Origin of the sequence: Pseudovibrio sp. Ad13 (assembly GCF_001623225.1) — a bacterium.
GTDB lineage: Bacteria > Pseudomonadota > Alphaproteobacteria > Rhizobiales > Stappiaceae > Pseudovibrio.
In genome coordinates this window covers 1-51,232 of sequence record NZ_LMCC01000023.1, presented here as the reverse complement: position 1 = coordinate 51,232, position 51,232 = coordinate 1, and the positions used below count along the sequence as shown (strand labels likewise).

Genomic DNA, 51,232 nt, shown 5'->3' with positions numbered 1-51,232 from the left:
GGCCAAAATGAACGGTTTTATTGATGTACCAGTTGATCATCATCACCGCCTGTAGATCTGGTTGTAAAGATCAGGTCCACCCAAATGCCAGATGGTCTCGCGTTCCAGATCATAGAAAAACCGATTGCTGCGGCGTTCAAGCTCTTCCACCTTCTGTCGCATGGACACCTGTGCTTCTCGAATGACTTGACCGGTTTTCTGAAGGCCGCGCGCAACAGCTTCTCCAGTCCAGCGCAAGGCAGCAGATAGCTTTTCTCGCAGGCCAAACATCTTGTCCAGTTGTCCAAGCGCCATGCCAACAGCCATGCCAACAACAATGGCACCAGCCGTAATGGCAAGGGCAGGAATAGCAACTGTGGTGATAGCACCGGCCAGAAGCGCGCCAGCAGCTGCTGCGGCCATACCAGCCCCAATGGCAACAGCCCCGATCGCCACATCGACAATGATGTTGGCAAACAGTTCGCTGTAAAGCTGCGTATCGCTCATGATGAACTGCATGACATCCAGGGCCACATAACAGGTGATCATGATGATCGCATTCGCCCGGCCACCTGCCCGAATGGCTTCAGGTCCAATGCCAAAAGCAACAACCTTTGGAGAGGACGACAGATACCGTGTCCCCTTAAGAACCTCGCGCACTGCAGGATAGCCCTTGAAGATCACGTAGGTCTTCCCATTGGCTATCTTTGTGTAATAACGCCCCTTAATACCGATCTCTTTTAGAAGCTGATGTCCAGACCGGCTGTCCAGCAATGTCCCGGGCAAGGTGGCTAAATCTAAAGCTCCACCAGTCATAAGCGCCATGCTCTGATGTGCATCCACGATCCCCTGAGCAAATGCCTCAAGAGAGACAACGGTTGCCTCATCCTGAACCGGATTTACATCATGAGCTGCGCTGTGCTGCTGCGCCAGTCTCTGTTCCGCCAGCGGGTAGACCATCAGAATATCTCCTTGTGCGGCTGATCCCCGGGCTTGACCATCAAGCGGTGGCCGGGAAACTGATCCAGAAAACCCCGGATCTCCAGCTCTTCTGACAGATCTTCGTGCAGTGCATCTGATGAGCGCTCAGGCCGGTCACGACCTTGCAGAACCACATGCGCTGTGCCTGCCGGGTCGGTTTCCTTGGGTGCAGCTTCAGCAATTGCCTCCACCTTACGCCGGCGCCACAGCAAGCTGCGAAAGAAGCTGCGCAAGTAGCCGCGCTTTGCTGAGGCTTTGCCAGAGACAAACTGCATATTCCAACTCCGCAGATCAGGCCCAAATCAAAGACTGCCTATCGTTTAACTCGCCCATAGGCAGTGTCCGGGCCAAAGCTGGCCCGGATCTGACTTCCATCCTCAATGAGGATAGAAACTTAAGCTGCAGGCGCGCGCCAGTCGTCCGCACCAGACGTGCCGGAGACTGTGTGCTCCCACATGATCTTGCGGTAAGACAGTTCAATGGTGATCAGCTGAGTGAAGTCAGCATTCTTCGGATCCTGACAATGTGGCAGGCCACACTCGATGTTGGTGATCAGCGCATCTTCAAAGGAGGTGGTGAAGAAATGCTCCTGCTTGCCGGAAGAATTAGTACGGTACCATTTGACTTCACACTTCGGCAGCATCTCACCGGAGACCAGCGCATTATAGAGCAGCGGGATGGACTTGTTCATGGAGCAGGTGAACTTGAACGGAGTGTGCACGCGCTGACCAGCTGGCTGGCCGGACTGGATATCACGAGGAATGATGACAGTGTGATCAATGGCCTGCACCATGATCTCGTCTTCATGGCCTTCCTGCCACACGTTACCGACGGAATCTTCAGTAAACGCGCCTTGAGTGATTGGACCCTGAGTTGACCCTTCAATGGTGATATAAGCGGGTGTTGGCATAGTATGCTCCTGGTGAGCGCCCTCCGTGTGCGGACAGACGCAGCAAAACAAATAAATGAACCCCATTTGATGAGAATGGGCCACAGCCCCAGACCCCAGTCTGCGACAGCGTACCAACACAATAGCAACTTGCATGCCAGAATGGGAAAGTAGTCACAAAAAACTCACCAGGTCGGCTTACCTATTGAAATAACAAGAGAATAAAACCTGATAGGAATTCAGATCTGACCTAAATCCAGATCGTAGAGGGGAGTAATAATGGGCCAGAGTTGGCCCGGAGACCTACACCAGGCCCACGAATTTGGCGCAACACCTTGAAAACACTATGAAAAGAAGCAGGCCAAAAATGGCCTGGCCTAAGCCAAAAATGGCTTCCCCTTGTAATATAAGGGAAAATTCAAACAGAACCTCAGAGCCGAAATGCTTTCAAAGTCCCGAACTTCCCCCAGAACAACCTATTTTCATGAAGTACGGTAAACATTACAAACAGCAACCTGCTCACCGAAAGGGTTGAGAATGCCCAATAAAAACCAAGTAGAAGGTATATATCGCTACTAAGGGCGCTATTGGAAGCTCAACAAGCAGACAGCATAATCAAGTGAGTCTAGCGCTATATGTTGACCTTCTAACTCGGTTACCCAATGACAACGAATTCAGCGAGAGCATTTGTCTTTTCACAACTGCGACAACCAGAGGCTCAACGGGACTTTGGTGTGTTGAACTCATATGTTCAAGCCTTAAGCCCTTTCGACCGTGGCGCTATCCTTGCTACAATGTGGGAAAAGGGAGACTTTCAACAAACTGCTGGTGCTTCAATATCTGGGATACTCCGTGATATTGAAGAAGGAGAGCTGCACGAAACTGTCTATCTATTCTTCACACCCGAAGAAGCAGCTATCGCATTAAGTGGTTTAGCTCGAACAGAAATTATACTAGGTGGCTCTCACGAGAAAGACGTATGTTATCGTTATGTCGCCAAAATTCTTTTAGGAACGATTGGAACTCTCCCAGAAGAGGCCCTGAAAACGCTCCGGAAATTACATCCACGCATTAGCAAGGGCTCTGCTGATGTTGCCTTAATTGCGGCACATGCAATTGGAGATGACTTACTCCTGGACGCTGCACTCGTAAACATTGCCGCGAGAAACGATGGCCCGATCTCATTTGAAGAGTTCGAGGCTGTTGCAGGAGTGTCTGATCTGCGCACCTTGGCAAATGCAATATGCGAAATCAGCCCGGAGTTGTCGCATAGTATCCCAGCACACGATTCTGTTCTTGCTGATATTTCGGAATGGCGATTGTTTGCTGAACATGCTGTTGAAGAAGTGTTGAGAAGATCCCGCAGGATAGTTGCAGGTACTGTCAAATATCAATCAGATAAGCTGACCAGTGTTGCAGAAGCTTCAGCCGTTGCGAGAGCAGTGAAACTTGCTTTGACAGAACGTCTGGATTGGGGACTGAAAACACTCGATGAACTTTGGGTTGGAGCTGCCCTTGCTCCTGATCACAAAGCCAAATCGATGCCTTCTCAATCGTTAAGTATTCAGCTTGGAAAGGTTGTCCGAGATGAACCTCAGCCCGAAGCTGTGTTGATTGCACAAAAAGTCACTCGAGAAATACGCCATGCTGGCGTTAAGAAGAAGCTACAACGAACCACCAAAGAAGCTATACGAAACCTTTCTCTTCACCCAGAGCGCGTTCTTGATCTGCTTACAACAAGTCACATTCCAGATGAGTTTACTAAGCTTATAAAACCTGCATTGGAAGGTATGTTGCTGCGCTTGTGGTGGTTGGATGTTTCCGTGTGGGCCAGACAAATGACAGACAAGTCCTTATGGCCGATGACCAGCAAGCTAATCTGGGAAGTTGAAGACGAAGGGGATAGGTTTGCTGCAGTCCTCAAAGGAGGATCGAATGAAGGATTATGGCTCCTTGTGGATGGTTCTACCCGCTTGAGAGCGGAATGGCAGCGGGTTCGGCTCTGGCATCCCGTAGAGAGTTCAGAAGAAGAGCGTCAAGAATGGCAATTTTTCGTTACCAAAGAGGGTATCAAACAACCCTTCCCGCAGGCTTTTCGGGAAATCTATCCAGTGATGGAAAATGAACTCGGCACAAACACATCCAGAATGTTTGCCGGTCACACAGTCAGTCAGGTCCCTCTATTCGGATTGTCACAACAAATGGGATGGAGACCAAGCGATTATGAGACTCTAGCAATCACTCTTGCTGGTAGAAGGTTTAATTTTGAAACCGGCATACGTACCTTTCCAGGGTGCACGGGAGAAGGAACAACAGGCAACTTCTCTTTAAAAGGGCCAGAAAAGAAGTTTGGTGATGTACCTCAGCGTGTCTTGTCAGAGGCCTTTCGGCAAACTGATCTGCTTGTAGCAACAGGTGCTGCAGGCGTAGAAGATATCTTGCCAGAAGATGCATGGGATAAGACCAAAAGCTATCCAGGCCAGCAAAGCGTAAAGATGCGCAAGATTATGCTCCAGCTCACTCACCCCACTGCCCACGTAGAGGGGCGATGGCTCATGCTTGCTGACGGATATCGAGTAAACTTAAGTACTGGACGTATTGTCTATAACGGCGCACCAATTGAGTTACTCAAAACAGATAAGCGGCAGCGAGGAACTGATCGAGTGATGGATAAACTCTGGTCCGCTATCTCAGTCTTCGGGCTTGCAGGTTGAACTTATCAAGCTACTTGCACGAATCTGTACTCATAACCCATTGTTTTGAGATTGAATTATGTACTTCAACGACCACAAGCGGACTTTCGAGCGGTTCTACCAAGGTTGGTAGGTGTTCTAAATGGATGCAAGCTCTCTCCCAAACTCAGCAGCAGTTGGAAGTTAGCTTTTGAAGTATGTTTACCGACCTGCAGCTGATTAAGAAAGAGCACAAGAGTTAAGCGTGGAGGTATTGACCAGAATTGGCATGCAGAACTTCAAAATCAAACCAGAGGGCGACGCTGCAATACCACCTTCAGTCAGATCAACTTTGAGTTCTAAACTTTATGATTAATCACTCCTTGCATGTTGTTGATGAATGATCTCCGCTACGTTTAGCCCCATCTTTCTGCAAGTGCGTCTTCTTTCTGATTAAACTCTGCGTGGTGGAGAGCATATAAAAGTTTGAGGCATTCCCCCAAAAAGGGAACTGTATATGCGATTGCTCCAAACGTTTAAATGCTTTCGGTTTGGAATAACCCGCAGACACGGGTTATTCCATGTTGGTGATCACGCGAACATGAAGTCATCTGCCGTGATGTTGCTTACGGCAACGTCTGAAAGGGTGATGGAGCTACCCTCATAAGAAATGATGGTATCACCATCCTTCCCGGAGATGTTCAGGTCGTTGAAGCTATCGATATTGTTTTTGAATTCAATTAGATCAAAGCCATCTTCGAAGTCGATGATTTCATCAGCACCCCAATTGGTATCGAATACAAACCTGTCATTCCCGGAACCTCCGGAAAGCATGTCGTTGCCAAAACCGCCTTCAATACGATCATGACCAGCATTGCCATAAAGAGCATTGTCGGCAAAGTTACCGATCAGCGTGTCGTTGCCTGACCCTGCATAGGCAGTTTCAATCACTGTATCGCGCATGATGGCTAGATTGCCTTTGTAACCATTCACATCAGAATAGGTTTCTGCCAACAGCGAGATTTTCTGATCAGCACGCACAGAACTAAAGTTAAGAGTGTCCTGCCCTCCACTGTCAGAGATCGTGTAGGTTACCCGGTTTAGATCCGCCAGATCATCATAGTAACCGCCAGCGGTTGAGTTTTCGCCATAAACAGTATCACCACTGCGAATGTTATCAGCGGTACCATAGAGATCCTGCATTGCAAGAATGTCAGCAATCATTGGCGTAACGACATAGGCATAGCTAGCGTCCACAGCAGAGTTCTCGTTTTGAGAGAAGTAGGACATAACTGTGCCCTGCCAAGAATCGTTCGCATAGTGGTTGTCTACACCATAGCGTGCGCTGCCGTTGTAGTTGCCAGCATGCCCCAGGCCGAGAGCATGGCCGATTTCATGGATGTAAGTCTGGAATGAATAGGAATCCAGGCTGGTTCCACTGTTCTTCAACCATGAAGTGCTTACGTTTACAATTGATGACTGAATGGTGCCGCCATATGCGCGGGAGCTTGAGTAGGCACCGCTTCTATCATCACTGAAGGTGATTTGTGCGCCAGAATTCGCCTGCTCAAAGTTGATGCCCGTAGTCATCGACCAAGCATCAAGAGCTTTGATCGCGAGAGCCTGACCATCACTGTTCAAGCTTGTTAGGTTTACCGTGATCGTGCCACCTGGTTCCACATCAAATGCACGACGGCCACTGCGCCAAGCTACATCAGTGAGCTGGTTAGCGATTTGATCATTGGTAAAGTGCCCTTCAGGCACAACGATCTCAGGGTCGGAGGTTGGCTGGGGAACTACCGGATCTGGATCTACAGGATCCGGGTCTACAGGATCTGGGTCCACAGGGTCCGGATCTACAGGATCTGGGTCCACAGGGTCTGGATCTACAGGGTCTGGGTCCACAGGGTCCGGATCTACAGGATCTGGGTCCACAGGGTCTGGATCTACAGGGTCTGGGTCCACAGGGTCCGGATCTACCGGATCTGGGTCCACAGGGTCTGGATCTACTGGACTGGCATTTTCGATTACGTCAATCTTATAGCTGCCAGTATAACGGTTACCAAAGGAAGAAGCCCCAATATAAAACTTGCCGCTGGAAGTGGCCGTAAACGTGATCTCAGAATTACGTCCTTCTCCACTATCGTCATCAAAGGCAATACGGTTACCATCACTATCATAAAGCGTAAGGACAGTGTTGCGAACACCGTAATACCCGGTTCCTTTTAGGGAGACTGTGTACTCTTTACCTTCTTCAAGCTCGATTGCCACAGCATCACGATCACCGCGGTAGCTCAATCTTCCAACAAAGCTCTCGCCCGCATCAATTGTATATGGTGTGGAGCGACTAAATGGGGCATCACGCCATTCATCGCCAGGTGAAGTCCATTTGTAGGGATAATAGCCATAAGGATTGTACTTATAACGGCTAGAAGAGCCCGAATAACTGTAATGCATCTTACCCTCAATTTTTACTTCAACTACAGAAGTAAAATTGAGCATCGATCAGTAACAAACAACTCTAATTAGTGTTTTTTCCCATGATAATTTTGTCCACAAAACATAAAATAAACTTAAATCAAATAGAAGCAAGTATAATTAAGTATTTATTTCAAATGCACTTGACTTCTAATTACTAATCTAATCAACATTATCTAATTGATATTATTGATATATAATCTAAAAATTACCATTTATGTCGATTTCGAGGAGTTGCACTGAATAAATCTTATGCTCCATTATAAAAATTATTTACACATAATATAGCCATATTTTCATATTTTTACTTAAATCTGCTCGGTATCGAAAATTCCATCAGAGATAGGCCCAGTGGACGCACGGCAGTATATTTTGCCATCGTTAAGAACAATAAGAGAACTTTGCCGAGTAACCACAAACACCCTGATTTGTTAGGCTAATTACGCTGTTCTTAAACAGTTAATGGACGGATTAAGATCGGTAATACTGCAATCATTCGGCAATTCTAAACTTTACTGCAGGTGCGAAAGCCTAACTATGCGAGTAATGTTTTGAGAGAAGACGGGCCAACAACGGACATTCGAGGGTTTCCATTAAGAGTTGAGGCAAGATCCGAACGCTGATGCCGTGGAGCGTTTCAAAGACCGCTTGTCACACATCAGTTTGGATCCCTTCTAGCATGAGAGCCCAACGCGGGCGTTTAACAGAACGCAGAGCTCTCAGACGCAATCTGGGCTATGCACGAAACAACTACCGAAACCTATCTACACGCAAAGTTAGCAAACCTATTCAGATCGGCTCTACACAGAACGCACGCTATTCACCCAAAGTGACATTGAACCCTGAATGTTGAGGTTGCCTCTAAATGGCTTAGAGCCTACCAATGGTAAATACCGGCTTTTGGGGCGGTTGGCCTACCTCCACTAATTACTTTTTTTGCCATGATTTCAATAGAAGTCTTTGCTGTTGAGGGTGATATGCGGCGCAGTCTTTATAGCTGGTTCAAAGGAAAGCAAAAGAAACCTCCTTCATCTACGTCCACACATCAACTTGACTTTGAGTCCCATGTCCCAATCGGTGCTCAAGTTAAGGAAATTACATTGAAAATGCAGGAGGAGAGTGGTCCAGAGAAGCGATACACTTATGATGAATTACACGACATCATTGTTGAAACTAAAACTCTTGCGATTGGCATGGCACGTGTCTATCCACCCGACCCAACAAAATTTGCATCCTCCTACTTAGGAGGATTGCCCCGATTACCTGCGGATGTTGCTTGGCCTCGGGATCCTATCTCAAACAAACCACGGATGTTTCTAGGCCAAATTGATTGTGCAACCTTACCTCGCTCAACGGAGCGTTATTGGTTGCCTAAAAGCGGTACGCTTTGGTTCTTTGCTGGCCCAGATTTAAACGCATACTTTGATGCGACTGAAACTGATACCGACGAAAACCATGTTATCTATCGTGATATAGATGCGAGTTTTCTTTCAGAGCACAATCCGCCTGATGCCCCCCCATGGTGGGAAGGTCCATGGGGTGAAGGTAAATCGGGTCCGGTATTTGGCCCCCAGAAACTCCATGAAATCAAAGAAGGGCCATTCCCGACGGTACTCGCAAAATGGCCGCTAGAGTTTGCCTTATTCAATAGTTATCGCGATGACTGGAACCAAAGCAGCGTACTCGAAAATGAAGATAAATCGGAAAAGGCTAACTCATTAGACCTACCACGCGTTAAGCGAATTATTTTTAATTGCAGTGAGCAATCAGCTTTGCGCGAAATACATACCAAATTACTCTGGGAAAGCTGGATTGCAACTTTTGGAGTAAGTGAGACAAGAACTGATCCGCATTTTCGACAAGCACCTTGGGAGGGAACGTTAGATACCCCAATGACTTGGCTCGCAGTTCGCAGATTTTGCGTTACTATGAACCATGACCTAAAGCATAAGCTAAAGAAAGAGGAGTTAAGTTCCGAAAATGAAGGACTTATTCTGCGTGCCATTCACCACCTATCGTTTTGGCTGAATGAGGCCGACAAGCACCCCATTATGGGAGTGATGCCAGATAATCGACGTCTGGAGTTTCTGAACTCGTTAAAATCTATTGCAGACACCAGCAATCGGGAGTTTGACCTCAGAAAGTCAGTGCTAGATCTTAGGCAAACTATCTTAGGCAGTGAATTGAACCGATCTATTCACGATGTTTTAAAAGACCAAATTTGGCACCCTGAATGTGGCCCAAGTGGCTTTCCACCAGAAATAGTTTGGTATGAGAGCCATTATCACAAACCATTGAGCCGTGTTGAGGTTTTTCCTACACGCAATCCGGATGGGCCATATGAACGCGTGCAATACCATTCATTGTTCCATCGGTTTTTAGGCGCCCAAACAATCATTTACCGTAATGAGAACCCACCTGATGGGTACATACTCTTAGCTGAATTTAGCTACGATGATGGAATGCGTTTGATAATCGGGGACGTGAATAGTTTAACTATTTGGATCCACCCTGATCATCTGTTGAACCGGGATTTCTCAAAGGTATCGGTTGTTGCCAGTTATGGAAAAGACACCGTTATGCATGATCAACTTTTGGAAGAAATGCGCGAAAAAACTTGGTAAGCTTGTTCCCCATCGGTCCACATGGCTTCGACGGGGAAATGGGCAAAGACAATATCCAGTTCAATGTGCAGTTTCTTAATGACTTAGTTAATCGGTTCTCAACCACGGTTGGAAACATGCGAAGGTCTGCAATGCTCACGCGCTACGTGTCAGGAATGTCTAGAAGTTCGGGCCATTACCGACCATTCGGCTGCTTCCACCAAGGGTTGAGATTACTGGCAGCAAGTCCTCTCAGTCGGCTTGATAAATAACCCTTCATAACCCTTGAGTACACTAGTGTGGAGTGCGTTGTGCGAAGCGAACCAAAGACTGCACATGTGACCAATAGTAGGGAGTACTCATATGAAATCTCGTCAATACACTCATCAAACTAAGCAGTTTGCAGAGCACACGTCTTTTGTAAATAACACAGCAGGTATTCAATGAAGCGCTGCGCCAGTGGATTTTCTTCCTGTGCGGACAAATAACTTAAGACGCTAGTTACTGGTAGCCCTGGTAGGGCGCTCTCAATCACAGGAATGTCCTCCAGCAATGCAGAGGCCGGTAGAATGGAAACTCCAAGCCCTGCTTTTATGGCGGACTGTACAGCCTGAATGGAGTTCGCAGTGATTGAGATCTTCCAGTCAGAGGGCATGGCTTCCATGGCAGAGATTGCTATAGCGCGATAGCTGCATGGTTCCTGCATCAAGATCAGTTCCAGTGGTTTATCAGCCGCAGGCAGCTGCCCGCACCAGACCAGCGGCTCCTGCCATAACTGCTTGCCGCCAGAGGCCTCTGGTCCGGCGAATACCACATCCAGCTCCCCAGCATCTAAAAGACACAACAAGTCAGCCCCGCCGCCGAGGATCAAGTTGAGATCACAAGTGGGGTGTGCTCGTTTGAAGCGGGCCAGATGAATATGTAGGTGCTGCGGTACCAGATACTCTGCAAACCCGACGCGCAGCATGCTTTGCTCCTTGGGCGCAGAAACGCTCAACACAGCCTCATCGGCCAACTCCAAAATCTTTCGGGCATAGCCGATAAAAATCTCACCTTCGCTGGTTTGGGAAAGAGACCGGCTCGTACGCTCAAATAGTTTCACATCCAACCGCTCTTCCAGCTTGGCAATTTGCAGACTGATCGCCGATTGCGTCCGCCCCACTTTTTCTGCTGCAGCGGAAAAACTACCCTCCTCAATGACAGCGATCAAAGAGCGAAGCACAGTCAGGTCCGTATCAAGTCGGAAGGGAGGTCTATTGGCGTTGCTCATAGGACCTATTTATTTTTCTAGTTTTACTAATCGATCGTGTTTAGCCATATGTCTCATAGAACGTCAATAATCAATAAGGAAATTTTATTCATGCTAAAATCTGTGCTGGCAGCCTCTGCTCTGTCTTTCCTCTCGTTATCTGCTGTAGCTGGCGAGCCGCTCCAGCTGGAAGAAGTGGCAAAATTCTCTGAAACCCGCCCGGGTAACATCACCGTAACGCCAAACGGACGCATGATTGTCAGCATGCAGCCGTTGGATGGGCCGGCGTTGAAGGTGATTGAAGTTCTGAAAGATGGCAGCAAGGCCCCGTTCCCAACTCAAGATTGGGCAGATGGTCCGGAAGTAGGCGAACTCGGCTTGTCTGCTGTGATTGGTGTCGACACAGACTCCAATGGCGTGGTCTGGATGCTGGACATGGGAAGCGATACTTCTGCACCTCGTCTGCTGGGCTGGAACTCTGAGACCAACACGCTTCACGCAGATTTGCAGATTGACAAATCTGCTCTGACAGCAAACTCCTTCCTTCAGGACTTTGTGATCGATGAAAAACGTGGTCAGATCTATATCGCGGATATGACCCTCGGCAATCTGGCGGGGCCATCCAAGCCAGCCATCGTTATCGTGGACCTGAAGACCGGCGAAGCCCGCCGCCTGCTGGAAGCGGCAGAGCAGTTTATCTCCCCAGACCGCGATGTGGTGATTGACGGTGGCCTGATGGCAGTCAAAGGAGAAGATGGCTCCCTCAACAATCTACGCTTCGGCCTCAACCCAATTGCCATCTCTGATGACAGCAAATGGGTCTACTTCGGCACTGTGAATGGCGAGCAGATCTTCCGCATCCCGGCTGCAAAACTTGCAGATCCCTCTGTAAATTCCGCCGATCTGAATACTTTCATTGAAGAATACGGTCCCAAAAAGCCAAGCGATGGTATGACTTTCAATCCTAATGGTGGTCTCTTCGTTTCTGACATCGAGAACTCAGCCATTGGCCTGACCACCGCTGGAGAGTACGAAGTGCTCATTCAGGACGAACGGCTTTCCTGGCCGGATGGCTTTGATGTTGCTCAAGACGGATATGTCTATGTTACGCAAAACCAGTTGCATAAGCACCCGGCTTTCAATCAAGGCGTCAATGGTGCAAAGGCTCCATACTACGTGATGCGTTTTCCGGTTCCGGGCAAATAAGTTTCAAAGAAACGGATGTGACTGACGGGTTCAAACAGCTCGTCAATTGCACATTTAAGATCAAATACAAGAAATTGAGAGGTTCCCATGCTTTTGAACACACCAATCTGCGACTTTGGTTGGAAAGCACCAGAATTTACGCTCAAAGATGCTGATGGCACCAGCTTCACCATGTCTGATCAGATTGGTGAAAGCGGTTTGCTCATCGCCTTTATTTGCAATCATTGCCCTTATGTGCAGGCTATTGCAGATCGCTTGGCAGAAGACATGAAACAGCTCAAAGCCGAAGGCTTCGGCGTTCTTGCTGTCATGTCCAATGATTATCGCTCAGTGCCTGCTGATGGACCGAGCTTCATGAAAAAGTTTACCAAGGAATTTGGCTTCAAGTTTCCGTATTTGCTGGATGAGACACAAGAAGTTGGCAGAGCATATAACGCAGTTTGTACGCCAGATTTCTTCGGCTTCAACAACAAGGGTGAGCTGCAATACCGTGGCCGCTTGGATGATGCTGGCTTCGACGACCCAACCAACCGCACACCAGAACTTCTCAATGCCATGCATCAGGTTGCCAGAACCGGTCATGGACCAGAGGATCAAATCCCGAGCATAGGCTGCTCAATTAAGTGGAAGTAGGTCTGCCAGCGCAAAAATCTGCCAAAATGGAGGCAATTAAGAAGCCGGACGCAGTAGCCACTAGCAGAGGACCAACTGTGGGAACTCGAGCAGATCCTCCAAGGGTTGATGCTGTTTGCATAAAAGATATTCTGAGAACCTTTTTGGATCGCTCGAGCACAGATTGATGCATCCGCCCGAGTAGGTTGCAAAGAGCCCAAAGCAATAGATGCTGCAACGAGTATGAATGACGGCTGTTGCGCGCTTGACGCTGAAACTAATCGCGTCATAGCTTGGAGGCGGCTGATCATAGTTTCTCGGCATGTTCTAAGTTAGGAATAGCAAGGCTCGATACTCAAGGTTGATACACCCAGCTAGGAACAAGGGCTGGTTTCAAGTGCAACCACAAGCGACAAAGTATAACTCCCAAAACCGTGAGCGTGTTCTGCGCTATTTCTCCCAATCTCATTTGCGGTAATTTAATGCATGCAAGAATTCTGGACTGATTTACTTAATGGGGAACATTACGCGGTTCTGTCTGCGTGTATTGCCTATGCTTTGCTCATGGGGATCGTTAGCATCACCGCATGTTTTCGCATACGCCGCTGGCCTCATACGATTGGAAAACTCACGGAAGATGGGGTTTCAAGCATTGGAAGCTCTGATGAGAGAATGCACACGGCACGCGTGAGGTATGAATATTCTGTCAACGACATATCCTATACCGGCAAGCGGTTAAGTCCGTTCATCATTAGGGCCACTGGAACCAGAATGGCTGAGTGGCAGAAGGGTGGTATTCAAAAGCATGAAGGCGACTGTGTTACTGTATTCTACAACCCTGCTCTGCCCCACAAATCCTACCTGATAGTACCCACATGGACCGGAATTGCAGGGGTATTTCTGCTCGTCGCGATTCCGGTGTTTCTAATTTGGTTCTCTATTTAACGTCGACGCACATTAAGTCGGGCGACGACGTTTTGAGTCGCACAATTTAATTGCAGTAAGAAGAGCTATCAGAGGCTCTGTGCAATAGGAAAGAGGCACATTGTGGAGTTATATTTCTATAACCAATCCTATATCCTTTATTTGACGCACAAGCCGCTCTCACAGAGGTTCCCAAAAAATGACTTCAACAGAACCCCGATCATACGGCTCAACGTTTTGGCGGAGGTCCTTGGCACTCTTCGCTGGGATTTTTGGGGGGCTGACTCTGATTTCCGGTGGGAGCGTCTTATTTGGGCCAGTGGAGGTTCAAGTGGCTGCGGGCGACTACATGCCAGTCGTGCTCTGGTTCAATTTTCTAGCAGGCTTTCTCTACATCGGTGCTGCAATTGGGATCTGGCTACAGCGTAACTGGGCACTTCGTCTGTCTGCGTTTATCGTAGTGGCAACGAGCCTGATTGCTTTGGGGTTCGGATTTCTGGTTTTTCAAGGAGTGGCATATGAGATGCGAACTGTAGGGGCCTTGGCCGTACGGATAGGTGTTTGGACAGTGATCACCCTGACGTTAATGCGCAGTCGACATCAAATGTGAGACTCTGATAACGAGCTCAGGACTTTGACGTGCGTGCGAACCAGACCAAGCAATGAGGAAAGCAAGTCAGATTTTTTGTAGCTGATAACCAAGTCAAACAGGGGCCATTAGCTGACCTTCGGGTTGTTCTGGCAAGGGTTGAGATACGCTAATCCGAAGGCTTGTCCAGTAGCTCTTTTACGTGATCTGGAAATACACACGCTGATCACGAAAGTCCTTGATCCCGCGGTTCGAGGTAGCACGTTCCACAACTAGCTCAGCGGGAAGTTCCGGCACAGACCGACCCTTCACTCCGACCAGCCGCACCACCTCGCGCTTAAACCCTCCCGTATTATACGTTCGCCACATGAAGTCCTCCTGTTGTCAATATAACCGAAGTCCTTCCACTTTTCTCGAACCAGTCCAAGCTCACCGAAGTTGAAGGGGCAACCTCAAATTAGGCAGCCGGCATACGGCACAACTTTTCATCCCCAAACCCTTTAACCATACGATCACGTTTGGACGAGGTGTTCTATACGATACACTTCCCTGCATCCAGCCCTCTTAAATAACAGTCAACAGTAAATGGTGGGGCATGCTCAGCAATGCGGCGCAGTTCGCTCCACCTGGGTGATCTAGAGGAGAGATGAGATGCCAATAGATGGAGCTTCAGGTTTTAGCCCTTCGCACTTTATCGGAGGCGGTTTTGACGGAGATGCCTTCGAACCAACTTACGATAGCCTGCCAAGTTCAGTAAACGGGGACGGCGTAACTGCTGAAGGCCCTGAAAAGGTTGCACAAGTGTTTCGTCAAGAGCGCGCACCAGTATTCCGCCTCGCAAACTCAACGCCAAACTACAACGACATCAAATCGCAAAACTTCGGTGATCACGAAAGCTTCAGCTACTACAATCTACCGGGCGTCAACTCGTTCATTAACTTTGGTCGCGAAGAAGGGCAGTTTAAAGGCGAGAACCACGGCGATAAGGTTCATATTTCTGTAAAGAAAGAGCACCTCGAACAAGCATTTGATGCAATCTCCGGCCTGCTTTTGTCTCCAGACTCTCCAATCGACAAGTGGAAAGTGACCAATCTAGACTCTACTAAGGGTAGCGTAGATACTAGTAATCTGGCGCGACGTGTTTCTGATGGTGCCCAATTCACTCTCTACATCCGTGCTGAAGAAGAAGGCGAGCCTTACACCACTGAGCAGCTGGTAAAAACACGCCAGTTCTTTGAAGAGATAGAAGGAGCTTTGTTGACCAACTGGGTAGACGAAGGCGTAAAGCCAGATTCAGACGTCTCCGCTCACCACTGGGGCTACATTAGCTACCGCAACGAGCTAAACAGCGACCGTGCTGGCGGCGAGCAACAAGCAGCATTCCTAAAACAGGAACCCGTCTTCCGAGCTCTCACCGAATAAGACGCGAAGATCTTTTTTAAACTTAACCACAAGGCTGCCCTTGCGGCAGCTGAAAAGGCGATCAAGAATATCCGACAACTTTGGCCCGCTCTAAGAGTGGGCTAGAAGACGATATTCATGAGTTTCTGGTAGAGGTTGAGGTAACATCAAGGTGACGATGTCGTAGATCTTTGTGGAGTGAACTCTTCTCAACTCAATAAATGTACAGTTACCGAACGAAGAGCACATATAAACCTTCATTACTCTTTCACATCTATTGAACAAAGGACTTGTAGAATGGCGGCATAGCAACTTTAATCAAATTGTCGGGTAACTGTGACGAACTCCACGCTCTCAAACTTCAACAGCAAGGGCAGTTCCAAAGTCCTACCCTTGCTGTTGGCGATGCGTTATGATCAAGCGGTTGCAGCCCGCCTATCCAGACTGAATGTCAGAATGCTCACGCCGACATACAAGACCGACGAAACTACGCATCCAACCAAAGGCCCTACCACCCATCCAGTAGCACCCCAGATCAACAGGTAGCCCGAAATGCAGAAGCCTCCAACCATAGCAGCCAGTGCGCCGTATGCGTTTCCGCGCCAGAACGCTGAAATGAAGACCGGACCAACCAAAGCAGCAAGCAGAGTGCCTGTACCAAGAATACCTAACCAGGACAGGAAGAACGGTGGCGCGTAGATCATCATCAACAAGCCGACCAATCCAAACACCACAACTGCCGCTCGGTTGATGAACAAAACTGTCTTGGGGTTTTCATGACCCGGGAACAGCGCTCGACGTAGATCGTGAGATGCAGCAGAGGCGACCGTGTGCAGCAACGAGTTTGCCGTGGACTGCATGGCAAACAGGATGCAGAGCGTAATGAAGCCGCCTAGAACTGGGTGCAGGAACGTCTCCAAATAGACCGGCATGGCCTGATCGGCCTCGGCGAGATCCGGCATCTTAAGCCGCATGTAGAGACCGACGATGGGGATAAGCGACAGGATGCACGCAAAAGGCGCCACATAGAGCGCAACAGTCGAGAACTTCACGTCGGCTCGAAACGCCAGAAAGCGCACTGCCATGTAGGGCAGGACAGCGGAGAACATGAACGCATAGGGCAAAACCAGATAGACTGCACCTTTGGCCTGGCCGTAAGGGTCAGAAGACACAGGGTTCACGAGATTAGGGTCGATCTTATTCAGCTGAGTGACCATCTGCATCAGGGGAATGTCGCTGAACATCTGAACACACACGATAACCGCGGCAATCAACATGCCTATCAGCATCAGCGTGTCAGTCCAAGCGACCGCCGTCAGACCACCTAGAACAGTATACAGGATGATGATTGAGATCATCACCGTAGCGCCCCAGACCTGCGGTAGATCAAGCCACCCTGACGCGAGTATGCCAACCGCTTTGATTTGACTAGTCAGGAATACGAGTAACAAGACAATTGTGACGATTGCCGCAACGCCTTGAACCAGACGAGCTAGCCCACCGGTGCTATGCAGGTTGGCCGCATATTCCGGGATCGTATTACTGCCCATGGATGCTGCGCGCTGCGACAGGAACTTAGCAAAGAAAAGTACAGCGATCACCATTGCAGGTGCAAACATAAAGTTGCCTAGAATTTCGATGGCACCGAACTCGTAAGCGACACCGGGTGAGCCCATAAAGCCCCAACCGGAGTAGCCCGTCGCCACGATCGTCGCGGCACCCACAAAAGGGCCAAACGACCGGCCAGCGACTAGAAAACCGCTTTCGTCATCGTTATTGAAATGCACAACTTTGCTCGATTTCCAACCCAGCCAGATTAATGCGATAAAAGACGTCGCCATGATCAGCCAGTTGATCCACGGAATACTTTCCATGATCTCCTCCTCCAGATTTGGTAAGTGATGCACCGCCTTCTGTTGCGGAACGGGTCTTTGGGGTCAGTCGTTTTTGCGAACGCGATCTAACAGCCAGGCCACAAGCGCGGCGGCGATGGTGGCCATACTCAGGATGACAAACCAATCAAGTGCCCATGAATTCAGAAACATATGCTCCTCCCAGATTAAAATGTCTCTAGATGCGGAAACGCCCCGACCATGCACAGGTCGGGGCGTTTCATATAGATCAAGCCGCTTTGGGAACTGATTTGACGATCAAATGCTCGGGTCCGTAAGGGAAGTTGGTGATGTTGCGATTGCCTTCGTCCTCGATCACGATGATGTCATGTTCGCGGTAGCCACCCGCGCCGGGCATGTTCTCGGGAATGGTGATCATCGGTTCCATAGACACTACCATGCCTTTTTCTAGAATCTTCTCGCAATCTTCGCGCAGCTCCAGACCTGCCTCGCGACCATAGTAGTGACTAAGCACCCCGAAGGAATGGCCGTAACCGAAGCTACGGTATTGTAGTAGATCGGCCTCGGCGTAGATCTCGTTCAGTTCTTTGGCAATGTCGGAGCACTTCGCACCCGGCACCAGCAGCTCCTTGCCGCGATCATGGACCTTGCAGTTCAGTTCCCACATCTTGATGTGCTCATCGCTCGCATGCTCGGCAAACAGCGTACGCTCAAGCGCTACGTAGTAGCCTGCGACCATCGGGAAGCAGTTGAGGGACAGGATATCACCACGCTGGATCTTGCGGCTGGTGACTGGGTTGTGCGCCCCATCGGTGTTCACGCCGGACTGGAACCAGGTCCAGGTATCTAAAAGTTCGCCATGAGGCCAGACCTTGGCAATCTCGCGAACCATAGTTGCCGTTGAGTGCAGCGCTACCTCATGCTCAGGCACACCAACTGCAATTGCTTCCACACAGGCCACACCGCCGATGTCTGCAATGCGTGTCATCTTTTCAGTATGCGCAATTTCTTCGACAGACTTGATCATGCGCAGGCGCATGGACGCTGCTGAGATATCGACAAGTTCGACGTTCTGAAACTCGGCCTTAAGCAGGTTTAGCGTGTCGATGGTGATGTGATCGAACTCAATTCCCAGACGCTTAACGCCACCTATCAAGGGGCGAATGGCATGAAAATAATTGTCTTTCTGCCAGTCGGTATAAGTGATGTTTTTGCCGCCAAAGGTGCGGCGCCAGGGCTGACCGCCATCGATACCTGCACTGATGGACGTTGCGATGTTGTGGTCAACGAGAAACCCGTAACGGCGCCCAAACTGGCAATAGATGAAATCGGAGTAGTAATTCACACAATGATAACTGGTGAAGAGAGCCGCATCGATGTTTTCCTTCGCCATTTGTGCACGGATGGCGTCTAGGCGACGCTGCATTTCGACGTCTGAGAAAGTGCCGGGAGCCTTGTCGCCGTTACCGACGTAGTTCTGTAGACGTTCGCGTTCCATGAGGGGACTCCTGAATTTAATGTCGCCAAAAGCGGCTAAAAACTAACCACATGAACCGGAAGTTGCACGATTTCGTCAAACGATGTTATTTCAGGATAGGTTTAGTTTTTCTAATGAAGAAGGAATATCATGACCTTGCCTCCGTTGAACGCCCTTCGTGCCTTTGAAGCAGTTGCACGACTAGGCTCTTTCAAAGCCGCAGCCGACGCCCTTTTTGTCACGCAATCTGCGATTAGCCATCAAGTGAAGAACTTTGAAACCTGGTTGGAGGCACCGCTGTTTCATCGTGAGGGTAACCGTGCAATCTTGTTGCAGCGTGGCGTTGAACTGGCAAATTCTCTGTCTCTGTCACTGACTGAGATCGATGCCGCATGTCACCGCGCCCGTTCGGACAATGGCTGCAACGAACTGGTCATTGCCGCAATCCCATCCGTTGCCATGTGCTGGCTCATACCCCGGCTTGCCAAATTCAAAGAAGCCCATCCGAGCATTGAGACGCGTATTATCTATGCGATCCATGGTTACGAGATCGACTATTCAGACGTACATATCGCTTTCTCCTTTTTGTCGAACGAACCGCAGGGTGCGGATGTTGACGCGTCATTCTTCCTGAGTGGTGACAGCCTTCCGGTGTGCTGCCCAGCCCTATTGGAACAACACGGAGAGTCTTTGGATCACATCTCGGATTTGTGCAGTCTTGGTTTATTGCATGACGGTGATACATGGGGGTGGCAACGCTGGTTTGATCTCAACGGGAACGAAGACCTCGGCCCTTTACAGGGGACAACTTACGAAGATTTCAACCTACTCAGGGTTGCCGTATTATCGGCACAAGGCGTCGCTCTTTGCCCACTTGCGATGGTACAGCCGGATCTGGAGATAGGAGCTCTAGTTCAGCTCTCAGACCGTCGAATGACCTATGGGTCAGATTACTACCTCATCAGATCCAAACGTGTCCCGTCATCAATGCAAGCACATATCGACATTTTCTCTGACTGGGCATTATCCGAACGGAAAGTTGGTTTGAGACATTAGCGCAGGTTGAATAAGTGGCGCTGTTGCAAAAATCAGCGGGCTCTACAAAAAGATAGCTTTCAACATTGCTTTTGTGACTTCAAGCATCCAAGTAAAAACTCTCTTGCGAAACGCAGGCGGTCCATACATGTGGCCCATCTAAACGAGATTTCATCATTCCTAACTGAGAGTAATTCGTTTTGATGTGATCCTGAGATGTGATGTTAAAATTAGGGCACATCAAAGGAGGTGACGAATGCCCAATTTTTACCCAGATATGCCCACAGGTCTGAACGACAGCATAACAGGGGCTATTTCCAGTGATGGTAGCCCAGAGCTCAACAAGCATTATACATTACCTGCCAGAACAGGGGTTGCTGTAAGGCTTGAGGCTGGACAATCTCTCATCGTGGTGAATCCAACAGGCACGCAAGTTTGTGATTTTTGGGCGTTTAATCCGAGCAACTTGTATGAGTACCTTTCCATGAGCCATTGTCGGACCGCTTTGGCAAGTGTGGTGCCAACCGTCGGCGATATCCTCGTATCCAATGCAAGGCGATCCATGCTTACGTTGGTACGTGACACGTCCCCAGGTGTGCATGACACAGTCATTGCCGCGTGTGATCATGCTCGTTACCAGCAGCTTGGTTGCAAAGAATATCACGATAACTGTACAGATAATCTGCGCCAGGCATTGAAGTCCATCGGCCTAGAAGCAAAGGTAATTCCAGACCCGTTTAACCTTTGGATGAACGTTCCTATCACCTCAGCCCACAGAACAGAATGGGCAGCACCGGTTTCAAGACCGGACGATGAAATCGAGTTTCGTACTGAGGTCGACGTACTGGTTGTAATGTCTGCTTGTCCGCAAGATGTCACTCCAGTAAACGGTGAGAACTGTGCTCCATCCGACCTTGCTTACCGCGTTACCCTCGGGAGGAACGCATGATTCAAAACCCAATTGTCTGGCCAAATGGAGCCAGATGTGCGTGCGCAATAACATTCGACGTTGACGCAGATAGCTTGATCCACATTTCTCGCCCAAAAGACGGGTTTGATCGTCTGTATCCAATTTCTATGGGACGATATGGTCCTACTGTTGCTTTACCTCGTATTTTGGACACTTATCGCAGATTGGGTCTGAAACAGTCGTTTTTTGTGCCAGGTTGGGTGGTTGAGCAATATCCAGAGGCTATGGATCTAATCCAGGAAGATGGGCACGAAATAAGCCACCATGGTTATCTCCATGAAGATCCGACTAACCTTTCGGATGCGGAACACCGTTATTGGTTTGAGCGAGCTCTTGAAGCCCATAAAAAAACTATTGGCAACACACCCAAAGGGTATCGCGCTCCAGTCTACAACGCATCACAAGGAGTGATTGATCTCCTGGTCGATAATGACTTTCTGTACGATAGTTCACTGATGGCAGATGATATTCCTTATAGAATTCATACAGCTAAAGGATCCCTTGTTGAACTGCCGGTGCATTGGGGGACAGATGATTGGCCACCCTTCGCACACTACTCAGAGATTGATTACATGATGCCCGTCGCGGGGCCTTCGAGGGGGTTGGAAGGGTTTTGGGAAGAGTTTGAGGCTCAATATGAGCATGGTGGTTTTTGGATGGCAATTTGGCATCCATTTCTGACAGGGCGCCTTGCTCGCTGGACGCTGGTTGAAAGATGGCTTGAAACGATTCTGGAGCGAGGTGATATCTGGTTTGCACCACTTCATGAGATTGCAGAGCATGTGAATAATCAGTTTGTGCGTGATAATCAGTCTGTTCGCGTGGAAGAATTGCCTTATTACAACCAACCTGTTCATCTGGGTGCAAAGTAAAATGGGAGCATTCATGGGTTGTGAGGAGTTTGAAGCACAGCTTGCAACAACCTCCTTTACTTCAATTTTTATTTCTGACAACAAGGCACAGCGCCATGAACTCAGTCGGGCGGCAATACCAAAAAAGATAACCAGCAGCGGTCATGGACAGCTCGACGGAGCCGTTGTCGCGATCAAGGCAAACATTGCGCTGAAAGGCCTTGCAACCTCTGCTGGGTCGAAACTGCTTTCTGAGAGACCGGCAGGTGAGAATGCAACAGTGATAGAAGCTATCATTAATGCCGGGGCCATGCCTGTTGGCCATGCCAACATGACTGAGCTTGCTTTCTCTGGTCTTGGGCTAAATCCGCATTTCGGAACAGCTGAGAACGCCTTAGATACTTCACTTGTACCTGGTGGCTCATCTTCAGGCTGCGCAAGCGCCATAGCATCAGGCTTATGCGATCTTGCGATCGGGTCAGATACATCGGGCTCCACCCGTGTCCCTGCCGCATTTCAAGGTATTTGCGGGTATCGTCCTACTATGGGCCGTTATGCGATGGAAGGTGTCGTACCACTAGCTCCCTCTCTTGATGTATTAGGCCCGATGGCCCGCAACGTAGAGGGCATCATAGCCCTTGACTGTGCGATGAGGGGGACATTGCCAGAACGGGTGAATGCAACACCCTTCACTCAAAAATTCATTTTACCTGTCTTTTCTCACCCTGTTCTTGATGAAGATATTTCCAATGCATTTGGGGATACTGTGAATCTGTTAGAACAGCACGGGATAGATATCGAACGCAGACCATTCCCCACCTTTGATAAGACACTTGCCCTTTTTGCAGAATTTGGGCCACTTGTAGGCCATGAAGCTTATGAGCAGATCACACAGCTTGTAGCACTCGAGGATAAGCTGATTGATCCGCAAATCAAAAAACGCTTGCGGGACTTTACCCCAGTTTCAGCTGATACTCTGCAACATATAATGACAACTCGTGCCAAGCTCTGCCAACTTGTGCAAGAAACTTTATCAGGTAATCTGATGTTGATGCCGACGGTAGCTTGTCGTCCCCCTAATCTTGCAGAAGTCCAAGAGAGCAGTGCGACGTTTCAGCGAAAGAATGCAGATGTACTTAAACTGACTATGCTCACAGCCTTCCTTAACGTTCCATCCCTGGCCATACCGATGAAACCTGCTGATCCTGGCTTGAGTTACTCTGTTTGCGGCGCATACGGGACAGACGATGAAGTCTTACAAGCTGGTCTGCATCTTGAGCATTTGCTGAACTAAAGGTGCTGCGTTTAGGCTTAAAACTGCACTTTTTCAAAGTATAGAATGTTGGTTGAGAGCAAATTTAATTTGCCACAAAACAAAGTTCATAATGAAGAAATGTCATGCTGAGATGATCTTCAATCATTTGTCGTCACCCCATTTTTCCGAATAGTTATAAATGCAAAAATTGGAGATGATCATGGCATCCGCACCAGAACTACTCATTGTTGACTCGAGCGCACGAGAAACACGTTCCATCACTCGTTCCCTGACCAAACTGTTTGCAGATAACTGGAAACAATCCGGGGATGAGGTCATCTGTCGTCGCGATGTCGGCTTACGACCACCGCATTTTATTTCTGAAACCTGGATCGCTGCTGCATTTACTCCCCCCACCGAACGTAGTGATGAGATGAGAAGGCAGCTCGCCCTGTCAGATCAACTGATTGCGGAAATCAAAGCAGCAGATGTAATCGTACTTGGTGCACCAATGTACAATTATTCTATGCCAGCAAGCCTGAAAGCGTGGTTTGATCTGATTGCGCGGGTCGGAGAAACTTTCTCATTTGATCTTTCGCGCGGAGATTATCCAATTGCACCACTTCTTTCCGGTAAAAAACTAGTAGTCCTTTCCAGTCGCGGCGAGTTTGGTTTTGAGAAGGAAGGGATCAGATTCCACATAAACGCACTCGACCCAGCAATTGCAGCCTGTGCACATTACCTTGGCGCCGCTCAAGAGGACATCCACTTGATCAGTGCAGACTATGAAGAATTTAAGGATGAACGTTGGGAGAGATCTGTGGCCGCTGCGCGTGAGAAAACTCACAATCTGGCTACCACACTCCGCGAGCAGCTTGAGCCAGTTGTAGCCTAATAGTACGCGGGAGAAGGACTGACCTTCTTCCGTACTTTAAAATGCACTCAAACTCTCGAGACTTCGTTAATACTGTCAAATCTTATAAATTTCAGATAGTAGCACCTACTTCATCTTGAAGCCATCTAAGAAAATTCTGTGCTGCTTTTTTGCGAGTGCCACCAATAGTTAGAACTGCTCTGTAAAAGTAACCGGGTAGCCTTGCTCCATTGAGCACTACAATTTTATCATTCAGTTCTTGAGCTTCAAAAATGGTATTACTGATCAGCGCTGCAGCATTTCCTCTGATGACAGCATCAAGTGCAAGATTATAGGCATCCACATTGGAAATTATGTAGTCCTCATAGCCTTCATTATTATTTTCAGAGAACCAGCGTTTCCATGTCGGAGAGTTGAGGCTGGATAGCTCCCAACGCACATCCAATAAGCGCTTGCTTGTCAAGTTCTCTATCTGATTGCCTTCCGATAACATACTAGGTGAACAAACAGCCAGATATTCCTCTCTGTACAGATTAATTTCAACACTATCGGGGGGGGCTTTCGGGCCATACCGAATAACCAGATCAGCCTCGCTACTATCAAGCGGGGTACATTTTTCAGAAGCAATGACATTCACGGCGTAATCGGGAAAACGTTCGTAAAAATTGTTTAAGCGAGGAAATAGCCAATAACGGGCAAACTCTCGTGTTACGCTAACATTGACAGACTTATTGTCTTTTTCCCCGTATGTTTCGAAGAATGCAGCAGCAAGACAATCAAACCCACGTGTCACCTCTGGCAGGATGCGCTTTCCTTGCTCTGTCAGGCTAAGGTTCCGCCCATTCCGATCGAATAATTGAAGGTTAAGCAGCTTCTCCAAATGCCTGATCTGATGACTGATCGCTGTTGGTGTGACAGCCAACTCGTCAGCAGCATCTGTGAAACTGCCATGACGAGCAGCTGCCTCAAATGCTCTGACAGCGATCAGCGGAGGAATGCGTCTGCGCATTTCAGTTACCTTGTATCTTACTTTCCTACCTGCAAGCATACCATGACTAGCAGGTGAGTATCTGCATGTTGTAAATCAGTTGTTTTTAAATGCATGTACGCAGGGCTCAAAAACGAGCAGCTCTGCGTACGCTTGTGTTTAATGTTTCAGATCAGAATAGGTAATTTGCACGGAATCTGCATTCACCATATCCAGAAATGGCTTGTTTCGGTCATCGGCCAAAAATGTCTGAAGACCATCTTTAGCACTTTGCAAATCTTTCCAGAATACTACCTCAACCCATATCCCATCATCCTGCAGTGAAACATAACGGTCGACGAACCCGGAAACATTTGTCAGGTTATTGTTAATGCTTGCAGCAACCTGAGCCAACTTCTCTGCATCAGTCCCTGCTTTTGCAGTGAAAGTTACATATTCCAAAACACTAGCCTCGTTGAGTTGTGTTGCCATTGCACTTTCTCCATGCGCCACTACCAACGGTATTGCGAATACTGCCGCAGTGACGACTTTCTTGATTAGATTCATAGGTTTGTCCTCCCTTTCAATCCGAAACATTGTTGTTTCAGGCTTCACCTCTGTATTGACTTGCATTATGTTATTGTTGTTATTAGCAAGTTCGCTTTATTGATCAGTCTACGGCAGCGTCAGCCATCACATGAATTTTCTTGGCAACGGCTCTTCCAAGGACCTTGTGCTGCTCAGCAGACATATGGAGACCATCAAGCCCGGCAGCCTTTGGGATGACTACGCTTGCATCAAAGCTCTCTATGCCAGCAGCATTAGCTACAGCTTTCAGCGCTGCCCCAAGTTTCCGTGACTTTTCTTGTCCGCCTTCAAACATTAAGGCAAAGTCCGGGTGTGCCATCGTCGAAACAGGTGGCGGAGAGATAACCAGCACTTCGGGAGCCCTGTAGGTATAGGCCACTCCCCCTTCTGTCCCCTTTGCAACCTTGGCAACTTCAATGATCGCATCAGCGATATCTTCCGCACTGCGAGCCAGATCATTCTTAAGATCATTGGTTCCCAGCATGATGACAACAAGATCAAGTGGCATTTCGCGAGCGATGGCAGCAGGCAGGTTTTTTCCACCATTGAAGGCATCTGCCGGCACACTGTTCCATGCGGCTGGTTCGTCTAGATTAGTTGAGCGGACAGTCAACCCATCCACACTTACTTTGAACTTATCACCCAGCTCCGCAGCCAGCACACCCGCCCATCTCTCATTATCTGCGTAACGTGAACTTGGGAAGGCAACCTCAACTCCCTTCCAGCCCCACGTGTTTGAGTCACCATAAACGAGCACGTTATAGGTCATTCTTCTTCTCCTTATCAGTTGATGATGTGACAGTCTTCTGGGTGCCAATTCGCGAAAACGCCCGCCCCTACTTCGATGTCTAAGGTTTTCAAGTCACGCTGTTGAAGTTGTACGAAAATCTTGGATCCGGATGCTGTTTCCAGTTGTAGGTTGACGAGCGCTCCCACAAACTCCTCACCTACGACCCGGCAATAAACTTCGTTGTCCGCCCATCCGCTTTCCTGTGACAATGAGATCTGATCAGCGCGCACAATCAGATTGATCTTGCTGCCAACCTGAAGTGTTCTGAACTCATCTGAGGTACATCTGAAAGTGCCATCCTTTCCATCAACAAGCACTTCGTCCGTTTCAGTGGATTTAACCGTACAGCTCAATATGCTGCTGCCACCAAGGAACCGTGCCACGAAGCTGGTTGCCGGTTTGAGGTAAATCTCCTGCGGTGCGCCTTCCTGCTCAACTCGGCCTTCGTTCATAATCACGACTTTGTCGGCCATAGAGAATGCTTCGGAGTGGCTGTGCGTTACATAAACAAAGGTAATTCCCAGCTCGCGCTGCAGGCGTTTTAGCTCTGCCTGCATTTGCAACGAGAGGTGTGCATCCAGTGCGGAAAGTGGTTCATCCAGCAAAATAATCGAAGGTTCAGTTACCAAGCATCTGGCCAGCGCTACCCGTTGTCTCTGGCCACCAGAAAGCTGGTCGATTGAACGGTTTACATATTCATCTAACCCCAGTTTTGATGCCCACTCATGAGCTCGTCGATGGCGTTCACCTTTGGAGACGCCGCTCATGCGCAGCCCGAACTCAATGTTTTCCAGCACGCTCAAAAATGGGAAAAGAGCAAGAGACTGCCATACCATAGGCATTTCACGTTCCCAGATTTCCTGATGCCTGATGGAACGGCCAGAGCGCAAAATGTCACCGGTAGTTATGCTTTCCAGACCAGCCAGACAACGCAGTAATGTGCTTTTACCGCAACCAGAGGGGCCCATGATGGCGGTAAACTGACCGCGATCAATGTTCAGGTTCAAGTCCCGGATAGCCACGGCTTTGCCGTAGTTCTTACGAATATCCCGAAGCGCGATGTGTACATCCTGCGATGGGCTTTCATCAGCCTGCATAGAAGTGTTTGTTTGGATCTTTGCGGTCATCACAGTTTCTCCTTTGAAAACCGGCGCAGAGTAATAAACTGGGCGCACAGGATTAAGCTCATGGACACAACGAATGTGAATGAACCAATCGCATTGATGCGGGGACTGACTGCAGATTGAAGGAAGCTGAGAACGCGGACCGATGCTGTTTCATTAAGGCCGCCAACAAACCAAGTGACGGCATACTCATCAAAAGACACTGCAAAGCTCAGCAAAAATGCCGCAAAAACGGACGTTTTGGTTAAGGGAATGATGACTTCCCAAAATGCCCTCCAGTTTGATGCTCCAAGGTTTTGAGCAGCAAACTCAAGATCGTCGTCAATCTGAGAGAGGCGTAGTCGGATAATGGCCATGGCAAAGGGAGAGACAAGGACAATCTGGGAGATGACGATTGCAGAGAGATTGCCCGAGAGGCCCACTCTGGAAAGATATGCCAGCATAGCCAGACCAGAGACGACAAGAGGCACCAATGGCGGCAACAGTGCAAACACCATCAGCAGCTTCTTACCAACAAAATTGAAACGGTAGTCAGTATAGGCAGCAGTGAACCCCAAAAACGTAGAGAGTGGCGCCACAATAAGAGCAACCAACGCTGTATTGAGCAATGCTCGAATAACCAAGTCATCCCCAAATGCCAGTTCATACCATTGGGTTGAGAAGCCGGAGATAGGAAGCGTTGGGAAACGATCGGTCGTGAGCGAAAACACAAAATTCGCCATAATCGGTGCATAGAGAAACGCAAGAGCACCTGCGCACAGGACCATGAGGGTTATTCTTGTTGCTTGAGAAAGGTGCATTACTTCCTCCGGTACGCGAGTTTAACACTCGTCAAAGCGACAATAAGCAGTGTCCCAATCATCACGATTGCAATGACAGCTGCACGTGGCCATTGCTGACCTGATTTGACGGTGTCTGTGATCAATATTGCGAGAGTTGGGAATTTACCGCCGCCCATGTAGGTCGGAGAAACAAAGTCGCCAAAGCTGAAGATGAAAGCAAAGAGTGCCCCCAGAATAAGACCTGCACGAGTACCCGGCAGAAGGACTGAGAAAAACACCCTTACTGGGCCACATCCAAGATTATAAGCCGCGTTGATCAGTGTTCTGTCAAAAGACAGCATAGAGATCGATTGGATCACTACCACCAGAGGTAACGTAAGCGTGACGTATCCGACCTGCATCGCAAACTTTGAGCTAAGGAGGCTTCCGGTTTCGAGACCAAAAGCGGCAAGGAGATTGGATATTACCCCTTTATCAGTCAGGTAGATTTGCCATGAGTAAACCCGCACAAGGTAACTTGTGAAGAAGGGCACTACGAACAATCCCAATACTGTTAATTTAGCACGCGTTGACAAAATAAAACCAATAGCCAGCGAACACGGCAAAGCCAACAGGCTGGCAATGGCAGCAACACAGGAGGCCCCTAGAAATGTCCGCCCGTATGCCTGCCAGAAATAGTTGGCGCTCAGGATTTTCACCCAATTATCCAGTTGGAAATCAGGCTGCAGCACGAAGTTCCGCACATCCCAGAAACTCAACCAAACCAGAAGAAGAAGTGGGCCGAGAAAGAAAAGAGTAAGCCAGAACGGTAAGGGTGAGACCCAGAAGCTGCTATAAAGCAACCTCCGAGCTGATAACGCGGGTTTTTGCATGGTGTTATTCCGGGATTATCGCTGAGTTTCTAGGTGCTTTTGTATTCGGACCAGAAGTCATTCCAGTCTGCCAGATCTTGCTGCACTGGCAGTTTACGGATTTTGATCCGACCTGCCCGAATAAGGTCCATAGCGTTCCCTGATCCTTCAAACATGCCCAGATGACGGGCATCCTCGGGTCTTTCCTCGATCATTCGTTTCCAACCACGTTTACTTGGGATAACTGCCGGGAACACATTCAAGTTTGCTAGACGAAATTGACCTTCGGGCCCTGCCATATATTGGATAAATTTGCGAGCCAGTTCTGCCTTGCGAGAACCTTTGCCGATTGAGAAGGACTCAGTAAACTGAAGGCCTCCTTCCTCTGGGATGGTAGTAGTAACATTGGCCCCATCGCGGCGTAAAACTCCGGTGATCCATTCACCAATACCTGGCATTACAGAGACTTCGCCGCTCTTTAGCGAAGAGAGCACACCGCCGTAATCATAAAATCCGCGCACCTGCGGCTTTAGTTCCAGTGTCGTCTCTTTAAGTTTACTCCACCCGGCCTCTGAAAGATTGAAAGGGGCTTCGTTACCATTGTACTGACTAAGCACGCCAAGATTGGGCAAATGCCAATCGAAATGACCGATCTTATCCTTCAGTTTTGTATCCCATAGGAGTTTGTAGCTAGAAGCTTCTTTGCGAGAAACAGCGTCTAAATTGTGAGAGATACCCAGAAAACCAAACCGGCTGATCATGGCGTAAAGTTTGTCATCAACCCAGTGGCCTGGGAATTTATGGAACTCATGAAAGAAATCATCGAGAGGGTAGTCTGAAGGGTCCAACTGTTCTACAAAATCAGCAGCTACCAATTGATGCACGTACTCAGCATCCGCATGGACCAGATCATAAGTGCCACGCGGAGATTGGCTTAGCAGCGCCAACATCTGCTCGCCGCCAACGTAGTACTTTGGTGTAATCTTTACGCGATTTAATTCCTCAAACTCAGCGACAGCGTCAGGCTCCGCCTGCCCATACCACGCCAACATGGTCAACTCAGTTATGGTTTGAGCGCGCAATATATTGGGCATAGCTAGTGCGCCGGTTGCTGCCGCGCCTGATTTGATAAACAAACGGCGACTACATGAAAATTTCTGAACCATTGTTCCCTCCCTAATGGTTCAGAAACTATGGGAACACAGGGTAAAGACGGCAAACGAGCAGAATTCATGCCATGCTCAGAATTTTTCATTCTGATGAGCGTATTGTAGGTTTTATTTGATAGTAAACTTCTGGATACGAAGTAAGTCCTGCCTAACTTGTAAATATCACCCTATCGAGAAGAAGAAGTTACCTTTTTATAAATCCCAAAGTACAAAGGAAAGCTGCTACAATTAAACATACCAGCAAGAAAGCTAGCGGTATCTGCAGGTAGAATAACCTCCCCCTAAGTTGACTTAAACATTCTCGTCAAAACGTCCCCCACACGATGGAAGTCCGGATCTAGTTCGGTCTCCAGCGGAGCTATGACGAAGTAGGCTCCTTTGCGTTGATGGAAGCCGAAGGGTGCGCAGAGGCGATTGTTTTCGATTGCTTCTGTGACGAGGGGCCGAGGTGCGATTGTGGGACCGAGGCTGGCTTCGGCGCCCTGAAGGGCCAAGTACATCTCATCGAAGTAGATTGTGTTTTCGGCTGGCTCCAGAGAAACGCCGCTTTCCTCCACCCAGTTCTCCCATATATGCGGCCTGTCTTTTGGAAGCAGACGATTGTAGTGAGTGAGGGTGTGGGCTGGATCGTTTGCTTCTGACGACAACAGCAGCGGTGAGATCACCAATCCAAACTCTTCATCTGCAAGTTTCAGGAGCATATTGCTTACATCGGGGACCTCCTCAACTCTCAGGCTGAGGGAGTAAGAAGCATCCACTGCGCCGTAATGTGTATCATCTGCTACGAACTGCAACGGGCGATCACCAATGGCCTCTTGTATCAGACGGGCGTTTGGGATGATTACACGCAGCAGGCTGGTAGAAGGAGCAGCTAGTACGAAGGGTCTGTTTGAAAGGTCGTGAGAAAAACTCTGTTCGGCCTGCCGCAGTAAAGCAAAGGCGCTTCGAGTCTCCTGAAATAACCTTTCTCCGGCTGGTGTCGGCTGGTTGCGGCGTGAAACGCGGATGAACAACTTGGCCCTTAGTTCCGCTTCCAGTGCTTTGATGTGTTTGCTGACCGCACCTTCGGTAACACACAGCTCATCCGCCGCCGCTGCTATGTTTCCGCATCTCACAATCGCCTCAAAAGCTCTGAGAGAGGGAAGCCTACCCAGCAAATTTACTTTCCTATTACTCAAGTCATAATCCCAAATATTCGATTATCATCTGAGTTATAGCAGCCTAATAGTCAAATAAGAAAGTATAGGAGGCAACTTTGAACAAGCTCTGGATTGATACGGATACAGCATCGGATGATGCAGTTGCACTGATGATAGCTATATCCCTGGCGCCGGAACGGATTACAGGCATCAGCACAGTTGCCGGAAATGTGCCGGTGAATTTGTCCTCTCGCAACGCGTCCTACATTGCTCGGCTCTGTGAATTTGACACAGCCATTCACGAAGGCGCTGCTAGTCCGCTGTGCAGGCCGCTGAAGACAGCTCAATACATCCATGGTGAAGATGGGATGGGTGATATCGGATTGGAAATAAGTACGCCTAACTTATCTTGTGTTCCTGCTGCAGTTGCTCTGGCGAAGGCAGCTCAGGAACATAAAGGAGAGCTGGAGGTGGTCACGCTTGGCCCGCTCACCAACATTGCACTGGCGTTGAAGTTGGATCCTGATTTTGCAGGCAATATTGCAAAGATGACCATCATGGGCGGCACTGGTGATTGCTATGGCAATGTCACGCCCGTCTCGGAGTACAACATTTGGGCTGACCCGGAGGCTGCCGACGTGGTTTTTCGTTCATCCATTCCCAAGGTGATGGTTGGATGGGACATTTCTCGCAAATATGCGAGTATTTCTGATCAGGAGGCTGAAGAGTTGCTTGCGCTCGGTTCAGTAAAAGCTGAAATTGCAGTTAACTCGCAAAAAGTACTCCGTGCGTTTTGCGCTTCAACCTCAGGCGTGGTTGGTTTTGACTTGCCAGATCCAATTACTCTTGCTGCCGCAATCAATCCATATGTGGTCACAGCGACAAAGCCTTATGCAGTCAGCGTTATCTGCCAGGACGGTCCTGCCAGAGGGTTCACCATCCTCAATGACAGGCATTGCCAGGATACACCCAAAACAACAAGAGTGGCGCAAGCAGCTAACAGAACGGTATTCTGGCAGATGCTGATGGAGGCATTGAAATGACTCTAAATGTTCTTTCCATGCCCAAAGTGGAGCTGCACACACATATTGATTGTAGTCTCGATTTTGAAACCGTGGTTCGCCTCCAATCAGGTATGACTTTTCAAGACTATTGCGAAGCCTTCATTGCGCCTGAAAAATGCGCGGATCTCACACAGTTTTTGGCATGTATCGATCCTGCATTGGTGCTATTACAAACGAAGATGGCCTTGCAGATTAGCGTTGACGGAATGATCCGCCAGCTGACAGCAGATAACGTAATCTATGCAGAAATCCGCTTTGCGCCGCATTTACACACTCGTAACGGTCTGCGACCAGAAGAAGTCGTGGAGATTGTGCTAAGCCAGATGTTTGAAAGCAGTAAACGGGAAGGAATCTATTGTCGGCTGATCCTTTGCACGCTGCGTCACTTTAAAGCAGAGCAAAGCTTTGACGTGGTTGACCTTGTCGCCCGTTATCAAACGCAAGGTGTAGTGGCGTTGGATTTGGCTGCGGATGAGGCCAACTTTCCGCTCGATGAGCATATTGGAGCTTTTCGCCGTGCAAACACGTTGGGGCTAAATACAATCGCCCATGCAGGAGAGGCGCGCGGTGCTGGCAGCGTGCAGGAAACATTGGATAAGCTATCTGTCAGCCGTATCGGTCATGGCGTCCGCTGTGTTGAAGATCCTCGGGTTTTGGAGCGTGTGGTGAATGATGGTATTCATCTGGAGGTTTGTCCCAGCTGTAATGTCCAAACAGATATCTTCTCGCAGTTGAAGGACCACAGCTTGAACCAGTTGAAAGATGCTGGCGTTACTCTCAGCCTCAATACAGACGCCCGCACCACAACTAATCTCTCTCTCACTCAAGAATATGAGCGTGTGCAAGAAGCTCTTGGTTGGACAGAGCAGGATTTGCTCAACAGCTCTCACTCAGCGTTGGGCGCAAGCTTCGCACCGGATGACATTAAACTGAGTGTCGGCCAGAAACTGGCGACTTTTGCGAAGGAAGTGGCTGGATAAAGAAGCTCTGTCATCCCTGCTAACTCGCCACTCACTTGAATAGCCTGACAAAACAAGTTTCTCAGGCTATTCGATCAGTCAATAAGCTCCAAGCGATTACATCTGACCATTGGACTTATAAATCGTGTCAGACTGCTACGGGAGCTGAGTACGGTGTGGCGTTGTCTTCAACAGTGAACTGACCCATCATGCCGCAATCCTCATGCTTGAGGATATGACAGTGGTACATGTATGGGGACTTGCTAACTGCTTTTTGGTCGAATTTGACCAGCAGCTCTGAAACTGAGCCAGGCGCTGCATAAATCATATCCTTCCAGCCGCTTGCGTAGTCAGGAGACGTTTCTCCCATTTGCTTCAAAATGCGGTAAGAACCACCGTGAACATAGAATGGATATGTCCCGTCCTGAGAGATTACCCGCTAGATCTCATATTCACCTGTATGTACGATCTCATTGATGAAATTCATGTCCATCGGACGATCATTAATCCCCATCGCGATTTGTCCTTTGCCATAACACCGATTGCCGAGGGTTGGAGCTAGGGATGAAAGATGCTCTGACACGTCCTCGCCCAGATCAAAACTGCGAATACGTTGGGCAGATTTGGGGTTTATCGCAGACTAAACAGCAAGGTGAGTTGGCAGTGAAGCCGCGTTTAGCCTGTCAATTACAGCAGTGGTTGTTGGCCAACCTTTTGGATAGCAGTTCTATACACGATACAGCCTCTTAGTGCTTTATCTATGCAAATTTCGAATTTAGCTTATCTGCAAAATTCCTTAGACAAATAATCGTAATGATCCTACACCCAGTCCAGACCGACTGAACAAGGGCTAATTCGATGAATTTTAGTATCACTGTTAATGGTATTAAGAAAACGGTGGAGGCAGACCCTGAAACTCCAGTTCTCTGGGTTCTTCGCGACAACCTTCGACTGACAGGCACTAAGTATGGTTGCGGCGTTGCTTCTTGCGGCGCTTGTACTGTCCATATCAACGGCGAGCCAACACGATCTTGTCAAGTTCCTATCGAAGATGCCGAAGGTGCAAGTATCACAACAATCGAAGGCGCACGAGGTCGAGTTGCACAGTCAGTCCAGCAAGCCTGGGAAGAACTTAGTGTCGTGCAGTGCGGTTATTGTCAGTCAGGACAAATTATGTCCGCAATTAGCCTGTTGTCGCGCAATCCTCGTCCTGATGAGGCAGACATCAATGATTACATGTGGGGCAACGCCTGCCGCTGCGCCACTTACCAGCGGATCCGAGCAGCTGTACAGCGTGCTTCCGAAATACTGGAGAGCTAACATGGTTTCAGAGATTTCTCGTCGCTCATTTTTGAAGGTTGGTGCTGCGGCTTCATCACTGGTCCTTGGACTAGGGGCGGATGTGTTATCAGCAAAAGAGCACAGTGATGCGGAGTTTACTCCTTTTGTCCGGATTTCAGTTGATGGCACCGTGACAGTAATTGTACGACACTTTGAATGCGGCCAAGGCACCGCAACCGGCCTGTCCACGTTAGTCGCTGAAGAATTGAACTTTCCACTAGCTGAAATACGCATGGAGTTCGCACCTGCAGCAGCTGATGTTTATGGCCGTAACGGTTTCATGGCCACAGGTGGCTCAGGATCAATGCGTGATGCGTATATCCATTATCGCTCTGCAGGAGCTGCTGCACGAGAAATGCTGATATCTGCGGCAGCCAGATCATGGCAGGTATCTCCAGAGAACGTAAATTTAAATAATGGTGTATTAAGCAGTATCGGCAAATCTGCACCAATGGGACGCTTTGTAGTTGAAGCAGCCCAATTTCCTGTGCCCGCTAAGCCACAGTTGAAATCATCAGAAGCTTTTACACAGATCGGTAATCCAGAAATTGGCCGTATCGACAATAAAGAAAAGGTTACTGGTGCAGCAAAGTATGCCATGGACATGCACCTTGACGACCAAGTTACTGCAGTAATCCTACGCAGTCCGAGATTTGGCGGTAAGTTGACTTCATTTGATGTCGCTAATGTCGTGGATAATCCTGGTTTTCTAAGAGCACATGCTTTGCCAAATGGTGATGGTGTTGCTGTGTTCGCCAAGAGCACTTGGGCTGCTTTTCAGGCACGAGATCTGATCATAGCTGAATGGGATTTTTCCAAGGCTGAAAACCGTTCGTCAGATGAAATGCGAGCCGATCTACTATCAACAGTCAACTCAGATCCCGAATATCATGCTAAAGGATCGATAGCTGGCACAGCTTCTGCATTAGAAAACGCCACTCAAGTAATTGAGCAAGAGTTCTATTTTCCACATCTTGCGCATGCTCCGATGGAACCGTTGACCTGTACGCTAGCCAGGACTGAGACAGGTGTGATCTTATATGATGGGTGCCAAACGCCCTCAGGTGCTCAAGCGGTGCTATCCCGCATGCTTCAACTCGAACCTAAGCAAATCAAGATTGAAACATTATTTGCTGGAGGTTCGTTTGGACGACGCGCCAATACCGGGGCGGATTATCACCGGGAAGTCGCAATGGCCTTTTTGCTCTTTGGCGGCGAAACTCCAGTGAAGCTTGTCTGGTCGCGCGAAGACGATATCAAAGGCGGGTACTATCGTCCGGCAGTTGCGCATAAAGTCAGGATGGGTTTAGACGGCACGGGCCGGATAGTTGGTTGGGATCACCGAGTTTCTGGACGTGCAATCTTCAAAGGTTCATTCCTAGAGAGACGAATGGTACTTGATGGCATTGACCTCGGATCCGTAGAAGGGATTACCGATACTCCATACTCGATACCTGGCCATTATGTGGGGGGTACTGATGAACGATCTCCAATAACCGTGAACTGGTGGCGTTCAGTTGGTCATAGTCATACCGCCTATGTGATGGAGAGTATGATGGACATGGCGGCAGCAGCAGCAGGACAGGATCCGGTGAGCTACCGTCTATCTTATTTGATGGGGGATAGTCCCGATCAGAAACGGCTGGCAAGCGTTCTCCGGCTAGTAGCACAAAAGTCCGATTGGGATGGACAAGTGCCTGAAGGCCGATCTCGAGGAGTCGCAATACATAAATCATTCCATACCTATGTTGCTGAAGTTGTTGAGATCTCCGGGAATGCAAACGACGGTGTAAAAATTGAAAGGATCACTTGTGCAGTCGACTGTGGAGTTCCAGTAAACCCGAATGTAATTGAGGCACAGATGGAAGGTGGAATTGGGTTTGGCATCGGCCATATTATGCGCGATGAAATTACCTTCACGAATGGGGAAGTCGACCAGTTCAATTTCCCTGATTATGAACCTCTCCGGATCAACGATATTGGTGCAATAGACACATTCATAATGCCTTCTGTGGAGCCGCCAACAGGTGTTGGAGAACCCGGGACACCCCCAGCGGGTCCTGCGTTAGCAAATGCGATTGCGGCTACGGGTGTCAGAGTATCACATCTACCGATGTCTACTAATGGTGTTGAATTCGTCTGAACGACCAGAAAAGTGACAGAAAACCTGGCTTAGAAGTTCTCAATGCTGTGATGCTAGGAGGCCAAAAGGTATTGAAAATGCGTAGCAAGGTAGGGTTGAAGCTGCTTCGTGCAGCTGAAATCGAGGCGGAACGTACTGTCGCGATTATTAGAATAGCATTTTCTGTAGTATTAGTCGCGGTGTTGCTGTTCTCTGTGAAAGAAGTAGAAGGGACTGGGGAGAAATACCTGAAGTGGCAGCTGGTTCTCGCTGCCATTGCCTTTCTTTCCTATTTTGCACTTGGCACTATCAGTTATTGTTTAATACAGCGAAATGTTTTTCAACCTTGGATGACTTGGTTTGCGGTGACAGCTGACTGTTTATTTCTGTTCTTGAATGGTTGGCTCTCTCTCGTAAACTCTGAGATCCCAGGTGACATTTTGTTTGCAATGCCAGTAATCTGGCTAGCACCTGTAATCCTCGCTTTCGGTGCCCTACGTTTTAATCTGTGGCTTCAGGTCTATGTGGGTGTTTTGACAACTACTGGTCTGGCGTTCTTGGTTTTTTGGCAGCCTACAGTAATCACCGAAGATATTGCTCATCGGGTCGTCTTGGCGCTAGAAACCTCACCGAATTTATTACGCCTGTTGATGGTTGCAATATTGGGGGCTGTTTTAGTCATTGCCGTTCGGCGAACTCGCTTTCTGTTGCAGCGCTCTATTGCAGAGGCTAGACAGAAAGCTAATTTAGTCCGGTATCTCCCTATGCAAATCGTCGACACTCTGGCTGATGGTGAGTTAGAAGTTTTACGGGAAGGGCAACAGCAAGACATGACGATCTTGTTTGTCGACATTCGTGGCTTCACCAGCTGGTCGAAAGATCAGAAGCCCAAAGACGTAAGTGTTTTTATCAACGCATTCAGAGAAATCGTATTACTTGCAGGACAAGACACCGATGCAATCATCGACAAATTCATCGGCGATGCCGCTATGCTGCTTTTTGAAGGGCATGATGCGCCTCTACGTGCGTTAAACTGTGCTCACCGCCTCTCAACAGACATCAACCATTGGTCTCAGGATCGTATACGTGAAGGCGAACTGCCGGTGGGTGCCGGCATCGGTGTACATCACGGCCAAGTATTTTCAGGTGTGGTTGGTAATGAAACCCGTCTTGAGTTCACAATTTTTGGAGACGCAGTGAACATTTCAGCGCGATTAGAACAATTGGCTAAAGAGATAGACATGGATGTAATCACGACTGAAACAACTCTACTGGCAGCTGGCTTGGACACGATAAACGACGACTGGCAAAGATTGCCACCTGCAATACTGAGGGGCCGGCCGAGCGAGATTTCAATCTTTGGGTTTAAGCGTTCTGTTTCCGCAAAAGATTAGGTTTTAATCCAGACGGTAGTTTTGTTTGAGGGCGACTGGTCTTGCATATGACACAATGGATGTCTGCCAGAGCACTTTGGTTTCTTCTAGACAGGTACTTAAGCTCTGTTACCTTATTTTTAGCCAGCACTTGTCATACTCATCGTTTATCTTAAGTTCCTTAGGTTGAGACAAATTGCCTGCATAATTGCTCCCGCAGCCAGGTTAAGGCTGCATCTTTGTCGCTGCGAGGATGCCAGCGTAGATTATAATCGAACCCGGGCATAGTGAAAGGCAGTTCAAATGTTTGCAGTGGTGCTAGATCCAACATCAACATTGCGGAACGGGTAGGAATTGTCAGCAACATGTCGCTGTTTGCTAGCAACAACGGTGCTGTCGCAAAGTATGGCTGGCGTAGTGCCACGTGTCGTGAGAGACCAATTTCTGCTAATAGCCGATCCACGATGCTACCCTTTCGCCCTAGGGGAGTGCTAACCATATGTGGCCAGCTCACATACTCGTCAATGGAAACTTCCTGACCATCTGCCAGCAGTGGGTGATCTTTACGGCATACTCCAGAGTAGGTTTCGCTAAAGAGAAACTGCGAACTGAAACTCATCTCAGATGGGCTTTTTGTAAAAAGTAACAAATCCAAGGATTCATTGATCAGTTCTTTATGGCTCTCCGTAGAGATGGGCACAATGTCTATTTGAAGTCTGGGCCCTAAACGATTCAACTCAGGCAAGATCGGTTGAATGACTGTATGCACTCCATAATCAGTTGAGGCGATACGAAAAACACGCTCAGAAGCAGATGGATCAAACTCTTCACCTGATATGAGATCTGCAAGCTCTTCAACCACGATTGAAACCTGATCTGCAATAGCAAGAGCACGAGGAGAAGCCACCATTCCCTTGTTGCTGCGCACAAACAATGGATCCCGGAACATCTCGCGAAGATGGACAAGAACCCGGCTGACAGCTGGCTGACTCATGTTCAGTTCTGAAGCTGTGATTGTCACGTTCCGTGTTCTCATAAGTGACTGAAATACCACCAAGTGGCTAGCATTATATCTCATTAAATTCGATTTCTGCATAACAAGTATCCGTTAAATTCATTTGATAGATATCTCTTTTGCACCCATATAACTTCTTAATCAAGTCGCAAGAGGATTTACAAATGAAGCTAATGGAAACACTGATGGCAACCGCATTGGCTGTGCCGATGTCACTCTTCGCCCATGGCAGTGCGGATGCAACACTCCTAACTGATCGCAGTTTTCAGTATGAGGTTGCGAGTTATGGCATCTGCGTTTCTTTTAGTGGAGAGAATGCGCTGACTTGGACTTATCTCAGCGCGCCAAATGGTGAAACTGGCAAAACCGCCGACGAAACACTTGATCGGATTGACCTAACTTCCGAAATCGTCCTGCTTAGCTGGACCGAGGACAACGGAGCAAACGTTGTCGATGTTTTTGACTTTTCACAAATGAAGCTGAATGCCTCCTTTGTGACACCAGAAGGACAACGCTTTATGTCTGCGGCTACGATCGTGGAAGTAATCGACTGTGGCCCTGATCGTACCGAAGTGTCGGTGCCTACAACCAACCTAGAAGTGGTGGAAGCACTGTACAATGCCTTCAATACTCGGGATGTCTCGATCTTTAGCACAATCATGGCGCCAGATATGGTCAATAACCCAATCCAGCCTGGTACCAATCCTGGCCCAAGATCCATGCAGCAAGCGGTCGAGCATTTTCTAGAAATGATCCCGGATTTTAGCATCAAAAATCTGGACGTGATCACCGGCGATGGTAAGACAGTCGTGCGATCGGTTATTCGCGGGACACCGCAAGGTAATCTGTTTGGCTTTGAAACCAATGGAAAAAGTTTTGAAATCGAAGCCACCGATATCTTGGAGATCCGTAATGGTCAGATCCAAGAGATCTGGCATATGGAGAACTGGCTTGGCGCAATGTTTCAGCTGGGAATCCTGAATAACAAGCACTGAGCGTGGAGTTGCTGGCTTGTTTGACTGCAAGCTGGCCCCTGCGGAGGCTTCCCTCACCGACAATACCTCGTAAAAGACCAAGGATAACCAAACGATGGAACTTGTAAGAAAGGTTCAAAGCTCAGTGACGCTTGATAGCTTTGATCAGTCTATCGATGCCCCCTCCAGCCACCTCGGACTGCTTGGTGTCTGTCAAGGTGTGAACTGGGCTATTGAAGCAAGTGTTCAGGACAAACGGGTTAAGTTCCTTGCGCTAGTGGCAGGTCATTACCTGACACCGCAGACTGCGTTGATGTACCTCGGCGATGAAAAATCTATCAACTCGCGGAAGCAGCGGTCTGATAATGCGAGACTTCTTTTTGAGAAGACTAATGAAGTTAAGTATATTCCGGTTACCGGCTCGGATGAAGCCTTGTTGACACATCAGCCGCCAAATGACTGGTACTCCCCCTGGGCTTTGCATCATCCCTGGTTTGCTCATCGCGGCAACTGGGAAAATAAGATGGCAACAATGAGTGAAGCTGGCATCTGGGGATGGCGAACTGATCTCACCCTTCCGAAGCTAAAAACGTCCATGCTGATGGTTCATAGCGAACACGCAGCATGCGGGCGTGAAATCCCACAAATGTTGTTCGAGCTTACAGGCTCAGATGAAAAAAACATTGTTTGGCTGCAGGCAGCTGGACAACTGCAATTCTACGAAGATCCGGTCATTATCGACGAAGCAATTGAGTACTTGATCCAGCACTTTAGCAGGTAACCACCACTCTCCGGAAGGAGCTCTGTATGAAACTAAGTCTCTCATGTTTATCTCCTTACTGGCTATGGGCACTGTTTTCGTTCCCTGCCATCCTTATGATCTCACAAGTGGTCAACTCTTCTGACCATTGGGTGTTCCACAGAATGGTTCATCCTAGTGGCGAAATGTCAGCTCGATTTTTAGTCGTTGCCATGATGGTGACGCCCCTATGCATGCTGTTCAAGGGCTGGCGCGGCGCGTTGTGGTTGAAGAGAAACCGTCGGTATCTGGGTGTGGCTGCCTTCGGCTACGTGTTGCTGCACACAGTATTCTACTTCATTGATAAGTCTTCTGTTGAGCAAGTCCTATCTGAGGCTCCGCGGTTCTACATCTGGACTGGTTGGGTGGCATTAGGAATCTTTCTCCCGCTAACGATGACATCCATGGACTACTTCGTACGCCGAATGGGCCGAAACTGGAAAACCTTGCAGCGCTTTGTCTATCCAGCTGCAATATTAACACTGCTCCACTGGGCCGCCTTGCACAATTGGCATAGCCCGACGGCCGCTCTCGTCCATTTTGGACCGCTTGCGATACTTGAGCTTTTTCGCATCGGGTTCTGGTTACGCCAATATAAATTACGGACATTCAACATGGTGAAGGGTGCAGAGAATGAATGATCCATTTCATCATATCCAAACTGCTACGCGGCTTCATCTTGCGGAGCATGGTTGCGGAGCCTACACCTTCGAAGATGGCCCATCGCTGACGACTTTGTCTCGGTCATTGCGCCCAGATCGAGTGCTCGAGCTTGGTACTGCCCTTGGATATACAGCGTGTTGTCTTGCCCATGGATGCAGCCCGGCACAAGTGGACACAATTGACAAGGACCCTCTGCATCTTCGCCTCGCTGCTAGGCATCTAGAGAATGCTGGTCTGATGGATCGGGTCAAGCTTCATCTAGGAAGCTTCGACACTGTCATAGACAACCTTTCTCCATTTTACGACATGGCTTTTTTCGACGGGTTCGCACCATCTCCACAGACCATTGAGCGCGTACGTGAACTTCTGACCCCTACGGGTGTCCTAGTTTGTGCAAATCTTGGGCTGGCGGATTTACAGTCTGCCCGCAAGCTTACGCTCGATTTTAACGACCCTGCACGCTGGAAGTCGTTACCCAACATAGAAGCTGGGCAGACACTCGTCCTGCGTAAAGTAACGCCCTAGCTTAAACCTCAGTTCAAATTTCATCTCAACTAAGGAAACTTCAAATGAAAATTGGGATTACTGCGCCACGAGGCAATGTTGGAAGCAAGATTGTCCGCCGCCTACTGGAAGAAGGTAGCCATGAGATTATTCTGCTGGATCATCGCCCAGAGAAATCTACTGAGGCCTATGGGGACTCGGTCACCGTTGTTTCTTGTGACATTTCTGATGCTACACAGTTAATTGCTGCCACAGAAGGCCTCGAAATGCTCTATATTGTTGTGCCACCGAACAATGGTTCCAGTACCTATCTGCAAGACTTCATCCACCAAGGGAAAATCTTCCGATCCGCCATTGAAGTCAACGACATTCCACGTGTTGTTTTCCAATCGTCTTATGGAGCTCACATGCCCTATGGCACGGGTCCAATTGTAGGCTTGTTCCATGCAGAGCAGGAACTGAATCGTACCGCTGCAAACGTTGTACATCTTCGTGCCTGCTATTTCATGGAAAACTTCCTTTGGTTCAAATCACCAATCGATGAGAAGGGTATCATTCCATTACCTGTGAAATCTGCTAGCACAACAATATACAACTCAACTGGTGACATTGCAGACCGCGCAGTGAGATGGCTGAGCAGTGAATTCTGGACTGGCAAGATCGTCGATGAGATTCATGGTCAACGACTAAGTTTTGCAGAAGTTGCTCGACTAATCGGCAACAAAACAGGGAAAGAAGTTGTAGTCGTTGAACTGTCCGACGAACAATCTCTGGAAGTTTATACTCAGCCTCATATCGGTTTTAGTACCCACTACGCAGAAATGTTTAATGAGCTTCATCGTGGTGTAGACGACGGAACGCTGACTGCCGAGTTTACTCCCAACCAACTATCCGGAGTAAATCGCAGTTTTGAAGAGTTTGTGGACGCAACGTTCTAACGGTAACGCCTCAGAGAAATACTGACTGCTCGTGATATTCGTCATTTGTTCGGCAACATAGTTTGCAACTCACAGATTGTAAGAAGCCTGACTGATCTCAATGCACATTTGGGCAAGGCCGAAGACAAAGTTACTTTAGGCGGCCCTGATTACGGATCCAAATGATGCTGTGATCCACCCACGTCAGTTCAAGAATGAAGTCACACCCAATGCTCATGAGAGCACTGGGTGTGAGATGCTCAACTTTTCAAGCTATAAATTGAGAATTTTGCAGACAAGGTTTATGACACTCTTTGGATCTATCAGGAGTTAAACACTTTGAAGCAGTGCAAGTAACAACTCCCCCTGTTTATCTCAAAAAAAACACCCGATACAGATGACGAGTGCATCGGGTGTGAGTAGCGCCTGTTGGGAGGCATAACATGAAGGGTGTGATTACGCTCAGCTCTTACAATTGACTTTCGACAAAGCAGAGCTATGTAGCGAAACACATTCTTTTTCTTAGTTAGATCAGACCGCGCCAATAGACCTGCCTAAAGATCTACTGATTACCCGGCACAGCCATAAAGCTAGAGTTTACTCCTTATGCGAATAGGTCTTTGAACAACCCAACACACTGCCGGAAGCCGTCTTCAAAATTGTTGTTTCCAGGGTGATAGACGCTCTCAAAGGAAATGACGCCATCGTATCCATCAGAGCGAAGAGCATCAGCTATTGGCTTAAACTGATCAGCAAGCTGACCTTCACCCATTTTTTTGACGGTGAGTGTCGCACGTGGCGTGTCAACAAGCACGTCCTTGATGTGAACATGGCCTAAGTAGCCATCTTTTACCTCATGGTATCCATTCGGGAATGCGCGTTCATGACACCAGCAGTTGTTAGCAGGATCCCACAGAACTTGGAGGGTGCCTTTTGCGTCGAGATCATCAATGAGTTTTCGGCCGGTATAGTTGGAATTGACCATTGTGCCGTTTCCAGTTTCAACGACGAGCTTGACGTTCGCATCCTTAGCAACGTCAATTGCAGGTGCAATTAATGGTAGCATGGCATCCCAGGCACCTTTGGCAACATTCCACTTTTCAGCTCCGTTATTACCCCAAAGAATCTGTTCTTTTTTAGGAGACATAATGCGGACAAGCGGGCTTCCAACTACATGTGCCATGTCTATGACGCGCTTGAGAGAATCTATGTGCTTTACATGCAACTCATCACCGGGTTTGTTCGCTCCTGTCATACCAGCAAAAATGTGGCGAGATAAGCAGGAAACAGGCTTGCCGCGACCTCTGAGGAGTTGATCAATTTCCTTTATTTCTTGAGCTGAATGATCTCCAACCTCAGTATCGCCAACAAACTGAAGTTCTGCATACTCAAGCTCAAACTCATCCATTACATCAACTGTATGAGCCAGATCACGGCTGATGCCGTCACAAATTACACCTAGTTTCATATCTAAAATTCCTTGAAGTCTTACCGATGTAGCTCAGCGCCAATGATTTCTTCGATGACTCGCGTGCAAACCCAGTTATCTCCATTTGGATACTTGGTTTTGCCAGCATGGAAGATTTGCATTGCAGTTGAAGCAGTGTGCATTGGAACTCCCAGTTCTTTTGCCATGTCCAGGCAAATGGTCAGGTCCTTGTGCATGGTTCCGATGTGCGAACCGGTACCTTCAAACTGTCGGTCGATAATTTTCTCAAGAGCAGTATTTGAGACGCCACACCCAGCACCAGATGTTGAGAACACCTTGAAGAGTACATCGCCAGAAACACCTGCTTTTGCAGCAAGTGCTGAAGCTTCAAACGTTGCCGAGAAGATGGAGCCAATCAGCGACTGAAGACAAGACTTTACCGTTTGTCCATCACCTGCATTGCTTCCAACTCTATGAATAGTCTTAGACACCGCTTCCATCACAGGAGCGTACTCATCAAGTACTGCAGAGCTACCTGCAGCCATCATGGTAAGCGTACCACCTTGTGCTCCAGGAAACCCGCCGGAGACTGGAGAGTCAATTAGGTGTATGCCTGTATCAGCCATAGCTTCACCAATCTCGCGGGCTTCGCCCGGATTAATGGTAGCAGTTAGAACAACTACACCACCTTCCGTCATATTTTCTACTAGTCCATCAGGCCCCAAAATGACTGCCTTTGCCTGATCGCCATTCATAACCATCACATAGACCGCGTCTGAAGCTTTAGCGACTTCAGCAATATTGGTAGCGGGTTGGCCTCCCATCGCAGCGAAAGTATCCATACGAACTTTCGAGAGATCAAGACCTGTGGTTTCAAAACCATTTTGGATCAGGTTTTTGGCCAGACCGCTGCCCATATCTCCCAATCCGATTACACCTGTACGCTTCATTGTACTTTCCTAATTCTTCCGGCCGCACCGGTGAGTAGAAATTAGGCACAACCCCACATTCGCAAAAGCTGCAGGGCAAGCCGTTTGCATGAGGATTTCAAGCACTCACGTGCCGGGCGGGTCCGGAAGACACCTCACTGCCCTAGTTCGATCAATTCCCGCCTAGGCTAAGGAAAGACAAGGCTCGGCACCCAAAGCACCAACTGAGGGAAGAGACAAATCAGGATGAGAACAGCAACATTGCCTAAAAGGAATGGTGCTGCTCCAAGAAAGATAGAGCCAATTCCCATTCGGGCGATGGCTGCACAAACGTTGAGGCAGTTGCCAACGGGAGGTGTACATGCTCCTACTGCCAGCCCTGATACGAGAACAACACCAAACTGCACGCCTGACACACCGGTGGCAGTCGCCGCTGGCAGAAGAACGGGCGTCAGAAGTAGAATTGCCGGGCTGACGTCAATAAATGTTCCTGCAATCAAAATCACAACTGCGATCACTAGCATAAGAGCGGTCGGTCCCAAATCAAGGCTGACCACATAAGCTGCTAACATGTCGGGTACACGTTCCAATGCGAGCACCCAGATGTAGAGCTGCGAAAAAGCGATGATCATCATGATTTTCGCCGAAGTCAGGATAGCTACCCGCATCGATTCCGGCAGTCGTTTCAGGCTGCCAAGGCCAGTCAAAAAGAAACCAAGAATAAGTCCATACAAGACCCCGAGCCCGGCGGACTCTGTTGGGGTTGCTATTCCAAAAACGACTGATCCGACAATCAGTATTGGCATAATAACCACAAGGCCCGCCCCTTTGACCTGTGCGATAGCGTTCTCAAAGGTCCATGCAATTGGCTGGGTCGGGAAGTTTTTGCGTTTCGACACCCAATAAACGATTGCCAGCTGGAAGACACCAATGAGCAGTCCTGGTATCAAGCCTCCCAGAAAGAGCTGCCCGACAGATTCCTGAGCAACAATGGCGTAAATCACCATTGGTACGCTTGGTGGAATAACCATTCCCATTGTTGAAGATGCGACGGTGATCCCTGCGGCAAAGCTGGCTGGGTAGCCACGTTTCTTCATTTCGGGAATTAGTACTGAGCCAATAGATGCTGTGTCCGAGGCAGACGAACCAGAAATACCGCCGAAGATCATTGATGCGACAACATTTACCAGTCCAAGCCCACCTTTAAATCGCCCGACAAAGAAGAGAGAAAGATTGAGCAGTCTTTCAGTGATGCCGCCAATGTTCATCACAAATCCCATAAGGATGAAAAGCGGCAGAGATATCAATGCATAATTGTTTATTCCAGCGAACAAACGTTGAGGGAGAATGCCAATAAGCATGGGTTGCTCGATCAAAAAGTAGCTTAGAGCAGACAGGCCGAGGGCATATGCAATCGGCACTCCCAGAAACAGCAGGATGAACAAGCTGACGAGAAGTAAAATCATCTGAATCCCTATAAATTCCCAAGGAGACAAGGCTGCTCAAAACACTGAGGTGCAGCGCCAAGTTCACGATCTTTATTGTTTGTATCTTCGTTCCGCATACGGCTACCTAACCTATTCAATCTTCAGGAACCCAGAGCAACTCAACGCTTTCTCGTTTGGTAAGCGTCAGCAGAATTTTGATCAGGCAGAATAAAACGGCTAACCCACACCCGACAGGGATCGAGGCTTGGACAATTCCCTGAGGCCAATCAAAGGGTTGCCATGCAGTTTTGCCAGTCAGTTTGATCCAGTTCCATGAGTAATAGACCATGTAGGAGTTGATCAGAGCGACAAGCGCCAACTGAAGGCAATATGCGATCCGCTTCGGCCATTCCGGCAGAAGGTCGACAAACACAGTAATCGCGATGTGTTCTCGTCTGGACACACCGACAGCCGCCCCAAGGGCCGAAGTAAACAGAAACGCGATGGTGACAAACTCGTTTCCGCCGTAGATCGTGTCATTAAACCCATACCTCAGAACGACAAGAATGCAGACCAACGCAAAAAACACCATAAACAGACCAACAAGAATCCATTCCAGAACCTTAGCAATCGTGTTATCTAACTGTTTGAGAAAGCCCATTTCTCCTCCCTGAAGAATAGCCATTTCGCAGTACATTGTCTGACTAAGATAGACACCGGACTGCTTGCCCGATGCCTTTTTTTTTCAGTCAATGCCTTTCATTAGGAACAGGAACGAGCAGCAGCTTTTGCTGCATTGACCTCATCCATGGAGAACGCGCCTTTGTTGACAAAAGTGTCGTAGACTGGCTGCACCGCGCTCTGGAACCCCTTCAACGTATCGCCTTCGACATAATTGATAGTGACATACTCACTCATTTTCTTGATGAGTTCTGCCTCTGCTTCGCGGTACATCTTGTCGGAGAGCAAAAGCGCCTCGACAGCAACTTCATCAAAGGTCTTTTGCAGATCGGCTGGCAGACCGTCATACCAGGCTTTGCTCACAAGCAAAGGATCTGGGCCGGTCGAGTAGTTGGTGATGGACATGAACTTCTGAACTTCATGGACCTTGAAATCCCAGATATTTGCTGGAGGATTGTCCTGACCGTCAATTACACCAGTCTTAAATGCTTGGTATGCTTCGGAAAATGGCATTGCCTGAGGGCTTGCGCCAAGTGTCTTAGCCGTCTCGATGTACACTTCCTGTTGCGGTACTCGCATCTTGAGCCCTTGCAAATCCGCAACTTTCGTCAATGGGCGGACATTGTTGGTATGCGCGCGGAACCCCTGAGAAATACCCGTTGCAGGAATGTGATATCCATTAGCCGCAGCTTCTCCCTGCAGGCTCTTGGTGAAGTCGCTCTTTACCAGGCATTCCATCTGGTCCCAATTTTCGACGAGGAACGGCAGAAGGAAGATATTGTACTTGGCACTTGCTTCGGCAAACATACCGCCACGTGTCCCTTGCAAAAGGCCAGTGGTGAGCTGATCCATCATTTCGCGCTCTGTTCCTAACACACCAGAAAAGTAGTTCTGAACATCGATACGACCACCAGAGCGCTTCTCCAGCTCTTGTTCAAAGAAGATCATCGACTTTGATCGGATTGCACTTTCTGGTTGATCGTTTGCATACTTAAATGTGAAGTCAGCAGCGTTTGAAACGCCAGAAGATAAAATAACGCAGGCAATACCTGCCAAAAACTTTTTCTTAATGGACATTGTTTCCTCCCTTGATAAGCCCCCTCGCTCATCAGTAGAAACTCTCATAGACCATCATTTTGGTCGTTGTGAATGCAAAAGACATCAACTCAACCAAATTGATGCCTTTTGATGCCCCATGAATGTTGTGACCATGCATCATTGATGTTAGTTGATGTGATTATGCAAGATTATTTCCAAACATCAGTCAAAAAGACTGCAAAAATTTCCGAGATTGCCAATATTGCTGGCGTCAGTACTGCTACGGTCGATCGCGTATTAAACGACAGAAAGAATGTAAGTGAATCCACACGACAACGTGTACTTCAAGCAAAAGCCGCAATCGAAAATGGTGAAACTCCAGTCGCTCGCAGTAAACCATGGCGGTTCAAGGTGTTTTTGCCGGAGGACGCCGGCCCTTCAACCGATTATTTGGCTTCGTGTTTCCAAGAAGTCGGCGCGATGGGAAATGCTACTATAGAGTGTGTCTTTACAAGAAAGATGGAACCATCCGTTCTTGCGCGCAAACTTCGAAACTGTATCGGGCAAGGCATTGATGCCGTCGCTTTTCAGGCCTTGGATGACCCCCGAGTTCATGATGCACTTATAGAATTGCAGAGCTATAAAATTCAAACTCTGGCGCTATTGTCCGGAATCGAGAGTAAGTCAGTTGTGGGATACGTGGGCATCGACAATCGCGCAGCAGGAAGGACCGCAGGATACCTTATGGGGCGAATGGCAAAAAGCCCAGGACCAATTGCAATCTTATCTGGCGGACAGCTCTATCGTAGTCATGAAGAACGGGAGATGGGTTGCCGTGCAATTTTGCGCCGAGAGTTCCCTCATAATGATGTGCTGGCCACCTATAGTGGAAGTGATGATATTGACGGCAACTATAAGGAAACTCTTGCATTACTCACACGCTATCCAGAAGTTGTAGGCATTTACAATGTGGGCGGCGGCAATGAAGGGGTTGTACGCGCACTCAAGGAGACGGGTCATTCCGGTGAAATTATGTTGATCGGCCACAATCTCACCCCCAAGACACAGAACTATCTGTTGGAGGGAGCCATGGATGCAGTTATCCACCAAAACATGCGTCACGCAGCGCGTAAATCGGTTGATGCCTTACTCGCATCTCTAAACAATAAACCAGTTCAACCAGATATATTGTCTGTTGAGATTATCACCAAAGAGAACATATGGGGAGCAACCTATGGGTAATTACCAGTGTCCGGCTCTCCTGATCTGGTAAGTGAGCAACCTCCGAGTGAGGCCTGCTTTCACTTTCCTTGTCATTTGGAGCCGGTCAGTTTGCTCAAGGTCAGGGCGACCGAAGGGGACCGGCTGCACGAAGCGCAGCGTAGGAAGCTGGTCGCACTGCCTGCTTGCAGGTTGCCTTGAGCAAATTGAGCGGGGACTTAGTTCTTGGCTAACCTTGCTGCTTTACGCGGTCGTAACTGTGCCTCGCAAGAACCGACGCAACAGTCTAAGCGACACACTACGGTAGCCTGAAGCTCAATCAGATCAACTAGGGATGAGATTATGGATGCTAAAAGCAACTTTCTCGAAACAATCGAGCCTGGACCGTGGACTATCAAAAAGTTCGTTTTTGCCGATGGTCCGGACGTGGATCGTTCTGTCTGGACAAGCCCTATCTGGCATCCTGGTTACAACCCGTCTTTTCTGGGACGCACGGCACTGCGTAACCCAACTGACTTCAAAGGCTCAGTTGGCTGCACACCTGTCGAAAATGGCCGCGCTCAGTTAAGGCTTAGCACATACAACCCACTTGACCCGAACCACACTAACCTGCTCGGCGCTCAGATCAATACAATCAAAAAATGGGGACTGAGCCGCTACGCGAAGGTCGCCTTTCACGCGAGAGTCATATGCCCTACCTTGATGCCCAAAGGTGCTGTTGCCGCCTTGTTTGCCTATAATCTCAGACATCAAAGTGCTGACCAGAGAGATGAGATAGACTTCGAGTTGATCTCAAAATACTGGAACGACCCAAAGCCGCAGATCAACACAAATGTTTTCCTCGACAGCAGCCAAGGCACAGCTGTACAAAACTCCATTGATCAAGTGTTCGGCAATCCTATTGATCTGCATATCATCTGGTCACCAAATGGCATCACCTGGCTAGTAAACGGAGCTACAGTTCGAAGATCCTCACAAGTTCCTCAATCCGACATGAGCCTCACTTTCAATTTCTGGGCTCCAAGTGCAACAGGATGGACCTGGGCTTATGATGCTGCCTTACAGCCTTCAGACACACCAGATCAGCAATGGAATTTTCAAGTTGAATCTGCGTCAGTTTTATACGTTTCCAAGGGCACGGATTAAGTGCGACGTGGGATCTAGCAGATCCCACGTCGCACCGGCTACATGTAGCGGCTTGATATTATCGACGGCTCGGCTTGAGATCATCGAGATTTTGGGCTCAGATTAGTTGAGACAGGATCAGATTTCTAAGAATGAATGCAACGCACTGAGATCGTGGGGGATTTGGCAAAGGGCGGTGGTTTCAACTGGTGGTCTCAACACTTTAATCTTTGAATAAAGATGGAGTGTTCGACATGACGTATCGCCGCCGTATTTACTATTCTGCCGCACAACGAGCCGAGATTTGGGATCGCTGGCAGCGGGGAGAATCGATGAGTTCGAT

At 48.6% G+C, this 51,232-nt stretch carries 48 protein-coding genes; 23 read left to right on the top strand and 25 right to left on the bottom strand.

Going from position 1 to position 51,232, the window contains the following annotated elements; genetic code table 11:
- Nucleotides 1-42: 42 nt before the first annotated feature.
- The 3 genes from PsAD13_RS25275 to PsAD13_RS25265 all read right to left on the bottom strand — a co-directional run bounded on the left by PsAD13_RS25275 (nucleotide 43) and on the right by PsAD13_RS25265 (nucleotide 1,870).
- The gene (locus PsAD13_RS25275; RefSeq protein WP_063319853.1) at nucleotides 43-939 is read right to left on the bottom strand and encodes a hypothetical protein; all 897 of its coding nucleotides are present in this window, start codon (nucleotides 937-939) and stop codon (nucleotides 43-45) included.
- Nucleotides 939-1,235, bottom strand: coding sequence for a hypothetical protein (locus PsAD13_RS25270; protein WP_063319852.1), 297 nt, complete (start codon nucleotides 1,233-1,235; stop codon nucleotides 939-941). The genes PsAD13_RS25275 and PsAD13_RS25270 overlap by 1 nt, the downstream gene beginning before the upstream one ends.
- Before the next feature lie 119 nt (nucleotides 1,236-1,354).
- The gene (locus tag PsAD13_RS25265; RefSeq protein WP_057465969.1) at nucleotides 1,355-1,870 is read right to left on the bottom strand and encodes an Hcp family type VI secretion system effector; all 516 of its coding nucleotides are present in this window, start codon (nucleotides 1,868-1,870) and stop codon (nucleotides 1,355-1,357) included.
- A gap of 716 nt (nucleotides 1,871-2,586) precedes the next feature.
- Between PsAD13_RS25265 and PsAD13_RS25260 the strand changes: the two genes are divergently transcribed.
- A complete protein-coding gene (locus tag PsAD13_RS25260) occupies nucleotides 2,587-4,563 on the top strand; it encodes a DUF4132 domain-containing protein (RefSeq protein WP_193777103.1) in 1,977 nt (658 codons plus the stop codon).
- Nucleotides 4,564-5,112: 549 nt separating this feature from the next.
- On the opposite strand, the gene PsAD13_RS25255 is transcribed toward PsAD13_RS25260, so the two are convergent.
- The gene (locus tag PsAD13_RS25255) at nucleotides 5,113-6,978 is read right to left on the bottom strand and encodes a M10 family metallopeptidase (RefSeq protein WP_208986932.1); all 1,866 of its coding nucleotides are present in this window, start codon (nucleotides 6,976-6,978) and stop codon (nucleotides 5,113-5,115) included.
- 998 nt (nucleotides 6,979-7,976) lie between these two features.
- Between PsAD13_RS25255 and PsAD13_RS25250 the strand changes: the two genes are divergently transcribed.
- Nucleotides 7,977-9,623, top strand: a complete 1,647-nt coding sequence (locus tag PsAD13_RS25250; RefSeq protein WP_063319849.1) for a DUF1963 domain-containing protein — start codon at nucleotides 7,977-7,979, stop codon at nucleotides 9,621-9,623.
- Between the two features lie 370 nt (nucleotides 9,624-9,993).
- Here PsAD13_RS25250 and PsAD13_RS25245 read toward each other — a convergent pair whose 3' ends face one another.
- On the bottom strand, nucleotides 9,994-10,872 hold the full coding sequence (locus tag PsAD13_RS25245) for a LysR substrate-binding domain-containing protein (protein WP_063319848.1): 879 nt from the start codon (nucleotides 10,870-10,872) through the stop codon (nucleotides 9,994-9,996).
- A gap of 90 nt (nucleotides 10,873-10,962) precedes the next feature.
- Here PsAD13_RS25245 and PsAD13_RS25240 point away from each other — a divergent pair, with 90 nt between their 5' ends.
- From PsAD13_RS25240 to PsAD13_RS25225, 3 genes are all read left to right on the top strand, one after another.
- Nucleotides 10,963-12,057, top strand: coding sequence for an L-dopachrome tautomerase-related protein (locus PsAD13_RS25240; RefSeq protein WP_084404823.1), 1,095 nt, complete (start codon nucleotides 10,963-10,965; stop codon nucleotides 12,055-12,057).
- Nucleotides 12,058-12,144: 87 nt separating this feature from the next.
- Nucleotides 12,145-12,690, top strand: a complete 546-nt coding sequence (locus PsAD13_RS25235) for a thioredoxin family protein (RefSeq protein ID WP_063319847.1) — start codon at nucleotides 12,145-12,147, stop codon at nucleotides 12,688-12,690.
- 1,234 nt (nucleotides 12,691-13,924) lie between these two features.
- Nucleotides 13,925-14,203, top strand: coding sequence for a hypothetical protein (locus PsAD13_RS25225; RefSeq protein ID WP_208986931.1), 279 nt, complete (start codon nucleotides 13,925-13,927; stop codon nucleotides 14,201-14,203).
- Nucleotides 14,204-14,380: 177 nt separating this feature from the next.
- Here PsAD13_RS25225 and PsAD13_RS27905 read toward each other — a convergent pair whose 3' ends face one another.
- On the bottom strand, nucleotides 14,381-14,551 hold the full coding sequence (locus tag PsAD13_RS27905; protein ID WP_193777102.1) for a hypothetical protein: 171 nt from the start codon (nucleotides 14,549-14,551) through the stop codon (nucleotides 14,381-14,383).
- 282 nt (nucleotides 14,552-14,833) lie between these two features.
- Here PsAD13_RS27905 and PsAD13_RS25220 point away from each other — a divergent pair, with 282 nt between their 5' ends.
- The gene (locus tag PsAD13_RS25220) at nucleotides 14,834-15,604 is read left to right on the top strand and encodes a hypothetical protein (RefSeq protein ID WP_063292515.1); all 771 of its coding nucleotides are present in this window, start codon (nucleotides 14,834-14,836) and stop codon (nucleotides 15,602-15,604) included.
- Nucleotides 15,605-15,999: 395 nt separating this feature from the next.
- On the opposite strand, the gene PsAD13_RS25215 is transcribed toward PsAD13_RS25220, so the two are convergent.
- Nucleotides 16,000-17,457 carry a sodium:solute symporter family protein gene (locus PsAD13_RS25215; protein WP_063319844.1) on the bottom strand — a complete coding sequence of 486 codons (1,458 nt, stop codon included), beginning with the start codon at nucleotides 17,455-17,457 and terminating at the stop codon, nucleotides 16,000-16,002.
- 247 nt (nucleotides 17,458-17,704) lie between these two features.
- Complete coding sequence (locus PsAD13_RS25210; RefSeq protein WP_063319843.1) at nucleotides 17,705-18,934, bottom strand: aminopeptidase P family protein; 1,230 nt, start codon at nucleotides 18,932-18,934, stop codon at nucleotides 17,705-17,707.
- A gap of 129 nt (nucleotides 18,935-19,063) precedes the next feature.
- Between PsAD13_RS25210 and PsAD13_RS25205 the strand changes: the two genes are divergently transcribed.
- The 5 genes from PsAD13_RS25205 to PsAD13_RS25185 all read left to right on the top strand — a co-directional run bounded on the left by PsAD13_RS25205 (nucleotide 19,064) and on the right by PsAD13_RS25185 (nucleotide 23,919).
- Entirely contained in the window at nucleotides 19,064-19,969 is a 906-nt protein-coding gene (locus tag PsAD13_RS25205; RefSeq protein ID WP_063319842.1) for a LysR family transcriptional regulator, read from the top strand.
- A gap of 235 nt (nucleotides 19,970-20,204) precedes the next feature.
- Entirely contained in the window at nucleotides 20,205-20,897 is a 693-nt protein-coding gene (locus PsAD13_RS25200; RefSeq protein ID WP_063319841.1) for an urea carboxylase-associated family protein, read from the top strand.
- The gene (locus PsAD13_RS25195) at nucleotides 20,894-21,790 is read left to right on the top strand and encodes a polysaccharide deacetylase (protein ID WP_063319840.1); all 897 of its coding nucleotides are present in this window, start codon (nucleotides 20,894-20,896) and stop codon (nucleotides 21,788-21,790) included. Before PsAD13_RS25200 ends, PsAD13_RS25195 begins: the two co-directional genes overlap by 4 nt.
- Before the next feature lie 13 nt (nucleotides 21,791-21,803).
- The gene (locus PsAD13_RS25190; RefSeq protein ID WP_193777101.1) at nucleotides 21,804-23,063 is read left to right on the top strand and encodes an amidase family protein; all 1,260 of its coding nucleotides are present in this window, start codon (nucleotides 21,804-21,806) and stop codon (nucleotides 23,061-23,063) included.
- 181 nt (nucleotides 23,064-23,244) lie between these two features.
- On the top strand, nucleotides 23,245-23,919 hold the full coding sequence (locus tag PsAD13_RS25185; protein WP_063319855.1) for an NAD(P)H-dependent oxidoreductase: 675 nt from the start codon (nucleotides 23,245-23,247) through the stop codon (nucleotides 23,917-23,919).
- Between the two features lie 91 nt (nucleotides 23,920-24,010).
- On the opposite strand, the gene PsAD13_RS25180 is transcribed toward PsAD13_RS25185, so the two are convergent.
- The 8 genes from PsAD13_RS25180 to PsAD13_RS25145 all read right to left on the bottom strand — a co-directional run bounded on the left by PsAD13_RS25180 (nucleotide 24,011) and on the right by PsAD13_RS25145 (nucleotide 31,326).
- On the bottom strand, nucleotides 24,011-24,907 hold the full coding sequence (locus PsAD13_RS25180) for a LysR family transcriptional regulator (protein WP_063319838.1): 897 nt from the start codon (nucleotides 24,905-24,907) through the stop codon (nucleotides 24,011-24,013).
- A 138-nt stretch (nucleotides 24,908-25,045) separates the two neighbouring features.
- Complete coding sequence (locus tag PsAD13_RS25175) at nucleotides 25,046-25,432, bottom strand: hypothetical protein (RefSeq protein ID WP_063319837.1); 387 nt, start codon at nucleotides 25,430-25,432, stop codon at nucleotides 25,046-25,048.
- Between the two features lie 103 nt (nucleotides 25,433-25,535).
- Entirely contained in the window at nucleotides 25,536-26,222 is a 687-nt protein-coding gene (locus tag PsAD13_RS25170; RefSeq protein WP_063319836.1) for a GDSL-type esterase/lipase family protein, read from the bottom strand.
- Between the two features lie 14 nt (nucleotides 26,223-26,236).
- Nucleotides 26,237-27,370 carry an ABC transporter ATP-binding protein gene (locus tag PsAD13_RS25165; protein ID WP_244275211.1) on the bottom strand — a complete coding sequence of 378 codons (1,134 nt, stop codon included), beginning with the start codon at nucleotides 27,368-27,370 and terminating at the stop codon, nucleotides 26,237-26,239.
- Nucleotides 27,370-28,167, bottom strand: coding sequence for an ABC transporter permease (locus PsAD13_RS25160; protein WP_063319835.1), 798 nt, complete (start codon nucleotides 28,165-28,167; stop codon nucleotides 27,370-27,372). The genes PsAD13_RS25165 and PsAD13_RS25160 overlap by 1 nt, the downstream gene beginning before the upstream one ends.
- Nucleotides 28,167-29,021, bottom strand: a complete 855-nt coding sequence (locus PsAD13_RS25155) for an ABC transporter permease (protein WP_063319834.1) — start codon at nucleotides 29,019-29,021, stop codon at nucleotides 28,167-28,169. Before PsAD13_RS25155 ends, PsAD13_RS25160 begins: the two co-directional genes overlap by 1 nt.
- A gap of 29 nt (nucleotides 29,022-29,050) precedes the next feature.
- On the bottom strand, nucleotides 29,051-30,166 hold the full coding sequence (locus tag PsAD13_RS25150) for a spermidine/putrescine ABC transporter substrate-binding protein (RefSeq protein WP_063289888.1): 1,116 nt from the start codon (nucleotides 30,164-30,166) through the stop codon (nucleotides 29,051-29,053).
- A 284-nt stretch (nucleotides 30,167-30,450) separates the two neighbouring features.
- Nucleotides 30,451-31,326, bottom strand: a complete 876-nt coding sequence (locus PsAD13_RS25145) for a LysR family transcriptional regulator (protein WP_275497063.1) — start codon at nucleotides 31,324-31,326, stop codon at nucleotides 30,451-30,453.
- A 98-nt stretch (nucleotides 31,327-31,424) separates the two neighbouring features.
- Here PsAD13_RS25145 and PsAD13_RS25140 point away from each other — a divergent pair, with 98 nt between their 5' ends.
- A complete protein-coding gene (locus PsAD13_RS25140; RefSeq protein ID WP_063319832.1) occupies nucleotides 31,425-32,351 on the top strand; it encodes a nucleoside hydrolase in 927 nt (308 codons plus the stop codon).
- Nucleotides 32,348-33,352, top strand: a complete 1,005-nt coding sequence (gene add / locus PsAD13_RS25135) for an adenosine deaminase (RefSeq protein WP_063319831.1) — start codon at nucleotides 32,348-32,350, stop codon at nucleotides 33,350-33,352. Before PsAD13_RS25140 ends, add begins: the two co-directional genes overlap by 4 nt.
- Nucleotides 33,353-33,479: 127 nt before the next feature.
- Here add and PsAD13_RS25130 read toward each other — a convergent pair whose 3' ends face one another.
- Together PsAD13_RS25130 and PsAD13_RS27900 are read right to left on the bottom strand one after the other, a co-directional pair.
- Nucleotides 33,480-33,764, bottom strand: a complete 285-nt coding sequence (locus PsAD13_RS25130) for a multicopper oxidase domain-containing protein (RefSeq protein ID WP_084404821.1) — start codon at nucleotides 33,762-33,764, stop codon at nucleotides 33,480-33,482.
- A 6-nt stretch (nucleotides 33,765-33,770) separates the two neighbouring features.
- Entirely contained in the window at nucleotides 33,771-33,914 is a 144-nt protein-coding gene (locus PsAD13_RS27900; RefSeq protein WP_193777099.1) for a hypothetical protein, read from the bottom strand.
- A 275-nt stretch (nucleotides 33,915-34,189) separates the two neighbouring features.
- Between PsAD13_RS27900 and PsAD13_RS25125 the strand changes: the two genes are divergently transcribed.
- From PsAD13_RS25125 to PsAD13_RS25115, 3 genes are all read left to right on the top strand, one after another.
- Entirely contained in the window at nucleotides 34,190-34,651 is a 462-nt protein-coding gene (locus PsAD13_RS25125) for a (2Fe-2S)-binding protein (protein WP_063319829.1), read from the top strand.
- 1 nt (nucleotide 34,652) lies between these two features.
- On the top strand, nucleotides 34,653-36,815 hold the full coding sequence (locus PsAD13_RS25120; RefSeq protein ID WP_063319828.1) for a molybdopterin cofactor-binding domain-containing protein: 2,163 nt from the start codon (nucleotides 34,653-34,655) through the stop codon (nucleotides 36,813-36,815).
- 77 nt (nucleotides 36,816-36,892) lie between these two features.
- A complete protein-coding gene (locus PsAD13_RS25115) occupies nucleotides 36,893-38,188 on the top strand; it encodes an adenylate/guanylate cyclase domain-containing protein (RefSeq protein ID WP_244275213.1) in 1,296 nt (431 codons plus the stop codon).
- Between the two features lie 160 nt (nucleotides 38,189-38,348).
- On the opposite strand, the gene PsAD13_RS25110 is transcribed toward PsAD13_RS25115, so the two are convergent.
- Complete coding sequence (locus PsAD13_RS25110) at nucleotides 38,349-39,263, bottom strand: LysR family transcriptional regulator (RefSeq protein WP_084404820.1); 915 nt, start codon at nucleotides 39,261-39,263, stop codon at nucleotides 38,349-38,351.
- Between the two features lie 83 nt (nucleotides 39,264-39,346).
- Between PsAD13_RS25110 and PsAD13_RS25105 the strand changes: the two genes are divergently transcribed.
- From PsAD13_RS25105 to PsAD13_RS25085, 5 genes are all read left to right on the top strand, one after another.
- Nucleotides 39,347-40,177: an ester cyclase gene (locus tag PsAD13_RS25105; protein WP_063319825.1), complete on the top strand. Its 831-nt coding sequence runs from the start codon at nucleotides 39,347-39,349 to the stop codon at nucleotides 40,175-40,177.
- Nucleotides 40,178-40,271: 94 nt separating this feature from the next.
- On the top strand, nucleotides 40,272-40,937 hold the full coding sequence (locus PsAD13_RS25100; RefSeq protein ID WP_153040967.1) for a hypothetical protein: 666 nt from the start codon (nucleotides 40,272-40,274) through the stop codon (nucleotides 40,935-40,937).
- A 164-nt stretch (nucleotides 40,938-41,101) separates the two neighbouring features.
- Nucleotides 41,102-41,596 (top strand): ferric reductase-like transmembrane domain-containing protein, encoded by a 495-nt coding sequence (locus tag PsAD13_RS25095; RefSeq protein WP_244275210.1) that lies wholly within the window; start codon nucleotides 41,102-41,104, stop codon nucleotides 41,594-41,596.
- A complete protein-coding gene (locus PsAD13_RS25090; protein WP_063319822.1) occupies nucleotides 41,589-42,143 on the top strand; it encodes a class I SAM-dependent methyltransferase in 555 nt (184 codons plus the stop codon). The genes PsAD13_RS25095 and PsAD13_RS25090 overlap by 8 nt, the downstream gene beginning before the upstream one ends.
- A gap of 44 nt (nucleotides 42,144-42,187) precedes the next feature.
- On the top strand, nucleotides 42,188-43,060 hold the full coding sequence (locus PsAD13_RS25085; protein WP_063319821.1) for an NAD(P)H-binding protein: 873 nt from the start codon (nucleotides 42,188-42,190) through the stop codon (nucleotides 43,058-43,060).
- A gap of 583 nt (nucleotides 43,061-43,643) precedes the next feature.
- Here the strand turns inward: PsAD13_RS25085 and PsAD13_RS25080 are convergent.
- The 5 genes from PsAD13_RS25080 to PsAD13_RS25060 form a co-directional block, all read right to left on the bottom strand.
- Complete coding sequence (locus PsAD13_RS25080; RefSeq protein WP_063319820.1) at nucleotides 43,644-44,507, bottom strand: sugar phosphate isomerase/epimerase family protein; 864 nt, start codon at nucleotides 44,505-44,507, stop codon at nucleotides 43,644-43,646.
- 20 nt (nucleotides 44,508-44,527) lie between these two features.
- On the bottom strand, nucleotides 44,528-45,418 hold the full coding sequence (locus tag PsAD13_RS25075; RefSeq protein WP_063319819.1) for an NAD(P)-dependent oxidoreductase: 891 nt from the start codon (nucleotides 45,416-45,418) through the stop codon (nucleotides 44,528-44,530).
- A 167-nt stretch (nucleotides 45,419-45,585) separates the two neighbouring features.
- On the bottom strand, nucleotides 45,586-46,863 hold the full coding sequence (locus PsAD13_RS25070; protein WP_063319818.1) for a TRAP transporter large permease: 1,278 nt from the start codon (nucleotides 46,861-46,863) through the stop codon (nucleotides 45,586-45,588).
- Nucleotides 46,864-46,978: 115 nt separating this feature from the next.
- Nucleotides 46,979-47,485, bottom strand: a complete 507-nt coding sequence (locus tag PsAD13_RS25065; RefSeq protein ID WP_063319817.1) for a TRAP transporter small permease — start codon at nucleotides 47,483-47,485, stop codon at nucleotides 46,979-46,981.
- Nucleotides 47,486-47,586: 101 nt separating this feature from the next.
- On the bottom strand, nucleotides 47,587-48,582 hold the full coding sequence (locus PsAD13_RS25060) for a TRAP transporter substrate-binding protein (protein WP_063319816.1): 996 nt from the start codon (nucleotides 48,580-48,582) through the stop codon (nucleotides 47,587-47,589).
- Between the two features lie 162 nt (nucleotides 48,583-48,744).
- Here PsAD13_RS25060 and PsAD13_RS25055 point away from each other — a divergent pair, with 162 nt between their 5' ends.
- Nucleotides 48,745-49,785 (top strand): LacI family DNA-binding transcriptional regulator, encoded by a 1,041-nt coding sequence (locus PsAD13_RS25055; protein WP_193777097.1) that lies wholly within the window; start codon nucleotides 48,745-48,747, stop codon nucleotides 49,783-49,785.
- 321 nt (nucleotides 49,786-50,106) lie between these two features.
- Nucleotides 50,107-50,910: a glycoside hydrolase family 16 protein gene (locus PsAD13_RS25050; protein ID WP_063319814.1), complete on the top strand. Its 804-nt coding sequence runs from the start codon at nucleotides 50,107-50,109 to the stop codon at nucleotides 50,908-50,910.
- A 117-nt stretch (nucleotides 50,911-51,027) separates the two neighbouring features.
- On the opposite strand, the gene PsAD13_RS27975 is transcribed toward PsAD13_RS25050, so the two are convergent.
- Nucleotides 51,028-51,232: hypothetical protein (locus PsAD13_RS27975; protein WP_206599788.1), on the bottom strand; the 205-nt coding region annotated here is incomplete at its 5' end.

What these genes read in the sequence shown, in the direction of transcription:
- PsAD13_RS25275 (WP_063319853.1), bottom strand. Translation starts at nt 939, where the DNA reads ATGGTCTACCCGCTGGCGGAACAGAGACTGGCGCAGCAGCACAGCGCA.
- PsAD13_RS25270 (WP_063319852.1), bottom strand. Translation starts at nt 1,235, where the DNA reads ATGCAGTTTGTCTCTGGCAAAGCCTCAGCAAAGCGCGGCTACTTGCGC.
- PsAD13_RS25265 (WP_057465969.1), bottom strand. Translation starts at nt 1,870, where the DNA reads ATGCCAACACCCGCTTATATCACCATTGAAGGGTCAACTCAGGGTCCA.
- PsAD13_RS25255 (WP_208986932.1), bottom strand. Translation starts at nt 6,978, where the DNA reads ATGCATTACAGTTATTCGGGCTCTTCTAGCCGTTATAAGTACAATCCT.
- PsAD13_RS25250 (WP_063319849.1), top strand. Translation starts at nt 7,977, where the DNA reads ATGCGGCGCAGTCTTTATAGCTGGTTCAAAGGAAAGCAAAAGAAACCT.
- PsAD13_RS25245 (WP_063319848.1), bottom strand. Translation starts at nt 10,872, where the DNA reads ATGAGCAACGCCAATAGACCTCCCTTCCGACTTGATACGGACCTGACT.
- PsAD13_RS25240 (WP_084404823.1), top strand. Translation starts at nt 10,963, where the DNA reads ATGCTAAAATCTGTGCTGGCAGCCTCTGCTCTGTCTTTCCTCTCGTTA.
- PsAD13_RS25235 (WP_063319847.1), top strand. Translation starts at nt 12,145, where the DNA reads ATGCTTTTGAACACACCAATCTGCGACTTTGGTTGGAAAGCACCAGAA.
- PsAD13_RS27905 (WP_193777102.1), bottom strand. Translation starts at nt 14,551, where the DNA reads ATGTGGCGAACGTATAATACGGGAGGGTTTAAGCGCGAGGTGGTGCGG.
- PsAD13_RS25220 (WP_063292515.1), top strand. Translation starts at nt 14,834, where the DNA reads ATGCCAATAGATGGAGCTTCAGGTTTTAGCCCTTCGCACTTTATCGGA.
- PsAD13_RS25215 (WP_063319844.1), bottom strand. Translation starts at nt 17,457, where the DNA reads ATGGAAAGTATTCCGTGGATCAACTGGCTGATCATGGCGACGTCTTTT.
- PsAD13_RS25210 (WP_063319843.1), bottom strand. Translation starts at nt 18,934, where the DNA reads ATGGAACGCGAACGTCTACAGAACTACGTCGGTAACGGCGACAAGGCT.
- PsAD13_RS25205 (WP_063319842.1), top strand. Translation starts at nt 19,064, where the DNA reads ATGACCTTGCCTCCGTTGAACGCCCTTCGTGCCTTTGAAGCAGTTGCA.
- PsAD13_RS25200 (WP_063319841.1), top strand. Translation starts at nt 20,205, where the DNA reads ATGCCCAATTTTTACCCAGATATGCCCACAGGTCTGAACGACAGCATA.
- PsAD13_RS25195 (WP_063319840.1), top strand. Translation starts at nt 20,894, where the DNA reads ATGATTCAAAACCCAATTGTCTGGCCAAATGGAGCCAGATGTGCGTGC.
- PsAD13_RS25190 (WP_193777101.1), top strand. Translation starts at nt 21,804, where the DNA reads ATGGGTTGTGAGGAGTTTGAAGCACAGCTTGCAACAACCTCCTTTACT.
- PsAD13_RS25185 (WP_063319855.1), top strand. Translation starts at nt 23,245, where the DNA reads ATGGCATCCGCACCAGAACTACTCATTGTTGACTCGAGCGCACGAGAA.
- PsAD13_RS25180 (WP_063319838.1), bottom strand. Translation starts at nt 24,907, where the DNA reads ATGCGCAGACGCATTCCTCCGCTGATCGCTGTCAGAGCATTTGAGGCA.
- PsAD13_RS25175 (WP_063319837.1), bottom strand. Translation starts at nt 25,432, where the DNA reads ATGAATCTAATCAAGAAAGTCGTCACTGCGGCAGTATTCGCAATACCG.
- PsAD13_RS25170 (WP_063319836.1), bottom strand. Translation starts at nt 26,222, where the DNA reads ATGACCTATAACGTGCTCGTTTATGGTGACTCAAACACGTGGGGCTGG.
- PsAD13_RS25165 (WP_244275211.1), bottom strand. Translation starts at nt 27,370, where the DNA reads ATGACCGCAAAGATCCAAACAAACACTTCTATGCAGGCTGATGAAAGC.
- PsAD13_RS25160 (WP_063319835.1), bottom strand. Translation starts at nt 28,167, where the DNA reads ATGCACCTTTCTCAAGCAACAAGAATAACCCTCATGGTCCTGTGCGCA.
- PsAD13_RS25155 (WP_063319834.1), bottom strand. Translation starts at nt 29,021, where the DNA reads ATGCAAAAACCCGCGTTATCAGCTCGGAGGTTGCTTTATAGCAGCTTC.
- PsAD13_RS25150 (WP_063289888.1), bottom strand. Translation starts at nt 30,166, where the DNA reads ATGGTTCAGAAATTTTCATGTAGTCGCCGTTTGTTTATCAAATCAGGC.
- add (WP_063319831.1), top strand. Translation starts at nt 32,348, where the DNA reads ATGACTCTAAATGTTCTTTCCATGCCCAAAGTGGAGCTGCACACACAT.
- PsAD13_RS25125 (WP_063319829.1), top strand. Translation starts at nt 34,190, where the DNA reads ATGAATTTTAGTATCACTGTTAATGGTATTAAGAAAACGGTGGAGGCA.
- PsAD13_RS25120 (WP_063319828.1), top strand. Translation starts at nt 34,653, where the DNA reads ATGGTTTCAGAGATTTCTCGTCGCTCATTTTTGAAGGTTGGTGCTGCG.
- PsAD13_RS25115 (WP_244275213.1), top strand. Translation starts at nt 36,893, where the DNA reads ATGCGTAGCAAGGTAGGGTTGAAGCTGCTTCGTGCAGCTGAAATCGAG.
- PsAD13_RS25110 (WP_084404820.1), bottom strand. Translation starts at nt 39,263, where the DNA reads ATGCAGAAATCGAATTTAATGAGATATAATGCTAGCCACTTGGTGGTA.
- PsAD13_RS25105 (WP_063319825.1), top strand. Translation starts at nt 39,347, where the DNA reads ATGAAGCTAATGGAAACACTGATGGCAACCGCATTGGCTGTGCCGATG.
- PsAD13_RS25100 (WP_153040967.1), top strand. Translation starts at nt 40,272, where the DNA reads ATGGAACTTGTAAGAAAGGTTCAAAGCTCAGTGACGCTTGATAGCTTT.
- PsAD13_RS25095 (WP_244275210.1), top strand. Translation starts at nt 41,102, where the DNA reads ATGTCAGCTCGATTTTTAGTCGTTGCCATGATGGTGACGCCCCTATGC.
- PsAD13_RS25090 (WP_063319822.1), top strand. Translation starts at nt 41,589, where the DNA reads ATGAATGATCCATTTCATCATATCCAAACTGCTACGCGGCTTCATCTT.
- PsAD13_RS25085 (WP_063319821.1), top strand. Translation starts at nt 42,188, where the DNA reads ATGAAAATTGGGATTACTGCGCCACGAGGCAATGTTGGAAGCAAGATT.
- PsAD13_RS25080 (WP_063319820.1), bottom strand. Translation starts at nt 44,507, where the DNA reads ATGAAACTAGGTGTAATTTGTGACGGCATCAGCCGTGATCTGGCTCAT.
- PsAD13_RS25075 (WP_063319819.1), bottom strand. Translation starts at nt 45,418, where the DNA reads ATGAAGCGTACAGGTGTAATCGGATTGGGAGATATGGGCAGCGGTCTG.
- PsAD13_RS25070 (WP_063319818.1), bottom strand. Translation starts at nt 46,863, where the DNA reads ATGATTTTACTTCTCGTCAGCTTGTTCATCCTGCTGTTTCTGGGAGTG.
- PsAD13_RS25065 (WP_063319817.1), bottom strand. Translation starts at nt 47,485, where the DNA reads ATGGGCTTTCTCAAACAGTTAGATAACACGATTGCTAAGGTTCTGGAA.
- PsAD13_RS25060 (WP_063319816.1), bottom strand. Translation starts at nt 48,582, where the DNA reads ATGTCCATTAAGAAAAAGTTTTTGGCAGGTATTGCCTGCGTTATTTTA.
- PsAD13_RS25055 (WP_193777097.1), top strand. Translation starts at nt 48,745, where the DNA reads ATGCAAGATTATTTCCAAACATCAGTCAAAAAGACTGCAAAAATTTCC.
- PsAD13_RS25050 (WP_063319814.1), top strand. Translation starts at nt 50,107, where the DNA reads ATGGATGCTAAAAGCAACTTTCTCGAAACAATCGAGCCTGGACCGTGG.